General features: G+C 72.0%; 54 protein-coding genes (2 of these 54 only partly in view). 31 read left to right on the top strand and 23 right to left on the bottom strand.

Going from position 1 to position 55507, the window contains the following annotated elements; translation table 11 throughout:
• Together AB8O64_RS05925 and AB8O64_RS05920 are read left to right on the top strand one after the other, a co-directional pair.
• Window positions 1-1467, top strand: partial view of an FAD-dependent oxidoreductase gene (locus tag AB8O64_RS05925; protein WP_370418201.1) — the 3' portion only. Its footprint begins 84 nt before the window's first position; 1467 of the gene's 1551 nt are visible here — the last part of the coding sequence; its start codon lies beyond the left edge, outside the window; its stop codon occupies window positions 1465-1467.
• Window positions 1468-1633: 166 nt separating this feature from the next.
• Window positions 1634-2590, top strand: coding sequence for an SRPBCC family protein (locus tag AB8O64_RS05920; protein ID WP_370418200.1), 957 nt, complete (start codon window positions 1634-1636; stop codon window positions 2588-2590).
• A 54-nt stretch (window positions 2591-2644) separates the two neighbouring features.
• Here AB8O64_RS05920 and AB8O64_RS05915 read toward each other — a convergent pair whose 3' ends face one another.
• A complete protein-coding gene (locus AB8O64_RS05915; protein ID WP_356449668.1) occupies window positions 2645-3088 on the bottom strand; it encodes a nuclear transport factor 2 family protein in 444 nt (147 codons plus the stop codon).
• A 201-nt stretch (window positions 3089-3289) separates the two neighbouring features.
• On the opposite strand from AB8O64_RS05915, the gene AB8O64_RS05910 reads away from it, so the two are divergent.
• The 7 genes from AB8O64_RS05910 to AB8O64_RS05880 all read left to right on the top strand — a co-directional run bounded on the left by AB8O64_RS05910 (window position 3290) and on the right by AB8O64_RS05880 (window position 8203).
• Window positions 3290-4075 (top strand): SDR family NAD(P)-dependent oxidoreductase, encoded by a 786-nt coding sequence (locus AB8O64_RS05910; RefSeq protein ID WP_361927775.1) that lies wholly within the window; start codon window positions 3290-3292, stop codon window positions 4073-4075.
• A 48-nt stretch (window positions 4076-4123) separates the two neighbouring features.
• Window positions 4124-4891 carry an SDR family oxidoreductase gene (locus AB8O64_RS05905; protein ID WP_365210411.1) on the top strand — a complete coding sequence of 256 codons (768 nt, stop codon included), beginning with the start codon at window positions 4124-4126 and terminating at the stop codon, window positions 4889-4891.
• 266 nt (window positions 4892-5157) lie between these two features.
• Complete coding sequence (locus AB8O64_RS05900) at window positions 5158-6015, top strand: metallophosphoesterase (RefSeq protein WP_365375255.1); 858 nt, start codon at window positions 5158-5160, stop codon at window positions 6013-6015.
• Window positions 6012-6677: a 4'-phosphopantetheinyl transferase gene (locus AB8O64_RS05895; protein ID WP_370418199.1), complete on the top strand. Its 666-nt coding sequence runs from the start codon at window positions 6012-6014 to the stop codon at window positions 6675-6677. Before AB8O64_RS05900 ends, AB8O64_RS05895 begins: the two co-directional genes overlap by 4 nt.
• Before the next feature lie 77 nt (window positions 6678-6754).
• Window positions 6755-7090: a hypothetical protein gene (locus tag AB8O64_RS05890; protein ID WP_370418198.1), complete on the top strand. Its 336-nt coding sequence runs from the start codon at window positions 6755-6757 to the stop codon at window positions 7088-7090.
• Window positions 7087-7680, top strand: coding sequence for a hypothetical protein (locus AB8O64_RS05885; RefSeq protein ID WP_370418197.1), 594 nt, complete (start codon window positions 7087-7089; stop codon window positions 7678-7680). The genes AB8O64_RS05890 and AB8O64_RS05885 overlap by 4 nt, the downstream gene beginning before the upstream one ends.
• 154 nt (window positions 7681-7834) lie before the next feature.
• Window positions 7835-8203 (top strand): nuclear transport factor 2 family protein, encoded by a 369-nt coding sequence (locus AB8O64_RS05880; RefSeq protein WP_370418196.1) that lies wholly within the window; start codon window positions 7835-7837, stop codon window positions 8201-8203.
• 67 nt (window positions 8204-8270) lie between these two features.
• Here the strand turns inward: AB8O64_RS05880 and AB8O64_RS05875 are convergent, their stop codons facing one another.
• The 3 genes from AB8O64_RS05875 to AB8O64_RS05865 all read right to left on the bottom strand — a co-directional run bounded on the left by AB8O64_RS05875 (window position 8271) and on the right by AB8O64_RS05865 (window position 9749).
• Window positions 8271-8615: a DUF1036 domain-containing protein gene (locus tag AB8O64_RS05875; protein WP_370418195.1), complete on the bottom strand. Its 345-nt coding sequence runs from the start codon at window positions 8613-8615 to the stop codon at window positions 8271-8273.
• Between the two features lie 12 nt (window positions 8616-8627).
• Window positions 8628-8855: a hypothetical protein gene (locus AB8O64_RS05870; RefSeq protein WP_370418194.1), complete on the bottom strand. Its 228-nt coding sequence runs from the start codon at window positions 8853-8855 to the stop codon at window positions 8628-8630.
• A gap of 174 nt (window positions 8856-9029) precedes the next feature.
• On the bottom strand, window positions 9030-9749 hold the full coding sequence (locus AB8O64_RS05865) for a TVP38/TMEM64 family protein (protein WP_356449687.1): 720 nt from the start codon (window positions 9747-9749) through the stop codon (window positions 9030-9032).
• 164 nt (window positions 9750-9913) lie between these two features.
• Between AB8O64_RS05865 and AB8O64_RS05860 the strand changes: the two genes are divergently transcribed.
• Window positions 9914-10129, top strand: coding sequence for a hypothetical protein (locus AB8O64_RS05860; RefSeq protein ID WP_370418193.1), 216 nt, complete (start codon window positions 9914-9916; stop codon window positions 10127-10129).
• Window positions 10130-10202: 73 nt separating this feature from the next.
• Window positions 10203-11048, top strand: a complete 846-nt coding sequence (locus AB8O64_RS05855) for a spermidine synthase (protein ID WP_370418192.1) — start codon at window positions 10203-10205, stop codon at window positions 11046-11048.
• An 86-nt stretch (window positions 11049-11134) separates the two neighbouring features.
• Here AB8O64_RS05855 and AB8O64_RS05850 read toward each other — a convergent pair whose 3' ends face one another.
• Window positions 11135-12112 (bottom strand): hypothetical protein, encoded by a 978-nt coding sequence (locus AB8O64_RS05850; protein ID WP_370418191.1) that lies wholly within the window; start codon window positions 12110-12112, stop codon window positions 11135-11137.
• Window positions 12113-12232: 120 nt separating this feature from the next.
• On the opposite strand from AB8O64_RS05850, the gene AB8O64_RS05845 reads away from it, so the two are divergent.
• From AB8O64_RS05845 to AB8O64_RS05820, 6 genes are all read left to right on the top strand, one after another.
• The gene (locus tag AB8O64_RS05845) at window positions 12233-12685 is read left to right on the top strand and encodes a DUF4442 domain-containing protein (RefSeq protein WP_370418190.1); all 453 of its coding nucleotides are present in this window, start codon (window positions 12233-12235) and stop codon (window positions 12683-12685) included.
• A 395-nt stretch (window positions 12686-13080) separates the two neighbouring features.
• Window positions 13081-15153, top strand: coding sequence for a BTAD domain-containing putative transcriptional regulator (locus tag AB8O64_RS05840; protein WP_370418189.1), 2073 nt, complete (start codon window positions 13081-13083; stop codon window positions 15151-15153).
• A gap of 170 nt (window positions 15154-15323) precedes the next feature.
• On the top strand, window positions 15324-16700 hold the full coding sequence (locus AB8O64_RS05835) for an aspartate aminotransferase family protein (RefSeq protein ID WP_370418188.1): 1377 nt from the start codon (window positions 15324-15326) through the stop codon (window positions 16698-16700).
• A gap of 26 nt (window positions 16701-16726) precedes the next feature.
• A complete protein-coding gene (locus AB8O64_RS05830; protein ID WP_370418187.1) occupies window positions 16727-17371 on the top strand; it encodes a nitroreductase family protein in 645 nt (214 codons plus the stop codon).
• A gap of 49 nt (window positions 17372-17420) precedes the next feature.
• Window positions 17421-18425, top strand: a complete 1005-nt coding sequence (locus tag AB8O64_RS05825; protein ID WP_370418186.1) for an aldo/keto reductase — start codon at window positions 17421-17423, stop codon at window positions 18423-18425.
• A gap of 39 nt (window positions 18426-18464) precedes the next feature.
• A complete protein-coding gene (locus AB8O64_RS05820) occupies window positions 18465-19604 on the top strand; it encodes an acyl-CoA dehydrogenase (RefSeq protein WP_370418185.1) in 1140 nt (379 codons plus the stop codon).
• 41 nt (window positions 19605-19645) lie between these two features.
• On the opposite strand, the gene argJ is transcribed toward AB8O64_RS05820, so the two are convergent.
• The 5 genes from argJ to AB8O64_RS05795 all read right to left on the bottom strand — a co-directional run bounded on the left by argJ (window position 19646) and on the right by AB8O64_RS05795 (window position 26180).
• Window positions 19646-20827, bottom strand: coding sequence for a bifunctional glutamate N-acetyltransferase/amino-acid acetyltransferase ArgJ (gene argJ, locus AB8O64_RS05815; RefSeq protein WP_370418184.1), 1182 nt, complete (start codon window positions 20825-20827; stop codon window positions 19646-19648).
• A gap of 112 nt (window positions 20828-20939) precedes the next feature.
• Window positions 20940-21914, bottom strand: coding sequence for a clavaminate synthase Cs1 (gene cs1 / locus AB8O64_RS05810; RefSeq protein ID WP_370418183.1), 975 nt, complete (start codon window positions 21912-21914; stop codon window positions 20940-20942).
• Window positions 21911-22861, bottom strand: a complete 951-nt coding sequence (speB, locus tag AB8O64_RS05805; protein ID WP_370418182.1) for an agmatinase — start codon at window positions 22859-22861, stop codon at window positions 21911-21913. The genes cs1 and speB overlap by 4 nt, the downstream gene beginning before the upstream one ends.
• A 74-nt stretch (window positions 22862-22935) precedes the next feature.
• On the bottom strand, window positions 22936-24462 hold the full coding sequence (locus AB8O64_RS05800; protein WP_370418181.1) for an asparagine synthase-related protein: 1527 nt from the start codon (window positions 24460-24462) through the stop codon (window positions 22936-22938).
• Window positions 24463-24464: 2 nt separating this feature from the next.
• A complete protein-coding gene (locus tag AB8O64_RS05795; RefSeq protein ID WP_370418180.1) occupies window positions 24465-26180 on the bottom strand; it encodes a thiamine pyrophosphate-binding protein in 1716 nt (571 codons plus the stop codon).
• 398 nt (window positions 26181-26578) lie between these two features.
• Here AB8O64_RS05795 and AB8O64_RS05790 point away from each other — a divergent pair, with 398 nt between their 5' ends.
• Window positions 26579-27271: a DedA family protein gene (locus AB8O64_RS05790; RefSeq protein ID WP_370418179.1), complete on the top strand. Its 693-nt coding sequence runs from the start codon at window positions 26579-26581 to the stop codon at window positions 27269-27271.
• A gap of 77 nt (window positions 27272-27348) precedes the next feature.
• Here AB8O64_RS05790 and AB8O64_RS05785 read toward each other — a convergent pair whose 3' ends face one another.
• Both AB8O64_RS05785 and AB8O64_RS05780 read right to left on the bottom strand, forming a co-directional pair.
• On the bottom strand, window positions 27349-27891 hold the full coding sequence (locus AB8O64_RS05785) for a gamma carbonic anhydrase family protein (RefSeq protein ID WP_370418178.1): 543 nt from the start codon (window positions 27889-27891) through the stop codon (window positions 27349-27351).
• 148 nt (window positions 27892-28039) lie between these two features.
• A complete protein-coding gene (locus AB8O64_RS05780) occupies window positions 28040-28471 on the bottom strand; it encodes a gamma-glutamylcyclotransferase family protein (RefSeq protein ID WP_370418177.1) in 432 nt (143 codons plus the stop codon).
• 79 nt (window positions 28472-28550) lie between these two features.
• Here AB8O64_RS05780 and AB8O64_RS05775 point away from each other — a divergent pair, with 79 nt between their 5' ends.
• The 3 genes from AB8O64_RS05775 to AB8O64_RS05765 are packed head-to-tail and all read left to right on the top strand — an operon-like array spanning window position 28551 to window position 32560.
• A complete protein-coding gene (locus tag AB8O64_RS05775) occupies window positions 28551-30890 on the top strand; it encodes an FHA domain-containing protein (RefSeq protein ID WP_370418176.1) in 2340 nt (779 codons plus the stop codon).
• A 15-nt stretch (window positions 30891-30905) separates the two neighbouring features.
• Complete coding sequence (locus AB8O64_RS05770) at window positions 30906-31523, top strand: hypothetical protein (RefSeq protein ID WP_370418175.1); 618 nt, start codon at window positions 30906-30908, stop codon at window positions 31521-31523.
• Window positions 31523-32560 carry a serine/threonine-protein kinase gene (locus AB8O64_RS05765; protein WP_370418174.1) on the top strand — a complete coding sequence of 346 codons (1038 nt, stop codon included), beginning with the start codon at window positions 31523-31525 and terminating at the stop codon, window positions 32558-32560. Before AB8O64_RS05770 ends, AB8O64_RS05765 begins: the two co-directional genes overlap by 1 nt.
• Window positions 32561-32591: 31 nt before the next feature.
• Here AB8O64_RS05765 and AB8O64_RS05760 read toward each other — a convergent pair whose 3' ends face one another.
• Window positions 32592-33890 (bottom strand): streptophobe family protein, encoded by a 1299-nt coding sequence (locus tag AB8O64_RS05760; protein WP_370418173.1) that lies wholly within the window; start codon window positions 33888-33890, stop codon window positions 32592-32594.
• Window positions 33891-34139: 249 nt separating this feature from the next.
• Between AB8O64_RS05760 and AB8O64_RS05755 the strand changes: the two genes are divergently transcribed.
• Window positions 34140-35288 carry a DUF6777 domain-containing protein gene (locus AB8O64_RS05755; protein WP_370418172.1) on the top strand — a complete coding sequence of 383 codons (1149 nt, stop codon included), beginning with the start codon at window positions 34140-34142 and terminating at the stop codon, window positions 35286-35288.
• A gap of 72 nt (window positions 35289-35360) precedes the next feature.
• Here AB8O64_RS05755 and AB8O64_RS05750 read toward each other — a convergent pair whose 3' ends face one another.
• Window positions 35361-36224: an EamA family transporter gene (locus AB8O64_RS05750; RefSeq protein ID WP_370418171.1), complete on the bottom strand. Its 864-nt coding sequence runs from the start codon at window positions 36222-36224 to the stop codon at window positions 35361-35363.
• Window positions 36225-36334: 110 nt separating this feature from the next.
• On the opposite strand from AB8O64_RS05750, the gene AB8O64_RS05745 reads away from it, so the two are divergent.
• On the top strand, window positions 36335-36907 hold the full coding sequence (locus AB8O64_RS05745; RefSeq protein WP_370418170.1) for a helix-turn-helix domain-containing protein: 573 nt from the start codon (window positions 36335-36337) through the stop codon (window positions 36905-36907).
• Between the two features lie 79 nt (window positions 36908-36986).
• A complete protein-coding gene (locus tag AB8O64_RS05740; protein ID WP_370423801.1) occupies window positions 36987-37529 on the top strand; it encodes a YbaK/EbsC family protein in 543 nt (180 codons plus the stop codon).
• A 30-nt stretch (window positions 37530-37559) separates the two neighbouring features.
• Here AB8O64_RS05740 and AB8O64_RS05735 read toward each other — a convergent pair whose 3' ends face one another.
• Together AB8O64_RS05735 and AB8O64_RS05730 are read right to left on the bottom strand one after the other, a co-directional pair.
• A complete protein-coding gene (locus tag AB8O64_RS05735; RefSeq protein ID WP_370418169.1) occupies window positions 37560-38048 on the bottom strand; it encodes a GNAT family N-acetyltransferase in 489 nt (162 codons plus the stop codon).
• Window positions 38049-38152: 104 nt separating this feature from the next.
• Window positions 38153-38560 carry a CoA-binding protein gene (locus tag AB8O64_RS05730; protein ID WP_370418168.1) on the bottom strand — a complete coding sequence of 136 codons (408 nt, stop codon included), beginning with the start codon at window positions 38558-38560 and terminating at the stop codon, window positions 38153-38155.
• A gap of 76 nt (window positions 38561-38636) precedes the next feature.
• Between AB8O64_RS05730 and AB8O64_RS05725 the strand changes: the two genes are divergently transcribed.
• Both AB8O64_RS05725 and AB8O64_RS05720 read left to right on the top strand, forming a co-directional pair.
• Window positions 38637-39263, top strand: a complete 627-nt coding sequence (locus AB8O64_RS05725; RefSeq protein WP_356449735.1) for a YigZ family protein — start codon at window positions 38637-38639, stop codon at window positions 39261-39263.
• A 176-nt stretch (window positions 39264-39439) separates the two neighbouring features.
• A complete protein-coding gene (locus AB8O64_RS05720; protein WP_370418167.1) occupies window positions 39440-42376 on the top strand; it encodes a BTAD domain-containing putative transcriptional regulator in 2937 nt (978 codons plus the stop codon).
• Between the two features lie 102 nt (window positions 42377-42478).
• Here AB8O64_RS05720 and AB8O64_RS05715 read toward each other — a convergent pair whose 3' ends face one another.
• The gene (locus AB8O64_RS05715; protein ID WP_370418166.1) at window positions 42479-43321 is read right to left on the bottom strand and encodes an SGNH/GDSL hydrolase family protein; all 843 of its coding nucleotides are present in this window, start codon (window positions 43319-43321) and stop codon (window positions 42479-42481) included.
• A 208-nt stretch (window positions 43322-43529) separates the two neighbouring features.
• On the opposite strand from AB8O64_RS05715, the gene AB8O64_RS05710 reads away from it, so the two are divergent.
• On the top strand, window positions 43530-44702 hold the full coding sequence (locus tag AB8O64_RS05710; RefSeq protein ID WP_370418165.1) for an exonuclease SbcCD subunit D: 1173 nt from the start codon (window positions 43530-43532) through the stop codon (window positions 44700-44702).
• Window positions 44699-47785 carry an AAA family ATPase gene (locus AB8O64_RS05705; protein WP_370418164.1) on the top strand — a complete coding sequence of 1029 codons (3087 nt, stop codon included), beginning with the start codon at window positions 44699-44701 and terminating at the stop codon, window positions 47783-47785. Before AB8O64_RS05710 ends, AB8O64_RS05705 begins: the two co-directional genes overlap by 4 nt.
• Here the strand turns inward: AB8O64_RS05705 and AB8O64_RS05700 are convergent.
• The 4 genes from AB8O64_RS05700 to AB8O64_RS05685 form a co-directional block, all read right to left on the bottom strand.
• Window positions 47775-48221 (bottom strand): Lrp/AsnC family transcriptional regulator, encoded by a 447-nt coding sequence (locus AB8O64_RS05700; RefSeq protein WP_370418163.1) that lies wholly within the window; start codon window positions 48219-48221, stop codon window positions 47775-47777. The two genes, AB8O64_RS05705 and AB8O64_RS05700, sit on opposite strands and share 11 nt — an antisense overlap.
• A 225-nt stretch (window positions 48222-48446) precedes the next feature.
• Window positions 48447-49622: a glycosyltransferase gene (locus AB8O64_RS05695; RefSeq protein ID WP_370418162.1), complete on the bottom strand. Its 1176-nt coding sequence runs from the start codon at window positions 49620-49622 to the stop codon at window positions 48447-48449.
• A gap of 84 nt (window positions 49623-49706) precedes the next feature.
• On the bottom strand, window positions 49707-51605 hold the full coding sequence (locus tag AB8O64_RS05690; RefSeq protein WP_370418161.1) for a YncE family protein: 1899 nt from the start codon (window positions 51603-51605) through the stop codon (window positions 49707-49709).
• Between the two features lie 53 nt (window positions 51606-51658).
• Window positions 51659-52132: a hypothetical protein gene (locus AB8O64_RS05685; RefSeq protein WP_370418160.1), complete on the bottom strand. Its 474-nt coding sequence runs from the start codon at window positions 52130-52132 to the stop codon at window positions 51659-51661.
• A gap of 618 nt (window positions 52133-52750) precedes the next feature.
• On the opposite strand from AB8O64_RS05685, the gene AB8O64_RS05680 reads away from it, so the two are divergent.
• Genes AB8O64_RS05680 through AB8O64_RS05670 form a run of 3 tightly spaced genes read left to right on the top strand, consistent with a single transcriptional unit; the run spans window position 52751 to window position 53930 of the window.
• The gene (locus AB8O64_RS05680; RefSeq protein ID WP_370423800.1) at window positions 52751-53272 is read left to right on the top strand and encodes a rhodanese-like domain-containing protein; all 522 of its coding nucleotides are present in this window, start codon (window positions 52751-52753) and stop codon (window positions 53270-53272) included.
• Window positions 53273-53325: 53 nt separating this feature from the next.
• Window positions 53326-53559 (top strand): hypothetical protein, encoded by a 234-nt coding sequence (locus AB8O64_RS05675; RefSeq protein WP_130876588.1) that lies wholly within the window; start codon window positions 53326-53328, stop codon window positions 53557-53559.
• On the top strand, window positions 53559-53930 hold the full coding sequence (locus AB8O64_RS05670) for a toxin Doc (protein WP_130876587.1): 372 nt from the start codon (window positions 53559-53561) through the stop codon (window positions 53928-53930). Before AB8O64_RS05675 ends, AB8O64_RS05670 begins: the two co-directional genes overlap by 1 nt.
• Window positions 53931-53970: 40 nt before the next feature.
• On the opposite strand, the gene AB8O64_RS05665 is transcribed toward AB8O64_RS05670, so the two are convergent.
• Window positions 53971-55347 (bottom strand): GNAT family N-acetyltransferase, encoded by a 1377-nt coding sequence (locus AB8O64_RS05665; protein ID WP_370418159.1) that lies wholly within the window; start codon window positions 55345-55347, stop codon window positions 53971-53973.
• A gap of 115 nt (window positions 55348-55462) precedes the next feature.
• Window positions 55463-55507, bottom strand: partial view of an NAD(P)/FAD-dependent oxidoreductase gene (locus AB8O64_RS05660; RefSeq protein WP_370418158.1) — the final stretch only. Its footprint extends 1347 nt past the window's final position; the window shows 45 of its 1392 coding nt (coding positions 1348-1392); the start codon falls outside the window, past its right edge — the gene reads right to left on this strand; it ends in the stop codon at window positions 55463-55465.

Here is a 55507-nt window from a genome sequence, read left to right as displayed (position 1 = left end):
GAACTTGTTTCCGGATTCAATCGCCGATGGTCCGCCGCGCCTGAGTCCGTACGCATGGCCGGAAAATCCGAACATGTGGCGAAGGCGGTCCAGACGGCGGTCAGCACCGGAAAGCGGCTCTCCATCCGCAGCGGTGGGCATTCGTACGCCGACTTCACCTACAACAAGGACGTCGAAGTCATCGTCGACCTGTCGATGATGAATGACATCTACTACGACCCGCGCCGCAAGGCCTTCGCCATCGAGAGCGGCGCGCAGCTCGGGCACATCTACGAAAGGCTGTTCCGTGGTTGGGGCGTGACCCTGCCCGGCGGGGTCTGCCCCGCGGTCGGTATCGGCGGCCATGCCACGGGGGGCGGCCACGGCCTGCTGTCCCGGCAGTTCGGCAACGTCTGCGATCTCATCGAGGCCGTGGAGATCGTGGTCGCCGACCGTCCGAACAAGGTCCGCACGGTGATCGCCTCGCGGGAGGACACCGGCGACCTCAAGGACCTCTGGTGGGCGTGTTGCGGAGGGGGCGGCGGCAGTTTCGGCGTCATCACGAAGTTCTGGTTCCGCAGCCGCGGGGCGACGGGCAGCCGCCCGGCCGAGCAGCTCCCGCAGCCGCCGCGTGAGGTGCTGATCAGCACGGCCTTCGCGCCCTGGCAGCAGATGGACCAGACCGCGTTCACCAACCTGCTGCGCAACCAGTGCCAGTGGTACGTGGAGAACAGCGACCCCGCCTCACCGGCCTCGGCCCTGTGCGGTCTGCTGTTCGTCCAGCATGTGTCGAGCGGCGGGATCGGCATGCTCACCCAGGTCGACGCCTCCGCGCCGAACGCGGAGAAGCTGCTCGAGGAGTACCTCGGCGCGGTCACGGCCAACACCGGCATCACGCCGTTCCCGTTCCGGCGGCTGCCCTGGATGGCCTCGACCGTGACGATCGACACCAGCAACCCCACGGTGATGACCAACGCGACCCTGCGCGGTGCCGTCAAGCACGCGTATCTGCGCCAGTCGTTGACCGAGGAGCAGTGCGCGGCCATCTACCACCACATGACGCGCCCGGACTACGCGAACACCAGCCCCGGTACGGCCATGATCCAGCTCGGCGCGATGGCCGGCGGCAGGATGAACGCGCTGGCCCCCGGGGACACCGCGCTGCCACAGCGCAGGTCGGCGCTCGTAGCGATGTTCGAGAACTTCTGGGTCGAGGCGGCCGAGGACGCCCGGCACCTCGGCTGGGTGCGTGACATCTACGGTCAGACCTTCGCGTCGACCGGCGGCTACCCCGTGCCCGGTGACCGCTACGAGGGCTGCAACATCAACGCACCCGACCTCGACATCACCAACCCGAAGTTCAACAAGTCGGGGGTCCCCTGGCACACGTTCTACTTCGGCGACAACTACCGCCGACTGCAGCGGACGAAGGCGCGGTGGGATCCGAAGAACGTCTTCCGGCACTCGCTCTCCATCAGCGCGCACTGACGTCCATAGCTGTCAGCGTCGCTCGACGTCGTGCGGGCCCGGGTGTGCCGCCCCGGGCCCGCACCCGTAGGCGCGCGTGCTGCCGGCCGCGGCCCTGTTTCCCCACACGACGTTTCCCCACGCGACCTCGAGTGGTCTTCGAGCCGGTTGCAGCAGCTTGGGGGCCATGGAAACCACCCATGAGCATCGCACCGAGCACACCCGGGTCGTCGCGGCGCCGCCCCGGGTGCTCTACGGCCTGGTGGCCGACGTGACCGTGTGGCCGGCTCTCTTCGGCCCCAGCGTCCACGTCCGCCATCTGGAGCGCTCCGAGCGCGCGGAGCGCTTCGAGCTGTGGGCGACCGTGAACGGAGAGGTCAGCAGCTGGGTGTCCCGGCGGACGCTGGACCCGGACCGACTGCGGGTGACCTTCAGGCAAGAGGTGAGCCGGCCGCCGATCGCCTCGATGGGAGGGGAGTGGCTCTTCCGCGAGCTGCCCGGCGGGCACACCGAGGTGGTGCTGCGGCACTCCTTCTCGGCCGTCGACGACAGCCCCCAAACGGTGGCGCGGGTCAACGCGGCACTCGACCGCAACAGCCCCGAGGAGCTGGCGGCGCTGGGCCGCATCGCGGAGTGCGGCCATGCCCCGGAGGACAGGGTCCTCACGTTCACCGACACCGTCGAGCTCGCCGGTGCGGCCGCCGACGCCTACGCGTTCGTGGCGCGGGCGGATCTGTGGGCCGACCGGCTGCCGCACGTCGACCGGGTCCGCTTCAGCGAGAGCGCCCCCGGCGTCCAGGACCTGGAGATGGACACGGTGACGGCGGACGGGGCGCGCCACACCACCCGGTCGGTGCGGGTGTGCCGGGCGCCGGAGTGGATCGCCTACAAGCAGCTGGTGCCGCCGAAGCTGCTCCTCGGCCACAGCGGGCTGTGGACCTTCACGGAGGGGCCCGGGGGAGCGGCGGGGGCGGTCCTGACGTCCCGCCACACGGTCGTGATCGACCCGGACGCGGTGGAGGCGGTGCTCGGCGCGGGCCGGGGCCTGGCCGACGCGCGGACGTTCATTCGCGAGGCGCTCGGCCGTAACAGCGCGACGACCATGGGGTACGCCGCGCAGTACGCGGCCCGCACCGAGCGATAGGCACCCCGCCCGCCCTCCCGGCGCGGGCCGGGCGGGCGGGCCGACCCGAGGGCCTCACGGCTCCAGGAGCAGCCGGTCCTGCCGGACGTGCCGGGAGCGGTTCAACAGCACGCCGTCGACGCGCACCAGCACATCGGTGACCACACAGACGGGGCCCGGCTGCGGCTCACGCCCGGGCCTGGTGTTGATCACATAGGCGTAGTAGGTGGCGCGCAGTGATCCGTCCTCCTGGGGGTCGAGGACGATCATGTTGAACCAGTGCCGGCGGACGACGGGGTCGTCGTCGAACCGCCGGTGGAACTCCACCAGCTCGGTCACGATGCCCGGCCGGGTCCGGGCCAGCTGGCCCGGCGAGTGGCTGAACTCGCCGTCCTCGGTGAACGTGGCCGCGAACGCCTCGAAGTCACGACGGTCCATCAGCTGCATCTGCCGGGCGTAGAAGTGCTGGACCTCGGCGTAGAGCGAGGTGACGTCGGTGCGGGTGTCGATCGCTGTCATGGGGATCCTCCGGAAGACGGCAGCAACTGCCGTCACCGTGGCCGCGCCGGATCGCGATCGGCTCGAGGATCGGCCGGACCGGCCGGGGCAGGGGGCCTGCGGCCCGCCGCCGGATCAAGGCTCGTCCGACCGAGCTTCGAGTGGGCCCGGCCACGCTGACGCCCAATTGCCCGTGCTGCGGCGTGAGTGGGAGGAACGGAAATGGCACGAACCGGCAGGCCGGTCGCGATCGTCACCGGTGCCACCAGCGGAATGGGCCTTGTCATCACCGAGCGGCTGGCTCAGCAGGGCCTTCGGGTCTATGTGTGCGCGCGGGGCGAGGACGTCCTCGCCGAGAGCGTCAAATCCCTCCAGGACCGGGGCTTCGACGTGGACGGCAGCCCCTGTGACGTCTCCTCGCCCGACCAGGTCCGGCAGTTCGTCCAGGCGGCCGTCGACCGGTTCGGCTCCGTCGACATCCTGGTCAACAACGCCGGGCGCAGTGGTGGCGGCGCCACCGCCGAGATCCCCGACGAACTGTGGTTCGACGTCATCAACACCAATCTGAACAGCGTGTTCCTGATGACCAAGGCCGTGCTCACCCTCGGCGGGCTGCGGGAGAAGGACTGGGGGCGCATCATCAACATCGCCTCGACGGGCGGAAAGCAGGGCGTGGTCCACGCCGCCCCCTATTCGGCGTCCAAGCACGGTGTCGTGGGCTTCACCAAGGCCCTCGGGCTGGAGCTGGCGCCGACGGGCATCACGGTGAACGCGGTGTGCCCCGGATTCGTCGAGACCCCCATGGCGGAGCGCGTCCGTGCGCACTACGCCGAGATCTGGGGCGTGTCCACCGACGAGGCGTTCGACCGGATCACCACCCGGGTGCCGATCCACCGCTACGTCGAGTCGGACGAGGTCGCGGCCATGGTGGAGTACCTGATCAGCGACCGGGCCGGCGCGGTGACGGCACAGGCGCTGAACGTGTGCGGGGGCCTCGGAAATTACTAGGCTGACCACCAGAACCGACCCGGACCACCCACTGCGGAAGGCTTCACGATGACCGACGGACAGCACCACGGCGAGGTAGCGCTGGTGACCGGCGCCAACAAAGGCATCGGCAAGCACATCGCCCGGCGCCTGGCCGGTGAGGGAATGACCGTCTACCTCGGCGCCCGTGACGAACAGCGCGGCCGCGAGACGGCGCGTGAGCTCTCCGAGCAGGGGCTGGACGTCCGCTTCCTCCAGCTCGATGTGACCGACCAGGACCAGGTCGACGCCGCCGCCCGGCGGATCGAGACGGAATCCGGACGGCTCGACGTCCTCGTCAACAACGCCGGTGTGGTCGTCGAATGGGGCGTCACGGTGCCGGAGGTCACCAGGGAGCACATGCGCACGGCCTTCGAGGTCAATGTCTTCGGCACCGTCGCCGTGACACAGGCCTGCATCCCGCTGCTGCGCAAGTCGGGTGCGGGCCGGGTGGTCAATATGTCCAGCCCGCTCGGGTCGCTCAGTCTGCTCAGCGACCCGGACAATCCGATCTCCACACGCAATCTGCTGCCCTACAGCTCCTCCAAGGCCGCGCTCAACGCCATCACCATCGTCTATGCCAATGCCTTGCGCGAGGCCGGCATCCGGGTCAATGTGGCCAACCCCGGGCTGGTCGCCACCGATCTCAACGCCGGCTCCCCCTTCAGCCGGGGGACCCGCACCCCCGAGGAGGGCGCCGAAGTGCCCGTACGCCTTGCCCTGATGGGTGCTGACGGCCCGACGGGAAGCTTCCGCGGCAGCATGGACGGCTCGGTGGACGAGACCGTGCCGTGGTGAGTGCCCCGTACGGCTCGCCGTAGAGGCCCCTGGGGGCTGCCCGCGGAGGTCACAGGCCGGTGCGCCGGCCTGTGACATGGGCAACAGGCCACACACCATCATCGGGGCGATATGGCAGTATCTGGTCCACACGTGCCGGAAATTGTCTGTGGATGAACGAGCGGAGCCGACACCGCAGTTGAGGGGCCGGGTCGGCCGGCAGCGAGCCCGGCCGGTGGCCGGCCGCGAGGCAGTCGGGCGTGGGCTCCGTCGAGAAGGATGCCACTGTGCCCCAGAGGAAATTGCTCGCTGTCAGTGATCTGCATGTGGCGTACCAGGAGAACCGCGCCATCATCGAGTCACTGCGCCCGGAGTCGGACGACGACTGGCTCATCCTGGCGGGAGACGTCGCCGAGCTGTACGAGGACATCGAATGGGCACTGCGGCTGCTCAGCGGCCGTTTCGCCAAAGTGGTCTGGGCGCCGGGCAATCACGAGCTGTGGACCCACCCCAAGGACCCCGTCGACCTACGGGGTGAGCGGCGCTATCTGCACCTGGTGGAGCTGTGCCGCTCCCTCGGTGTCGCCACCCCCGAGGACCCCTACCCGGTGTGGCAGGGCGAGGACGGACCGGTGACGGTCGCCCCGCTCTTCGTGCTCTACGACTACACCTTCCGGGCCCCGGGCGCGACGACGAAGGAGGAGTCGCTGCGCATCGCCTACGACTCCGGCATCGTCTGCACGGACGAGCACTTCCTGCACCCCGACCCCTACCCCACGCGAGACGCCTGGTGCCGGGCCCGGGTGGCCACCACCGAGCGCCGCCTCGCGGCCGTGGACCCCGAGCACCGCACCGTCCTCGTCAACCATTTCCCCTTGACCCGCGAGCCCACCAGGATTCTGCGCTACCCCGAATTCGCCCAGTGGTGCGGCACGGAGCTGACGGCCGACTGGCATGTGCGGTACCGCGCCACCGCCGTCGTCTACGGACACCTCCACATCCCGAGGGTGACGTGGAGCGACGGGGTGCGGTTCGAGGAGGTCTCGATCGGCTATCCGCGTGAATGGCGCACCCGTACGCCGCGTGACCCGCTGCGGCAGATCCTGCCCCAGCGCGGCGCCGTCGGTGTGGGGGGAGCGCGGTGATCGAGGAGATACTGCCCGCCGCCGTGGTCGGCGTGGAGACCTTCGCCGATCTGCCGGACGACGCGAGGGGCCTCTTCCCCGAGGAGGAGGCGGTGGTGGCCCGGGCCGTACCGAAGCGGCAGCGCGAGTTCGCCGCCGTACGGTCCTGTGCCCGGCAGGCGCTCGGACGGTTCGGGCTGGCGCCCGTGCCTCTGATCCCCACCCGGCGCGGTGCGCCGCGGTGGCCGGAGGGGATGGTCGGCAGCATGACGCACTGCGACGGCTACCGGGCGGCGGCGGTGGCCAGAGCGGGTGACGCGGTCTCGATCGGCATCGACGCCGAGCCCGACGGGCCGCTGCCGGACGGCGTTCTCGACCTCATCGCGCTGCCCGGCGAACTCCGGTGGATTGCCGCCCACACGGCGGCCGGGCCCGGGGTGCACTGGGACCGACTGCTGTTCAGCATGAAGGAGAGCGTCTTCAAGACGTGGTATCCGCTGACCGGCCAGGAGTTGGACTTCTCGGAGGCGGAGATCGACGTCGACCCGGACGCGCGCACCTTCTCGGCCCGTCTGCTGGTGCCCGGCCCCGTGGTGGCCGGGCAGCGTGTGGACGGCTTCTCCGGCCGCTGGACGGCCGGTGCCGGGTTGATCGTGACGGCCATCGTGCTGCCGGGCAGCTGAACCAGGAGGCGGGCCTCGTCGATCGAGTGTCAAGAAAAAGTTGACAGGGGGTGTGGTGTCAAGGAAACATTGACGCCATGATCACTTCGTCGCGGCCCGCGTCCGCCACCAAGCCCGCCGCCGCCCTCCTCCCCACCGTGCTCGGCACGCTCACCGTCGCGGTCTGCCTCATCAGCGTGGCGGTGACATCCGCCGACGATCTCGGAGACGGCCCCTTCTTCGTCCTCCTCGGCGCCCAGATCCTCCTGGTCGCCGTCATGGGGGCGATCGCCGGTGCGATGCGGATGCAGGCGGTCGCCGATGTGGCGGGAATCGAGGAGGCGCGCATGCGGCGGGACCAGGAGACGCTGGACGCGCTGGAGCCGCTGCGGTCGGCCGACCACGCGGAGCCCCGTGCCGACGAGCGCCGATGAGCGCCGCCGAACCGCTCAGCGCCGAGGAGACCACCCGGATCCGGGAAGGGATCGCCGGGGCCGTCCTCGGGGCCCCCGAGGGGCTGGCCGAGTCGCTGGAGCACGACCCCGACGGGTTTCTGCGCCTGGTCGCCGCCACCCGGGTCGGCGCCGAGGAGTCCAGCCGGCTCCTGCGTGAGGCGGTCCAGGGCGCCCGGGCCGCGGGCCACAGCTGGGACACCGTGGGCCGCATCCTGGGAGTGAGCCGGCAGGCCGCCCAACAGCGGTTCTCCGTCAAGGGCGACGCGGCCCCCTCCGCGACGGGCGAGGGGACCGGCGAGCGCCGGGTGCTCACCCCGCTGACCGCCTTCGACGAGATGCAGGCACTCGCGGAAGCGGGCCTGGAGTGCTGGGAACTGGTCGACTACGGACCGCTGTACCACGTGGTGGAGGCGTCCGACCGCCCCTGGGAGCACCGCCGGGTGCCGTTCGCGGTCGGCGGCCGGCACCGGCGGATGGAAGCCGACGGCTGGAGTCAGGTCGGCACCGGCTCCTTCCCCTGGCGTTACTACAAGCGCCCGCTGAAGAACCCCGAGCACCGGCGGCCGTAGCCGCGCCGGCCGGGCTGTTCCCCTTACCCGCAAGGTAATCGCGCGTCCTCCGTCGCCTCGGCATGCTGAGGGCAGCGGATTTCGGGCCGGCGCCCTCCGGCCCGAAATCCGCGCCCCACCCCCCTTATTCAGCACCGAACGAGGAGAACTCGCCATGTCGCAGTACGAGATCGCCGTCGCCCGCTACTTCGAGGCCTGGAACGCCACCGACCCCGCCGCCCGCGCCGAGGCGGTCGCCGCGGCGTGGACGGAGGACGGGTCCTACACCGACCCGCTCGCCGATGTCCGTGGGTACGAGCAGCTCGCCGAGGTCATCGCGGGCGCCCACGGGCAGTTCCCCGGCTTCGAGTTCCGGCACACCGGGACGGTCGACGGGCACCACGAGACCGCGCGGTTCGGCTGGGAGCTCGTGTCCACCGCCGACGGGTCCGCGCCCGTCGCGGGGTTCGATGTGATCACGCTGGCCGAGGACGGCCGGATCCGTAGTGTCCTCGGCTTTCTCGACCGGGTGCCCACGGCCTGAGGCCTTGAACGCCCGAAGGCCGCGGCTCGTTCGGAGGGGGAGGGGCACCTCCCCCTCCGGCAGGCCGTCAGGGCGTCAGATTGACCGTGTAGTTCGTGAATCCATTGACGTCGATCTCGCGGAAGCCTTCATTGCGGGTGGGTGGGTCACACCGGTTGAGACACCATTCGAAGGCGCTGTTCGTGACGCAGGTGACGATCGGCCCCGCCCACACCGCGCCGTCCGTGGCCTCGGCGTGGAAATACCAGAAGCGATTGACCGCCGATACGTTCGCGCCGTCCACGGTCACCGTCGCGCCCGGCTGGATGTTCCACCAGCCGCGCTTCAGCCAGCCTTCCGGGCAGTTCGGGAAGCGCTTGATGTACGCCACCGAGACGAGGGTGCGGTAGCTGTTGCGGAAAGACAGCGACATTGGATTCCCCCCTCAGCTCTCGGACGGTGCGAGTCGGAAGCTCGGGCCCTCGCCGGCCTGCGGCGTGTGCTCCTCGGTCACCAGGAGGCCCGGCCGATGGCGGACGACCCCCTCGGATTCGACCTCCACGGCTTCCTCGGCGGTAACCGGCGCGGCGGCCGTCCGGACGGCGTTCGCCACTTGTGGATCCAGGTTCGAACGGGCGTCCGCGCCCGCGTCGTCTGCTTGCTGTTCCGTCATGTGCGACCCCCTCCTGCGCTGCGCCCGGTGCGGTCATCGGGCGAAGAATGCCGAGAGTAATCGGATGACTTCATAGTGTGACAGAGCGTGTGGTGGCGTAGCCGCCGGACCGCTCTGCGGGCATCGCGCGCCGGCGCGCGGGCTGCCCGCGAGCCCCTCGCTAACCGGCCAAGGTCATGACGGGGCGTGCTCGCCGGACTCGCGCATCCGGCCCCGCTTGCGCCAGGCCACGACGACCGCCGCGAGCCCGGTGAGCGCGATGAAGGCCATGGCGGCGATGAACGCCGGCGACGTGGGAGCCGACGCGTGGCTGCCCGCGATCACATAGGCCGCGGTGTTGGGCACGCTCCCGAGGCCCGTCGCCAGCAGGAAGGGCAGCCAGCCCATCCGGGAGACGGCCGCGCAGTAGTTGGCGGCCGCGAACGGCACACCCGGGAAGAGGCGGATCGCCAGCATCGAGCGGAAGCCGTGCCGGCTGAGCTGCCGGTCCGCGGCCCGCAGCCACCGCCCGCGCAGCAGCGGACGCAGCGCGTCCTGGCCCAGCAACCGTCCCAGGCCGAAGGCGATGCCCGAACCGAGGACCGTGCCGGCCAGGGCGGCGGCGGTGCCGAACGGCGCGCCGAAGAGCGCGCCGGCGGCGAGATTCAGGATCGGGCGCGGTACGAACGCCGCGGTGCACAGCCCGTACGCGACCGCGAACAGGACGACCGCGGCGCCACCGGACAACTGCGGGGGCCAGCCGTCGGCGAGCAGCCGCTCCGGGCGGCACACCAGCACGGTCGCCCCGGCGGCGGCCAGCAGTGTGGCGAGCAGACCCAGCCGGGACCACGGGGACAGCAGCACGCGGGTGCAGCGCGTGGCGAAACCGGGGGAGGGCGCGGCGGACTCGAGCATCGATGGAGCGTAACTGACGCGGGCGTAAGACGGGCGTGATGTCGCGGAGCCGGGACAGAACCGGGACGGCCGGTCACGCGCTGTTCGCCCCGCCGACACCGCCCACCGGAATCCCCCGGACATAATCACGTGCCCCCGACCGGGACCCGGCCTAGGGTGCAGCCATGGAAGAACGGCAGGAAGGGGCACTGGAGAGGGCCGAGCAGATGGTGTTGTTCATAGCGGCGGAACGGCGGGCCAGGCTCGCCCTGCGGCAAGGGCAGTTGGAGAAAGTGCTCACCGCCCTGCAGCTCAGCATGGTGATCCGGCAGATGACGCAGATGTGGATGGACGGGTTCGTCGTCGGCACCGCGCACCGTGCCAGGGGCGGGCAGTCCTAGACGGCGCCGACCGCGGCGCCGTGTCACGGGGGTGGCCGAGCGGACGAGCCGGGCGCATCGGCACAATGGGGGAGTGGACGAACCGATACCCGTGACCCGGGACGTGGACTGGGGCATCGCCAAGCTGATGCCCGACGTGGACCGGGCGCGGGCCTGGCTGCTGACGGTGAACGGCGCGCCCCAGTCCTATGTGGATCTGGACGATCCCACCCACCTCGAATTCGAGTACGCGCGGCGGCTCGCCCACGCCGTGGACGCGGCCACCGAGCCGCGCCGGCCCCTCGATGTGCTGCACCTCGGCGGTGGCGCGCTCACCCTGCCGCGCTACGTCGCAGCCACCCGGCCCGGCTCGCGCCAGCGGGTCATCGAGGCGGACCGCGGCATCATCGCCCTCGTCGCCGAATATCTGCCGTTGCGGGACGGGTCGGGGGTCGAGGTGTGCGCGGGGGACGCCCGTACGGCGCTGGAGGCCGAGCCCGACGCCTCCGCGGATGTGATCATCGCGGATGTCTTCGGCGGCTCGCGGGTGCCCGCGCATCTCACCTCGGTCGAGTACGCGCGCGGCGCGGCCCGGGTGCTGCGCCCGCAGGGCCGGTACGCGGCGAACCTCGCCGACGGCGCGCCCTTCACTTTCCTGCGCTCGCAGGTGGCGACGTTCGCGGCGGTCTTCGCGCATGTGTGTCTGATCGCCGAGCCGCCGATGCTGCGGGGGCGTCGCTTCGGCAACGCGGTTCTCGTCGCCTCGCACGCCGAGCTGCCCGTCACGGCGCTCGCCCGCCGTGCCGCCGGTGACGCCTTCCCGGCGCGGGTCGAGCACGGGCCGATGCTGGAGCGCTTCACCGCCGGGGCGGTACCCGTGCACGACGTGGACGCGGCGCCGTCGCCCGAGCCGCCGGGTGGCTCGTTCGGCATCGGCTGACACCGGCGGGTGTCCGGGCCGCCAGCACGGCGGCCCGGAACCCACAGGGCCGGGTGGAGCGGTCGCGGGGTCGGTTCCGGGACCGGTCAGGAGGACTGGAGCGGCCGGAGCGAGCTCATGATCTTCTTGATGGTGTCATCGGGCAGCTCGCCGTCGAAGCCGGTGCCCGCGTAGAGGATCCAGGTCGCCAGGTCGCCCGAGGTGTCCTTGTACGTCACGGCGAAGGCCTTGCCGTCCGTCACGCACTTGTCGGTCTTCTTCACGCCCGTCACCGTCGCCGAGGCGGTGTAGCCGGTGATGCCGTGGTCGCTCTTGAACGGCTTGGCCTTGGTGGTGTCGAAGCGGCCCGTCTTCTTCTGGTCGAACGCCGCGAAGACCCAGTTGAGCGACTCGATCTCGGCGGCCGAGCCCTCACTCTTGGCGCCCTGCGCGCCCTTGGTGCCGGCACCGGCCCGATGGTCGTTCTTCGCGCACTCCCCGTCCTTGTAGACGGCGTTGCCCGACATCGTGACCAGGGGCTTGCCGTCCTCGCTCTCGAAGCCGGTGGACATCGTCGGGGACCGGACCGTCCAGTCCGCCGGGACGTCGAAGGCGTTGTGCCGCTTGCCGTTGACGACGACCTTCCAGCCGTCGATCACCGGCTTGACCGCTTCGCCGTCGCGCGGATTGTCGTCCGGCGCCGCGCTCTGGCCCTGGCTCGGGTTCGATGACGGGGCCGCCGGGGCGGACGACGCCGGCTTGGCGTCGCCGCCCTTCGCGGCGGGCTGCTCGTCGTCGTCCTTGAGCACGACGACCCCGGTGACCACGGCGGCGGCCACGACCGCCACCGCCGCCCCGATCGCGATCATCGTGGTGCGCTTGCGGTTGTCACGCGGCGGCTGCGGACCGCCGGGCGCGCCCGGCGGGGTCCACTGCGGGACGCCCGGCTGACCGGGATGACCCGGCGCCCCGGGCATCCCGGCCGGCTGTTGGTAGGGATTGGGCTGCTGGTAACCCGGCTGCTGATACGGGTTGGGCTGCTGGTACCCCGGCTGCTGGTACGGGTTCTCGTTCGGCTTATGCATCCTGCTCGCCCCCGGGCGGCTGTTGTCCTGGCCACATGGCCGATAACCATAGAGGGCGTGGCTGACGTCGCCGACCGTCGCCCCTTCCCGATCCTTGCTACTGGCTGGTAACTTTCCGGTATGTCTCAGACCACGCCCTCGATCGGCGACATGCTCGCGGCCACCGTGCCCATGGCCCGTACGCTCAACCTCGTCTTCGGCGAGACGACCGCGGAGCGCGCCGTCGTCCGGCTGCCCGACCAGCCCGACTACCACAACCACGTCGGCGGCCCGCACGCCGGCGCGATGTTCACCCTCGCCGAGTCCGCCAGTGGCGCGATCGTGCTCGCCGCCTTCGGCGACCAGCTCTCCCGTGCCGTGCCGCTCGCCGTGCGCGCCGAGATCGGCTACAAGAAGCTCGCCATGGGTGAGGTCACCGCCACCGCCGAGCTGGGCCGCCCGGCCGCCGAGGTCGTCGCGGAGCTGGACGCGGGGGAGCGCCCCGAGTTCCCCGTCAACGTCGCGATCACGCGCGCGGACGGCTCGGTGACGGGCGAGATGACCGTGGTCTGGACCCTGCGGCCCAATTCCTGACCCCGGCCCCGCATCGCACCCGTCCCGGTACGGGAGAAGCCCCGAAGCCCCGAAGCGCCGACGCGCTTCGGGGCTTCTCCCGTTGGCGCGGAGCGTGGGGTGCGCGGCCGCGCTCCGCGAAGGTCGCGGAACAACAGCCGGGGGACTTCCTGCCTGCCGCATGAGTCGGGAAGCGCGACTGCCCGTACCACCAGCGAGAGTCGGTGCTGCTTTCCTCGACGTCCCTCGAAGGAAGGGCGCGGTACGCGATCGTCGTCGGGTTCCAAGGCTCAAACGGGGAAGGGAAAAGAATGAGAACGTCAGCTCGATCCGGTCCGCTCAGTGGTGGAAGACCGCATCGGATCCGCACACGGACCGCTGGCTCCGCCCCCGCCGCGATATCCGCGTTCGGCAGGATGACCGTACGGCTGCCCGAAGGGCCGTTGGAGCTGGGGCCGCCGCGTCGGCGCGCCGTGCTCGCGCTGTTGCTGATCAACGCCGGCAAGGTCGTGTCGATCTCCTCGATGATCCGGAGCATCTGGGAGACCGATCCCCCCGACCACGCCGTGGCCACGCTGCAGTCGTATGTGTCCCGGTTACGCAGACTGATCGCCACCCGACCGCTGTACGGCGGGGCGGCACTTCAGCTGGACTACCGTTCGCCGGGGTACGTGCTCGACGCGACCCCGGACGATGTCGACGTCATGCGCTTCGAGCGGATCGTCCATCAGGGGCTCGTCGCGCAACGGCGCGGCGAGCCGCCCGAGGCGTTCGTGCTGCTGTCCGAGGCGTTGCGCCTGTGGGCCGCGCCGCCGTTCGAGGATCTCGTCGGCTACGAGTTCGCGGACCAGGAGGCGGGGCGGCTGGACCACCTCCGGCTGACCGCGGTGGAGACGCGCGCCGAAGCGGCCTTCGCGCTGGGCCGCAGCGAGGAAGTCCTTCCGGAACTGGAGAGCGAAGCCACCCGCCATCCGATGCGCGAACGGCTGGTGTACCAGCTGATGCGCGCTCAGTACCGCAACGGCCGGCAGGCCGACGCGCTGCGCCGGTTCGAGTACACCCGGCAGTACCTCGCGGACGAGCTCGGCGCGGACGTCGGCCCCGAACTGCGGCGCGTGCACGAGGAGATCCTGCGTCACGATCCTTCGCTGACGTTTCTCACCCCCTTCCGCCACTCGCCCGGTACGCCGCTCGGCGTGGCCCGCTTCGCCGAGCGGCCACCCACCGCGGAGCCCTACGTCGTGGCCGGACAGCGCGGCACGCCACGGCAGTCGCCGCACGACGATTCCGCTGTCTTCGCCGGACGGCGGAGCGAGCTGCGCCGCTTGCTGGCCGCCGCGGAGGCCGGCCACCGCGGCGACGGACGCACCGTGCTGCTCGTCGGGGAAGCCGGCCTGGGCAAGACCCGGCTCCTCCAGGAATTCGGGCGGCGCCCGGGCCAGGAATCCGGCACCGACGTCATCACCGTCCACTGCCCGCAGTGCGACGACATGCCTGCCTACTGGCCCTGGACCCAGGCGCTGCGCCGGATGGCGGCCCGTCGCCCGGAGGCGGTGGAAGCCCTGCCGGACAGCATCCGGCGCGTGCTCGCGCCCCTCGTGCCCGAGCTGGCCCCGCACCAGGACGCGGGCCGGGGTGCGGACGGGCGCCCGCAGCCGTCCGGGGCGGGCCGGTTCGAGTTCCACGACGCCTTGAGCCAGGCCTTGTTGGCACTGACGCGCCGCCCGTCGGTGCTGGTGCTGGAGGACTTCCAGTGGGCCGACGCCGCCTCGCTCTCCCTGCTGACCTTTCTCGCCCGCCAGTCGGCCGGGTCGCCCTTGCTGCTCGTCGTCACCTCCCGGACCTTCCGTCTCGCCGACGACCCCGGCTTCCGGGCGACGCGGGCGTCCGTCCTCCAGTTGCACAACGCCGAGGAGATACGGCTCGGCGCACTCGCCCCGCAGGACACCCGGCAGATCGTCACCGCCGCGCGCGGTCCTGACGTCCCTGCGGACCTGTGCGCCGCACTCCACGAGCGCTCCGGAGGCAATCCGTACTTTCTGCTCGGCCTGATGGAGGCGCTCCCGGACGGATCGACGGCCGAGGAGGTGCGCGATCTGGTGCCGGCGGTGATACGCGAGGTGATCATCCAACGGCTGTCCGCCCTTCCGGCGGACGTCCTCGCGGTGCTCAACACCTACGCCGTCCTCGGCCCGGACAGCGTCCACGGGGCGGGGGAGGACGTGGCGTCCGGCGACCGCGTGGCGTCCGACGCCGCACGCCGGGCCGTGCGCGGCGGTCTGCTGGCGGTGGCCGGGTCCGCTCCGGAACGCGTCGACTTCGTGCATCCGCTCGTACGGGACGTCGTGCGCCAGGAGCTGACTCCCGCGGAACCGGCCTGCCGCGGTGTCTGCTCGCTCGCCGCGGGAGCCATCGCTCCCGGCCCGGTGCCCGAGGCGGCGGAGCGGCGGGAGCAGCACATAGCCCTGCGGGCGGTGCCCTCGGGATGACCGGTCGGGGCGCCGGCCGTCGCAGGCCCGGCCCCGCCCTTGCGGGCCGCTTGACGTTCCGCTCGCCTTCCGCGTCAGCCGAACGCAGCGCCCCGTTGCCAGACTTCCTGCCATCCGGAAGCCGTTGGGTACCGACGCGTCGAAGGACCGACCGCAAAGGAGCGTGCCTCATGTCCATGTTCCCGGCGTCATCGATTCCCGGTGCGGACAGGACGGACCGGTGGGTCCGGGCCGACCGCGACCGGTTGCTGCATCCCAATCTGCCGGACAGCCGCACGGACCGCATCGTCATGGTCGAGGGCCGTGGGTGCCACGTCCGCGACAGTTCGGGGCGGGAGTACCTGGACGCCGCGGCGGTGCTCGGGATGATGCAAGTGGGCCACGGGCGCGCCGAGATCGCGGAGGCCGCCGCCGCCCAGATGGGCGCCCTGGAGTGCTTCCACCTCTGGGAGTCCATGAGCAATGACCGGGCGATCGAGCTGGCCGTGCGGCTGACCGATCTCGCACCGCCCGGTCTGGAGCGGGTGTTCTTCACCAGTGGTGGTGCGGAGGGCAATGAGATCGCCCTGCGCATGGCACGGTACTTCCACTACCGCGAGGACCGGCCCGAACGGACGTGGATCCTCTCGCGGAAGACGGCCTACCACGGCATCGGCTACGGCAGCGGCAGTGTTTCGGGACTGCCGGTGTACCACGAGGGCTTCGGCCCGCCGATGCCGCACGTGCATCACCTCACGGCTCCCGACCCGTACCACCGCGAGACGTACGGCGGCGAGGACGTCACCGAGTTCTGTCTGCGGGAGCTGCGGGAGACCATCGAACGCATAGGCCCGGACCGCATCGCGGCGATGATCGGCGAGCCGGTCATGAGCGTCGGTGGCGCCGTCGTACCGCCGCCGGACTACTGGCCGCGGGTCGCGGAGCTGCTGCGGTCCCACGGCATCCTGCTGATCTTCGACGAAGTGGTGACAGGGTACGGCCGGACCGGGCACTGGTTCGCCGCCGAGCACTTCGGAGTGACGCCGGACATCCTGGTCAGCGCGAAGGGAATCACCTCCGGCTACATCCCGCACGGCGCGGTGCTGGTCACCGAGGAGGTGGCGGCCGCGGTGAGCGGCTCCACCGGCTTCCCCATCGGATTCACCTACACCGGGCACCCCACCGCCTGCGCGGTCGCGCTCGCCAACCTGGACATCATCGAACGGGAGAACCTGCTCGACAACGCCACGAAGACCGGCGGACATCTCGCCGACCGGCTGGCACCGCTGCGTGACCTGCCCGTCGTGGGAGACATCCGCCAGATCGGCCTGATGGTGGGCGTCGAGCTGGTCGCGGACAGGACGACCCGGGCTCCCCTGCCCACCGGAACGGCCCCGGTGGCCCGGGCGCTCCGCGAGGACGAGGGCATCATCCTGCGCGGCAACCCGCGCTCTCTGCTGATCAACCCTCCTCTGGTGATGGACCGCTCCACGGCCGACGAACTTGCCGATGCACTGTTCTCGGTCCTCGCGAGCGTCAAGCCCGACGGCCGGATCCGCTGCTCCTGAGACAGCAAGACCGAAGGGACCGCGTCATGCCGCTTTTGGACCTCACACCGGACGAACTGCTGACGACCACCCGCTCCGTGCGCAAAAGGCTGGACCTGAGCCGCCCGGTGCCGTTGGAACTCGTCAAGGAATGCATCAGCGTCGCCCTGCAGGCCCCGTCCGGCAGCAACCGGCAGACCTGGCACTGGATCGTCGTGACGGACCCCCGGCAGCGGGCCGAGATCGGCCGGTACTACCAGCGCGCGGTGCGGACGTACCTGGGATCCGAGGGGGCGTGCGGCTCCCTGTTCCCCGAGGACCCGGACCGCCACGCGGTACAGAAGCGCGTGGGCAGCAGCGTCGCCCACCTGGGGGACCGGATGGGGGAGGTGCCCGTCCTCGTCATCCCCTGCCTGGACGCGAGTGCCGCTCCCGAGTACAACGAGGCCGGCATGTGGGGATCGATCATCCAGGCCGGGTGGAGCTACATGCTCGCCGCCCGGGCACGCCGGCTGGGGACCGCCTGGACCACCCTGCACCTGATGTACGAGAAGGAGATTGCCGAACTCCTGGGCCTGCCCGAGGGCATCGTGCAGGCGGCACTGATCCCGACGGCGTTCTCCCTCGGTACCGACTTCAAGCCCGCCGTGCGGCAACCCCTCGACGAGGTGCTGCACATCGACTCGTGGTGACGCCCGGTTGTGCACACACGTCGGCCGGCCCGCCTGAGGGAGCAGACACATGACGATCGACGCATCGCCGCTGCCGACGCGCCGGCTCGGCGGGCTGGAAGTCCCCGCCCAGGGACTGGGCTGCCTGAGCATGACGTCCTTCTACGCGCGGGCCGACCCCGCCGAGGCCGTCGCCACCGTGCGGCACGCGATCGACCGGGGCGTCACCCTGCTCGACACGGCCGACGTCCAGGGGCTCGGGGAAGGGGAACGGCTGCTCGGCAGGGCCGTCGCCGGCCGCCGGGACCGCGTACTGATCTCCACCAAGGTCGGCCTGGAGCGGGACCGCGACGGGGAGTTCCTGGGGGTCCGTGGTGACCGGGCCTACATCCGGCAGCGCTGTCACGCTTCGCTGCGCCGCCTCGGTGTCGACCACCTCGACCTCTACGTCAAACACTGGGCGGCACCGGGGGAGCGGATCGAGGAGGCCGTCGGTGCCCTCGCGGAACTCGTCGCCGAGGGCAAGGTGCGTCACCTGTGCCTGTCCGAGGTCTCCGCGGACACCGTCCGCCGGGCCCACGCGGTCCACCCGGTCACCGCCGTACAGAGCGAGTGGTCGTTGTGGAGCCGGGGCATCGAGGACGAGGTCGTGCCGGTCTGCCGCGAACTGGGCATCGGCGTCATCGCCTCCTGCCCCCTGGGGCGCGGCTTCCTGACCGGCCGGATCGGCTCCCTCGCCGACCTCGGTCCCGCGGAGGACTTCCGGCGCTCCCTCCCGCGGTTCTCCGCACCCAACCTCCCGCGCAATCTGGCGGTCGTGGCCGCGCTACGGCCGTTGGCGGCGGAGCACGGACTCACCGTCGCGCAGCTCGCGCTGGCCTGGCTCCACCACCAAGGCGACGACGTCGTGCCCATCCCGGGCACCGGCCGCCGTGACCATCTGGACGAGAACCTCGCCGCCGCCTCCGTGGAACTGTCCGACGCGGTACGGGCGGCCGTGGAGGCCGCGGTGCCGGCCACCGCCGCCCACGGTGAGCGGTACCCGCCTTTCCTGATGCAGCTCGTCGACAACTGAAAGCCGCACCCCGGCACGCATGGAGGGACCGGAAGAGCCATGAAATTCCTGCAACTCGACCACGACGCCTGCGAAGCGCTTCTGCCGGGCCTCGCCGGCCGTCTCGCCGACGTGCCGTTCGACCGGCTGGAGTCGCCAAAGAGCCCCGCCATCGCACTGTTCAAGGACCACGGCGGCACCAACCTCCTGGTGCCCCGCGACTCCGGCGGCATCGGCGCGTCCGCCCTCGAAGCCGTCAGGGTCATCCGCGCGCTGGCGTCCCTCGCGCCGTCACTGGCGGTGGCGACCGCGATGCACCACTTCTCGGTCGGCACGCTCTTCTCCGTCGGCCCGCTGTACGAGAACACCACCAGCATCCGCACGTCCGTGCTCGACGTCATCGCGAAGAACCGCTTACTGATCGCCTCGGGCTTCGCGGAGGGACGCTCCGGCCGCGGCATCCTCAGCCCGACGGTCGAGGCGCGCGCGACAGCCGGCGGCTACCTCGTCACCGGCTCCAAGAAGCCCTGCAGCCTGTCGCGGTCGATGGACCTCCTCACCGCCAGCGTCGCCCTGCGCACGGACGACGGCGGCACCGAGATGGGTCTGCTGGTCCTCCCCGCCGACCGGCCGGGCATCTCCGTCCATGACTTCTGGTCGACGTTCCCCCTGGTCGCCGCGGAGAGCCACGAGGTCCGCCTCGACGAGGTGTTCGTCGAGGAGGAGCACATTCTCCGCACGCCGCCGAACGCCGCGGAGCAGCTGGACGAACTCAACGAAGCCGGCGTGATCTGGTTCCAGATGATCGTCGCCGCCTCGTACACCGGCGTCGCCAGCGCACTGGTCGATCTGGTGCTGCGCGAGCGGCGCGGGTCGGCGGCGGACCGCGCCCGCCTGTGCCTCCTCATCGATACGGCGGCGTTCCTGGTGGAGGGGGTCGCCCGCAGGATCATGGACGGCGACCTCGGCAACGACTGTGCCGCGGCGTCCCTCTTCACCCGGTTCTCCGTGCAGGACATCATCACCAGGGCCGTCGGACAGGCGGTGGAGATGCTGGGCGGCATGGCCTACATCGCCTCCCCGAAGATCGCCTACCTGGCCTCCGCCGCGCAGGCCGTCGTCTTCCACCCGCCGTCCCGGATGAGCATGAGCGAGGCGGTCGACGACTACTACGCGGGCAAACCGCTGTTCTTCTCCTGACTCCTTCCTCTTCCTCCCTCGACTTCCCCCTCGCCCCCGGGTCAGGTCGAGTAGTCGGCGTTGATGCGGATGTATCCGTCCGTCAGATCGCAGCCGTAGACGGTGAAGGCACCGTCCGCGATGGCGAGATCGATACCGATGACGACCTCACTGCCGCCCATCTGCTCGGCGACGGCGGCGCGCACCTCGTCCTCGTCGCCCGTGCCGTGCCGTCCGGGCGGATAGACGGCCACGTCGCCGAAGCGGATGACGACCTTCTCCTGGTCGATGTCGGTGTCGTCGGAGCACTTGCCGACGGCCATGGCCACCCGGCCCCAGTTGGGGTCGCCGCCGTGCACCGCGGTCTTCACCAGGGGCGAGTTGACGACGGCCTTGCCGACGCGCTTGGCCTGGGCCGCGTCCCGCGCCCCGCTCACCCGCACCTCGATGAGCTTGCCCGCGCCTTCGCCGTCGCTCGCGATGTCCTTCACGAGCGACAGCGCCACCTCGTACAGGGCCTCCTCGAACTCCGCGGGGTTCACGGCACCGGCCAGTCCGTTGGCGAACAGTGCCGCCGTGTCGCTCGTGGAGGTGTCGGTGTCGATGCTGACCGCGTTGAAGGTGCGGTCCATGACCCGGCGGAAGATACGGTCCTGTTCCTCGGGGTCCAGCAGGGCGTCGGTGGCGAAGAAGGTCAGCAGGGTCGCCATGTCGGGCTCCAGCATGCCGACTCCCTTGGCGATACCGGTGATCACCGCTGTGCCGACCCGCGCCCCGGCCGTCTTGGGCCGGGTGTCCGTGGTCATGATGGCCCGCGCCGCCCGGTCCAGACCGCCCTCGGGGAACGGCGTCGACAGGGTCTTGATGTGCTCCCGGATCCGCGCCATCGGGTACTGCCGGCCGATCACCCCCGTGGAGGCGATGAGCAGTTCGTCCTCGGCCAGGCCCATCGCCTGGGCCACCGAGGCACGCACCTCACGCGCGTTGCGCTCGCCCTCCGCGCCGGTGGCGACGTTCGCGTTGCGGGCGAGCACGACGACGCCCCGGGCTGTGCGGTCGGCGGCGGCCGCACGGCTCAGCGTCACGCTGGGGCCCGCGAAGCGGGAGCGGGTGAAGACCGCGCTCACCACGGCCGGCACGGTGGAGGCCAGGACGGTGAAGTCGTCCCGCCCGTCGTCCGCCAGCCCGGCCGGCGCGGTGTGCACCGCGAATCCCTGCGGCTCGGGAACTGCGCCACCTGTCATGAATATCCACTCCTCCGCATAATGATGCTGTATTCAGCTTGGCAGACCACCCGCCGGACGCGCCAGTGGGCCGCCTCCCGGCGGCCCACCGGCTCCTGTGCCGATCGGTGGATCAGTGGCGCGGCACGAAGTCCACGACGTCGCCGGCCCGTTCCCCTCCGGACAGCTGGCCGTTGCGGTCGGTACGGATGTAGACCCGGTGCAGCCACCGGTCCTTGCCGTCCCAACGCGGCGTGAAGGGGGTGCGGGCGTGGGTGGTACGGAAGTTGTCCACGATCAATACGTCGCCGGGGACGAGGCGCACCCCCTCGCGCACCTCGTCGAGCGCCTTCGACAGCACGGCGACGGCTTCGACGTCGGCGGGGTCCCGTGGGACGAGCAACTCCCGGTCGTACCCGAGGAACGGGTCCTGCGGGTCGCCGTAGAGGGGCTTGACGTCGGCGATGGCTCCGGGGTCCTCGTCGCCGCCGCGGAAGGCGACGTCCACGCAGCAGGGCACGGGCCGGTCGAAGAGGTGCGCGCGGACGTCGTCGGACATGAGGGGCAGCGCCTTGCGGATCGAGCCCACCAGCGTGGCCGCCTCGCGCTCATGGTCCGCCCGGGAGCAGGCGAGCATCACATAGTTCGGCTGGCGCACGTGGTACGCCATCTCCGTGTGGAACTCCAGCAGTGTCTCGGAGGTCTCGGAGGAAAGGTGATGGGCGCCGGGCGAGGGATAGACGTCGTGGTAGACGGAGGCGGAGCGCAGTTCGCGGTAACCGGTGTGCAGGCCCAGCCGGCGGCCGACGATCGCGAGCATGGCCTCCTGGTTCAGCAGCGGGCGGTCCACCGGCGCGGGCGTGCTGTCGGGGGTGGGCGGCAGCGCGTCGTCCTCCTCCACCGGCAGGCCGCGCAGCAGCAGATACCCGTTGTCGTTGCCGTGGGCATTGAAGGCGTCCAGCGTCGTCGCCAGGGGCTCGGGGAGCTCCGCCGCGGCCGCGTGCGCCGCGTCGAGGAAGCCGTACAGGTCGGCGCGGGGAACCCGGGGCAGTCGCGCGGCCAGCGCGAGCAGCTCGGCGGAGTGTGCGGAGCAGTGCAGAACAGTCACGGGGAATTCCTCTCTCGAGTGTGTGCGCGGGCGTACTGGTACAGGAGTTCGGCGCCCATCTCGGCGGCCAGGACGGAGGTGATGCCGCCGTGGTCGTAGGGCGGCGAGACCTCCATGACGTCGAAGCCCACCGGACGCAGATCACCGATGCCGCGCAGCAAGGCGAGCACCTCGCGCGAGGTGGGGCCGCCCGGGGCGGGGGTGCCGGTGCCCGGGGCGAACGCCGGGTCCACGACGTCGATGTCCACCGACACATAGACCGGCCCGTCGCCGACGCGTTCGCGCACCAGACGTCCGGTGGCCTCGGGGCCGAGCGCGCAGAACTCGTCGGAGGTGACGATCCGCACGCCGTGCCCGCGGGCGTAGTCCAGTGAGTCGGGTTGCGGGTTGTGGCCCCGGATGCCGATCTGCGCCATGCGCCGCGGATCGACGAGCTTCTCGTCGATGGCGTGCCGGAAGGGCGTGCCGTGGTGGTACTCGCCGCCGTAGAAGGCGGGGTTGGTGTCGGAGTGCGCGTCCAGGTGCAGAACGGCGACCGGCCCGTGCTGCGCCGCGACGGCCCGCAGGGCGGCCAGGGTCAGCGAGTGGTCGCCGCCGATCATGAGGAAGGCGGCGTTGTCGGCGAGCAGGGCGCCGAGCCGCTCCTGGGCGGTGTCCATCGCGATGTGCATGTTGAACGGGGTCAGGTCGATGTCCCCGGCGTCGACGCAGTCGATCAGGTCGAAGGTGCCGGGTCCGCGGTCGATGCCCACCCCGTGGATGAGACCGGACTCGTTCCGTACGGCGCGCGGGCCGAACCGCGCGCCGGGCCGGTAGCTGGTGCCGCCGTCATAGGGGGCGCCGACGACCACGACGTCCCTGCCCCGTGGCGACGGGTCGTGCGGCAGGCGCATGAACGTGGAGATCTGCGCGTAGCGGGGCGAGACGGTGGTGTCGACGCGTTCCACGGCGGAGTCCTTCCTTCTGGTGCGGACCGACCTGGCGCGGGCCGACGGCCGGTCCCCGGCGGGCGGGGGCGGTGTCATCGCGGGATTGGGCGGGCGCCGGAGGCCAGCAGGTCGGTGACCAGCTCCACCACCGCGCCGGTGGACACTTCGTCCGGATGCCGGCCGTCGACGACGACGAGGTCGAACAGTTCCCGGACGACCAGCCGCTTGGCGTCGCGCACCCGGCCGGGCGGGACGCCGGCGTCCGTCAGCAGCCGGGTGAAGGACGAGGTGGTGCCCGATCCCTCGTGCACGCCGAGCTTGGGGCGGACGACGACCTCGTGCGGCAGGACGTCGCCCATGGCGGCCCGCAGCACCCATTTGTCCTGCCCGTGGCGGCGCTTCAGCCCGGCCTCCAGTGACACCAGGAGATCGAGGACGTCGCGGTCCCAGTAGGGGTGGGTGGACCAGTGGCCGCCGATGCCGGAGAGCGTCGGCGTCATCTCGTTCAGTCCGTCGAAGGTGTCCATGTCGTGGCAGACGGCCGTGTCCAGCTCCGGCAGCCGGTCCTCGCGGTGCATGCCGCCGAGGGGGATGTCGGCCCCGTAGCCGGTGAGGACGCGACGGCCGGTGCCGCCCAGCTCCAGATACAGCGCCGTCAGCGGCAGCAGGTACTCGATGATGTCGGCGTCGAGGCACTCGGCCGCCCAGACGGCGTGCGGGAGCCGGCGCAACAGGTCGGTGGTGGTGATGGTCACCTCCCGGTGCGCGGAGCCGAGGTGCCCGGCGACGACACGCGCCTGCGGGAACTCGTCGGCCTCCTCGGTGCCCATCGAGACGGTCCCGATCGGCCCGGCCGACCGGCGGGCGGCCAGCGCCGCGACGGTGGAGGAGTCGATCCCGCCGGAGAGCACCACCAGGGGGGTGCCCCCGCCCGTACGGACCCGCACCGCCCGTTCCAGCGCCCGGCGGACGGACTCGACCGCCTCCTCCTCCCGCACGATCCGGCGGGCCAGCGGAGGCGCCCACGTCCGGTGGGAGACCGGGTTCCCGGTGGCCACCTCGATGTCCAGCACCGTGCCGGCCGGGACCTGGTGGGTGCCGGGCAGCCGGCGGACCGGGCGGGCGGCGACGGGCCGCCCCTCGGGAGCGGTCCGCAGCGCCTTCGCCTCCGTCGCCGCCAGCACCCGGCCGGGGGCGGCGGAGACGTAGAGGGGCACCGAGCCCGCGTGATCAGTGGCGAGCACAACTCGTCCGGGGGCGGCGACCAGCGCGGCGAAGCGCCCGTTGAGCAGCCGGAAGGCGTGCACGTCGTAGAGGCCGAAGAGGGCGAGGAGCAGAGCCGCGTCGCTGTCCGGCAGGGCCTGGCCGGGCAGCAGCCGGACCAGTTCGTCCTGGTTGTACAGCTCTCCGGCGAGCACCAGCGTCCGGCCCCGGGCGTGGGCGTATGCCCCGTCGGGGGCCCCGGAGTGCAGCAGGACGGTGCGCAGGCTCTGGTCGGCCGTCCGCTCCCCGGGCGTGGCCCGGGAGCCGAGGGAGGCGAAGACCGGTTCCAGGGGCCGGCCGCCGTCCTGGCGGATCTCGGCGAGGAAACCGGTGACGGCGGGAAGGACGCACATCATGATCAGATACTCAGGGCGCCGAAGCCGCCGGTTCGGAAGTCGTAATGCACCGGCACCTCGATCAGGAACGGCCGCCCGAGCCCCGTTCCCTTGCGCAGCGCGGCCAGCAGCTCCTCACGGGTGGTGGCCCGGACCGCCTCGACGCCGTTGGCGCGGGCGAGGGCGGTGAAGTCGACACCGGTGAACTTCACCGCCGGGTCGTACGAGCGGCGGTGCCCGAGGTTCTGGTACAGCTCGATCAGGCCGTTGGTGTCGTTGTTGACGACGACGGTCACGATGGGCAGGTTGAGCCGGGCGATGGTCTCCAGGTCGGCGCTGTTGGAGTGGAAACCGCCGTCGCCCGCGATGAGGAACGTCGGCTGCCCGGGCCGGGCGAGCTGGGCCCCGATGGCCGCGGGGATGCCGTAGCCGAAGCTGGAGCAGCCGGCCGAGGTGAGGAAGCCGAACGGCTGGTCGGCACGGGCGAAGAGCACCCCGTAGTGGCGGAAGAACCCGATGTCGGAGACGATCGTGCCCTCACCGGCCTCGGCGGTCTCCGCCATGACGGTGTTCATGGAGTCGATCACCTGGTGGACCCGCATGCCGTCGTCGTACGTCCCGGGGTCGGCCAGGAACTCACCGATCCGCTCCCGCAACGGCGCGATGTCGTGCGCGGTCTTCGGCGCGACATCGGCCGTGTGCCGGTCGAGGTACTCCACGAAGGCCAGCACGTCGGTGACGACGTCGACGTCCGGACGGTAGACCCGCGGGACCGGGTTGGCGGTGGGCGACACCCGGACCGTCGTCTTCTGCCCGCCGCGCTGCCACATCGACGGCCGCAGGTCCTCCGCGTAGTCGTAGCCGAGGGTGAGGACGACGTCCGCCGGCCCGAAGAGGGTCTCCAGGGCGGGGAAGGACAGGATGCCGTCCATGTAGCCGGTGACCGCGCCGTAGTTCAGCTCGTGCCCGTGCGGCAGCACGCCCTTGGCGATGTACGTGGTGATGACCGGGAGGTTCAGCCGCTCGGCCAGCGCGCGGACGGCGGGCACCGCCCCGGAGCGGATCGCGGCGGCGCCGACGACCAGCACGGGGTGCCGTGCCGCCCCGACGAGCTCGGCGGCCTTCCGCGCGGCCTCCTGCCAGCCGTCCTCGACCGCGCCGAGGGGCTTGGCCGGGGTCCTCGCCCCGGGACGCGGCAGCGAGGTGTCGATCTCGCTGCCGAGGAGATCGACGGGCAGGGAGATGAAGCTGGGCCCGACCGGCTCGGTCATGGCCGCGGCCACCGCCGAGTCCACCAGGTCGGTCACGTCGTCGGGGCGCCGGAGCTCCGCCGCGTACTTGGTCATCGGCCGCATGACCGCCACCGAGTCCAGGCACTGGTGGGTGTCGTTGGGGAAGATGTCGTACGACTCGGACTGGGCGGCGAGCGCGATGACCGGTGACCGGTCGAGGACCGAGGTGGCGACCCCCGTGGACAGGTTGGTCATCCCGGGGCCCAGCGTGGCCCAGCACGCCTGCGGCCGGCCGCTGATGCGGGCCAGCACGTCGGCCGCGACACCGGCGGTGAACTCGTGCCGGGTCAGCACGAAGTCGATGCCGTCCGCCTCGTCGAAGAGGATCGCCGCGGCCTCCCGGCCGACCACCCCGAACACGGTGCGCACCCCGTGGTCGTGGAGACGTCGTAACAGGGCGTGGGCGGTGGTGGGGGCGGTGGTCCGGCCGGCGGGGACACGGGACATGGCAGCTCCTTGGAGGAAGAACGGTCCGCGACCGCGGCGGGCGTGCGCCCGGCATGGGGGCAGCGCGGGACCGGAGGCTGTTCGGCGGGCACTGCCCACTGTGCCGACCGCGCCTTGTGGGGGAACGGACGCTTTCCTTGCTCCCGCGCCGCGGCCACGGCAAGGGCGCCGGAGCGGTCGGCGCCCCGTCGGAGATCCGCGCGCACGGGCGGACGGCCGGTCCTCGACGTCGCGGGCGGCCCGTCCACGGCCGGTGGTCCGGTCCCTTGTCCCACTCGTGACCCTCGCCCGAGCAACCGGCGGCCCCGCGAAGGAGTCCTCTCCTCCAGTAGGCTGCCCGGCGTGTGCCCTCGTGGCGCACGCCGGGCATTTGATCACCAACCGGGGAGGAACCGGCGTTGCACATCCAGGAGTGGCTCGAAACAGTACCGGCGGTAGCCGTCTACCTGCTGGTGGGCGGGGTCATCGGACTGGAGAGCCTCGGCATCCCGCTTCCCGGTGAGATCGTCCTGGTCAGCGCCACGCTGCTGGCCGCCACGCAGGATCACATCAATCCTTACGTGCTGGGCGCGTGCGCCATCACCGGCGCGATCGTCGGTGACTCCATCGGCTACATGATCGGCCGCAAGGGCGGCCAGCCACTGCTCGACTGGCTCGGCCGCAAATTCCCCAAGCACTTCGGGCCCGACCACGTGGCCACCGCCGAGCGGTCCTTCCACAAGTGGGGCATGTGGGCCGTCTTCTTCGGCCGCTTCATCGCGTTCCTGCGGATCTTCGCCGGTCCGCTCGCGGGCGTCCTGAAGATGCCGTACTGGAAGTTCCTGATCGCCAATGTGCTGGGCGGCATCGTCTGGGCCGGTGGCACCGTCGCGGTGATCTACACCGTCGGCAAGGTCGCCGAGGACTGGATCAAGAGGTTCTCCTACGTCGGCCTGGCCGCCGCCGTGGTGTTCGGGCTCGGCTCCCTGCTGGTGATGCGTCTGCGGGCCAAGAAGGCCGCCGCCAAGCGCGCGGAGGCCGAGGCCGAGGCGGCCGTCGCGGGCCCGGGCACCGAGCGGCCCGCCGCCGAGCCCGTCGCGGTCAACGACTGACGACGGCGACCGGGGCCACGCCCCGCCTTTCCGCGGCCCGCCCGGGTGTACGCCCGGGCGGGCCGTTTCGCGTTCCCCTACGCGTCCGCGTCGCCCGCCGCCACGTCGCGGTGCTGCTTCGCCAGCTCCAGATACATCGTGGCGTTGAGCCCGATGTGCTCGCGCTCCTCCTCGGTCAACTCCCGCCGGACCTTGGCCGGGACGCCCGCGACCAGGGAACCCGGGGGGACCCGCATGCCCTGGGGGACGAGGGCCTGGGCGGCGACCAGCGAACCGGCCCCGATCACCGCGCCGTTGAGGACCGTGGCCCCCATGCCGACCAGCACGTCGTCCTCGACCGTGCAGCCGTGCAGGACGGCGTTGTGGCCGACGGTCACCCGCTCGCCGACGCTGACCGGGAAGCCGGGGTCCACGTGGACCGTGCAGTTGTCCTGGATGTTGCTGTCCGCGCCGAGGGTGATGGGACCGCAGTCCGCCCGCAGCACGGCGTGGTACCAGACGCTCGCGCCCGCCGCCAGCGTCACCTCGCCGATCACCACCGACGTCGGCGCGGTGAACGCCCCCGGGTCGATCCTCGGCTCGTGGCCGCCCACACCCGCGATCAACGCTCGCTCCGCCACCGTCTCTCCTTCTGCCTCACCCGTCATGATCCTTCACACCCAGGGGGCACCGTAAGTCACGGGCCCGGAACGCCACCAGAGCCTGTCCGGCGGCTCTTCGCGGGCTCCCGGCGCCCGGCGCCGGGGGATCGGACAGCCATCAGGCACCTCAGCGGAGCCAGTCGCCGCCGGGCAGCGGTGTGCCTTCGTCGCGCAGCCGCCGGGCCAGGCGGTCCGCGGCGAGGTAGACCCAGGCACGGACCGTGCCCCCGCCGTCCGGGAGGACCTCGCGGGCCACCCGCTCGTAGAGATTGCGGGGATCGCCGGGCGCATAGCCCTCCAGCTCGTCCAGCGCCGCCAGCAGCTCCGCGTACCGCGCCGGGGCCAGGGTGAGCAGGTCGCCGCGGATCACGCTCTCCGCCGGGGCGCTCACCGCGTACGGGTAGCCCGGGCCCGCGTACAGCACCGCGCCGCGCAGCCGGGCGGGCTCCTCGGCCGTGGTGCGGCCGGCGAGCAAGCGGCGGTGGTTGCCCTGTCCGGGGCGCAGCGTCCCGTAGACGAAGACGGGCAGCCGCGCGGCGGCCCCGGGCTGCGACGACACCTCTGGACTCCCTTCGAAGGGCGGGCCGGGGCGTCCTCCTGGACAGGCGAGGCCGGACGGTCCGCCGTAGAATCCAAACATGGGAGAGCGGTCGGTCGCGCCCCCCGCCCCCGAACTCGTCGTCGAGGCCGACGGCGGCTCGCAGGTGATGAGTCCGACCCGGACCTACCACGTGGGGCGCGATCCCTTGAGCGACATCGTGCTGCACGACCTGCGGGTCTCATGGCACCACGCGGTGCTGCGCCCCGTCGGGGACCACTGGACGCTCGAGGACAGCGACAGCACCAACGGCACCTACACCGAAGGCCACCGGGTGCGGGCGGAGGACGTGGGACCGGGCAGCGTCATCCGGTTCGGCAACCCCGACGACGGCCCGGCCGCGCGGCTCAAAGGCGTGGCCCACTCGGCGGGGCGCCCCTCGTCCGTCTCGCTGCCGTCCGCCACGGGCACCTTCCGCAGCCCCACCTCCGTACGCCCCCTGCCGACCCGGACCGTCCGGATCGGCCGCGGCGCCGACAACGACTTCGTCGTCGACGACCTGGTCGTCTCCCGTCGGCACGCCGAACTGCGCGCCACCGCCGACGGCGGCCACGAGATCGTGGACCTCGGCAGCCACAACGGCACGTATCTCAACGGCCGGCCCGTGCGGCGGGCCCCGGTGGCGCAGGGCGACATCGTCGGCATCGGCCACTCCGCGTTCTGCCTCGTCGGCGACGAACTCCAGGAGTTCGTCGACACCGGTGAGATCTCGCTCGACGTCCAGGACCTGCTCGTGCAGGTGGACAAGGGCCGCAAGACCCTGCTGGAGGACGTGTCGTTCCCCGTGGGCGAGAAGAGCCTGCTCGCCGTCGTCGGCCCGAGCGGCGCGGGCAAGTCGACGCTGCTCAACGCGCTCACCGGGCAGCGCCCCGCCGACCGGGGCACCGTGGTCTACGACGGCCGTGACCTCTACCGGGACTACGCCGAGCTGCGGGCACGCATCGGGCTGGTGCCGCAGGACGACATCCTGCACGCCCAGCTGACCGTGCGCCGCGCCCTCGGATACGCCGCCGAGCTGCGCTTCCCCGGCGACACCGCACCGGCCGAACGGCAGGCCCGGGTCGATGAGGTGATCGGTGAACTGGGCCTTCAGCAGCGCGCCGACCAGCCCATCCACAGCCTCTCCGGCGGTCAGCGCAAACGCGTCAGCGTCGCCCTGGAACTGCTGACCAAGCCGTCACTGCTCTTCCTCGACGAGCCGACCTCCGGCCTCGACCCGGGCATGGACCGCTCCGTGATGCACATGCTCCGCACCCTCGCCGACGACGGCCGCACCGTCATCGTCGTCACGCACAGCGTCCTCAGCCTGGACGTGTGCGACCGGCTGCTGGTCCTCGCCCCCGGCGGGCGGATCGCCTTCTACGGACCGCCCGACGAGACCCTCGACTTTTTCGGCTACGCCCAATGGCCGGAGGCCTTCGAGGCGTTCGAGGCCGAGGCCGGGCGCGACTGGGCGGGGCAGTACCGCGCCTCCTCGCACTACCGCCAGTACATCGCGGCCGCCACCGAACAGCCCCGGCTGGACGGTGCCCACGCACCGGAAGAAGCCACCAAGCCGCCGAAGGCGCAGAGCTGGGGCGCCCAACTGCGCACCCTGGTGCGCCGGTACGCGGCCGCGCTCACCGCCGACCGGACCTTCCTCGCCATCATGATCGCCCTGCCGTTCGTGATGGGCGCGATGGCCCGGGCGCTCGCGGGCAGCAAGCTGACCGCGGACTCGGCGATGAACGCGCTGCTCATCCTGTGCGTGGGCGGTGTGCTGACGGGAGCCGCCAACGCCGTGCGCGAACTGGTGAAGGAACGGGTGATCTACCAACGGGAGAGAGCCGTCGGCCTGTCCAGATCCGCGTATCTGATGTCCAAAGTGGTGGTGCTGGGACTGATCACGGTGGTGCAGGCCGTCGTGCTGACCCTGGTCGCGCTGTTCGGCGTGGACATGAACGCACCCGGCGGCAAGGGCGTGTTCTTCCCACCGCTCGTCGAGATCGCGCTGGCCGTGGCGCTGCTGTCGTTCACCGCCATGATGCTGGGCCTGGTGGTGTCGGCACTGGTGCGCAAGGAGGAGGTCACCATGCCGCTGCTGGTCCTCCTCGCCATCGTCCAGGTCGTCTTCTGCGGAGCCCTGCTGAAGCTGGCCGGAGTGCCCGGCCTGGAACAGCTGGCGTGGCTGGTGCCCTCGCGCTGGGCGCTCGGCGCGATGGCCGGCACGGTCGAACTGGAGCGGATCGTGCCGGGGAAACTGACCGCCGACCCGCTCTTCGACCACTCGGCGGGCACCTGGCTGATCAACATGGGCATGCTGGTGGTGCTGTCGGTCGCCTGCGGCGTCATCGTCGCGCGACTGCTGCGCCGCCACGAGCCCGCCATCATGCGCAAGTAGCAGGCGGGAGCCTTGATGAACGCAGCGTATCCACCCCAATCCGTCGTCGCGGCCGCCGTGGGCCCGGACGCCGGCTTCCGTCCCACGCACGTGGTGCCCGGGGACGGCATGCCGACCTGGGAGGCCCCGGACGGGCTGGTGGCGACCGAGCCGCTCGACGCGCTGCTGCCCGTGCGACTGCTGGAGCGGCGGGGCGACTGGGGGCAGGTGCTCTGCCTCAACGGCTGGTCGGCGTGGGTCGACGCCCGGCTGCTGCTGCCGGTGCCGCAGGGCCCGCCGTCCGCCGGGCAGCAGCTCGCCCGGACGGCCGACGCGCGGGCCCTGCTGGCCCGGGTCGAGGAGACCGTCGGCCGCTACCACCGGGCGGTGGAGGACCTGGCGGCGGGCCGGATGGACGGGGAGACGTTCCGCGACACCACCCGGGGGCTGCGGATCGGGGCCGTCGTCGACGGCGAGGCGATGTGGGTGTACGACGCGGAGCACGACCGCTGGTGCTACTGCGACGGGACGGCGATGGCCACGTTCGCGGTGCCGGAGGGTGCCTCCTCAAAGGGCGCGGGCGGGCCGGGCGCCGATGCGGGAGGGGCCGACGGATCCGGCGGGCCGCCGACCACCGTGCTCGGTGACCGCTGATGACGGGCCCCGACGACCGTACGCGCGGGGACGTGCCGATCGGCCGGCAGTCCGATCTCATCGGCCGTCAGATCGCCGCCTACCGCGTACAGGGCGAGATCGGGCGCGGTGGCATGGCCGTCGTCTACCGCGCCCAGGACCTGCGGCTCGGGCGGACGGTCGCCCTCAAGCTGCTGGCTCCGGAGCTGGCGCGCAACGACACCTTCCGGCAGCGCTTCGCCCACGAGTCGCGGGTCGCGGCGGCCATCGACCACCCCAACATCGTGCCGGTCTTCGAGGCCGGGGAGACCGAGGGCGTCCTCTTCATCGCCATGCGCTACGTGGCGGGCCAGGACCTGCGGGCCATGCTCGACCGGACCGGGCGGCTCCCCGTCGTCGACGCCTGCCGCATCGGCCTCCAGGTCGCCTCCGCCCTGGACGCCGCCCACGCGCACGACCTGGTGCACCGGGACGTCAAGCCGGGCAACATCCTCGTCGCGGAGGGCACCGACAGCGACCACCCCGAGCATGTGTACCTCACCGACTTCGGGCTGACGAAGAAGTCGCTGTCGCTGACCGGCTTCACCACGGTGGGCCAGTTCGTCGGCACCCTCGACTACGTCGCGCCCGAGCAGATCTCGGGCAAGCCGGTCGACGGCCGCTGCGACGTCTACAGCCTGGCCTGCGTGGTGTACGAGATGCTGACCGGCGGTCCGCCCTTCCAGCGCGACGACGACATGGCGCTGCTGTGGGCGCACCAGAACGACCCGCCGCCCCCGGTCTCCGAGCACCGCCCCGACCTCACCCCGGCCGTCGACGACGTGCTGATGAAGGCCCTCGCCAAGGCGCCCGAGGACCGTTACGACACCTGTCTGCGGTTCGTCAGCGCCCTGCGCCGGGCCGGTACGGGCATGGTGCCCGAGGAGCCCCCGCGCGGGCGGGAGCACGAGCCCACCCGGGTTGATCCGCGGCCTGGGGGACTGCCCCCGGAGCGGACACCCCCGCCGCCCCCGCCGCACTGGGCGGCACCGGTCTTCCCGGACGCCACCCGGCGATAGCCCGGCCGGTACCGATACGGGTCGGTACCTATCAGCGCCCGTCCGCGTCCGGTGTCACCTCGCCGCGCCGCCGGACCCGGGAGGTGAACAGGCCGCCCAGGAAACCCGCGATCAGCCCCCACAACAGGCCGACGCCCACCAGCAGCCACAGCCGGGGCCGCAGCAGGACCTCACCGCCGAACGCGTCGAGGTCGCCGATGCCGAACAGGGACAGCCCGAAGCGGGCCGAGACGCGGGTCAGCAGCCCCACGACGAGCAGGGTGATCGCCAAGGCGATCCCGAGCCGCACGGCGTGCTGCCACGGCCGGGTGTCGGCCGGTGACCGTACGGCCATGAGCAGCCCGGCGGCCAGCAGCGCGACCGCCGCGACGACCACCAACAGCCAAGCCCGCCCGTCCTGTTCCGCGAGCGTGCCCAGATCCACCGTGCCGGTGGCCTCGCCGTCGCGCTGACGCAGCACCGTCACCAGGGCCCTGGGCATGGGCAGGCCGATGGGATCGGGCACCCTGCCCTCCCACGCGCCGCCGAGCCCCACGCCGAAGGCGAGCCACACCAGATTGGGCAGCCCGAGCAGCAGGACGGCCGCGGTCCGGTCCGGGTGCCCGTGGGTGAAGAGCATGACCACCCCGATGGCCAGGCCGAGGACGACATAGGCCAGCAGGACGACCAGCATCGCGAACGCGGCGGGCCGCACCGAGTCCTGGAACGGCAGCAGCCGCGGCGGGAGCGGCGTCTTGCGGGACACCGCCGACGCCACGGCGAGCAGCACCAGCAGCCAGAGCAGCCCGAAGGCGAGGGTGGAGCCCACGGCCGCCCGGAAACCGACGGACGGGGTGGCGCCGAGGAGGTCGCCGATGTCGTCGAGGGCCTCGTCGCCCAGGCTGATCCGGAAGGTGTGCTTCGCGCCGAGCGCGACGATCAGCAGGGCCAGCAGCCACAGCACGGCCGTACGGGCGATGCGCGCGAGCAGTTGGGGCCCGCTCACCACCGCGTGGTGGCGCAGCGGCAGCAGGAAGACCACGGCGATGGCCAGGGCGCCGGCGAGGGTCACCGAGAGGGGGACGACGTTCAGCCCCCCGCCCGATTGGGCGATCGGCCCCGCGCCGCCCGACAGCCGCACCGTACCCCCGACGGCGGTGACCACGGTGGCGGCCACCACGTGGGGGAACGCGCCGCCCGGCAGGGTCGCCGCGCCCGCCGCCCACAGCCCGAGCGCGGCGACGACGAACAGGGCGACGATCCCGGCGACCACGGTGGCGAGGGCGTCCCGCCAGGCCCGTACCTCGCCGAGCGCCTTGCCCGGCGCGGACCTTGGCGGCTGGCTGCTCAACGCTGACTCCGGTGGGTCTCGGTGGGGCTGTGCCTCTCGCGGTGTCTCCCAACGTACGCACGGGGACGCCGGGCCGCCCGCCCGCGAGCGCGGTCGGGGGACCCGCACCCCTGGTGCGCGCTCCCGCTTGCGGGCGGCGCGGGTTCCGTACACACAATGAGCGGAGCGAAAACAGCTGAAATCAACCGATATACGGAACTCGATCCGCATCACCGATCCGCGTCACCGTCAATGCCTGGGAGAAGGGCCGTGACTTCCGAACCGCCGTCAGGAAAACGCCCCACCGGCCCGCCGTCCGGACCGCTGTCCGGTCAGGGTTCCGAGCCCGGGTCCTACGGGTCGGCGCACCGGCCGACGGAGCCGGGCCGTCCCGCGGCGCCACCGCCCGGCGGCTCGGGAGGCGGGTACGGCCCGTCCGGCCCGTCCGGCCCTTCCGGTCCCGGGCAGCCGCCGGGCCGGCCCTCCGGCGGTCGCGGGGGCAACGGCGGCGGCCGTCCTCCCTGGTGGCGGTCCGCCCCACGGGTCGCCCTCGTCGCCGGTGCCCTGGTCACGGCCATCGCGCTCGGCATCTTCTTCGCCCGGCCGGGTGGCGGGGGAGGGGAGGTCTTCCTCCAGGCGGCGTCCGCGGAGGGGCCCGACCCCTACTCCAAGTCGACGGCGAAGCAGTCGGACACGGGCGGGGCCAAACCCCCGGACCCACCCGCCGACGGAGGGCGGAACCCGTCGTTCTCGGGGTCCACCCAGGGCCTCTACGGCGGCACCCAGAACGTCGCCTCCTGCGACGTCGAGAAGCAGATCAGATACCTGACCGAGAATCAGGACAAGGGGCGCGCCTGGGCGCAGGCCGCGGGCATCGAGCAGAACCGGATCCCGGAGTACCTGCGCGGGCTGACGCCCGTGCAACTGCGCTACGACACCCGGGTCACCAACCACGGCTACCGCGACGGCGCCGCCACCAGCCGCCAGGACGTCCTGCAGGCGGGTACGGCCGTGCTGGTCGACGACCGCGGTGTGCCCCGGGTGCGCTGTGCGTGCGGGAACCCGCTGAAGGAGCCGGTGGCCATCAAGGGTGACGTCAAGCCCAAGGGTCAGGCGTGGCCCTCCTACCAGGAGAAGAAGTCGGTGGTGGTCCAGCGGTCCACCACGATCATCAACATCTTCTGGATCTACGACCCCCGCACCGGTGAGTGGATCAAGCGGCACCGCGGGGACTCGACGGGAGCCAACGACGTGCCCGCCCCGCCGCCCGGGGGTGGCGCGTCCCCGGGGACGTCGAGCGGCTACGGGAGTGACACACCGTCGTCCGACGAGTCGGCGCCCGCACCGGGCTCCTCGCCCCCGACGGGCGGCACGACCGACGGCCCCGGCGGTCCGCCCTCGGAAGGCCCGGCGTACTGAGGCGGGACATGCCTGCGGCCGACGCGTTCACGCGTCGGCCGCAGGCATGTCCTCCCCCGGGGGGCGGCCCGGTCAGCCGCTCGCGAGGAGGACCGTGCCGACCAGGGCCAGGCCCGCGCCCGCCGCCTGCACCGCACGCAGCCGTTCGCCCAGGCCGCGCGCGGCCAGCGCCGTCACCACGGGGTAGAGCGAGGCGAGGACGGCGGCGACGGTGACCGGTCCGCTCTGGGCGGCGATGCTGTACGTGCCGTTGGCGGCCACGTCCGCGAGGCCGACGAAGGCGAGCGCCGGCAGTGCCGAGCGGATCGCGCCCCAGCCCTCGGCGGGCAGCACCGGATTACCGCGCCGCGCGGACGCGAACAGCGCCGCGCCACCGACCGCCACATTGCAGACGCGCTGGACGAACAGGGCGAGGAAGAGCCCGGTCAGGGTGTGCGACGCCTCGGCGATCAGTGCCATCACCGAACCGAAGCCGAACGCCGCGACGAGCGTGAGCACCAGCGTCTGCCGCTGCACGGGGGCGCCGCCGAACCCCGGGCCGCTCGCGAGGACGACACCGGCCACGGCGACCACGATGCCCGCGATCTGGAGCAGCCCGGGCCGTTCGCCGATCACGAGGCCCACCCCGACCGGTACGGCGACGCCGCCCAGCGCGCCGAGCGGTGAGACGACCCCCATCGGGCCGAGGGCCAGCGCCCGGTAGAAGCAGAGCATCGCCGCCGGGCCCACCACACCGGCCGCCACCGCGTACCACAGCCGCGGTCCGGCCTCGGACCAGCCGCCCGTGGCGACGACGACCGCGCCCAGCACGACCACGGCCAGCAGCTGCGAGACGACGACCACGGTGAGAGCGGGGATACGCCGGGTCAGTACGCCACCGCCGAAGTCGGCCAGCCCCCAGAGAAGGGCGGTTGCCAGGGCGAAGACCGCTGTCATGGGGGAAACCTCGCAGTACAGTGTGATGAACGGTGGAGTCCAGCACACCGTAGTTCAATACACTGAACTCTGTCACTCAAAATATTGTTACTCGCGATAGGGGGCGGTCCGTGACGGACCTCGACCAGCTCACGCAGTCGCTCGCCCGCAACCTCAAGCGCTGGCGCGCCGAGCGCCACTTCACGCTCGACGCCCTGGCAGCCCGCTCCGGGGTGAGCCGAGGCATGATCATCCAGATCGAGCAGGCCCGGACGAACCCGAGCGTCGGCACGACCGTGAAGCTGGCCGACGCCCTCGGCGTCAGCATCACCACACTCCTGGACCAGGACCAGGGGGCGCTGGTGCGGATCGTCCCCGGGGACCAGGCGGTGCGCATGTGGTCCAGCGAGGCCGGCAGTCACACCACGCTCCTCGTCGGCGCGGAGGCGAGCGGACCGCTGGAGCTGTGGGACTGGCGGATCGTCCCCGGGGACGGCAGTGACTCCGACCCCCACCCGCCCGGCACCGTCGAACTCCTGCGGGTGACCGCCGGCGTGCTGACGCTCGTCGTCGACGGTCAGGCGCACACCGTGCCCGCCGGTACCTCGGCGACCTTCGACGCGGGCGCCCCGCACGCCTACCGCAACGACGGCGCCGAGACCGTCGAGATGACGATGGCGGTGTCCATCCCGCCCGCGCGGTGACCCGCCCCCGCCCCACAGGGTGGGACGGCCGCACGAGGGGTCGGGGACCACTGCTAGCTTGGCGCGTGTGAGCACCCCGATGGACGCCTTCGACGATGTCCGCCCGGCCGCGGAGGCCCTGGACCTGCTGGTCGGCCCGGTGGCCGACGCCGTCCGCGGCTGGCGCGGCTCCGTACCGGCCGAGCAGCTGCTCTACGTGGACACCGATCCCGAACGGGCCGACACCGCCGTCCTCGTGGAGCACTACGGCGCCGCGCTGCTGGAGCAGTCCGCGAACTGCGTCGTCGTCGCGGCCAAGCGCGGCGGAACGACCACACTCGCCGCCTGCCTCGTGCTCGGCCACACCCGCGTGGACGTCAACGGCGTCGTCCGCCGGCACCTCGGTGCCCGCAAGGCGTCGTTCGCCCCCATGGACACCGCGCTCGGCGCGACCGGCATGGAGTTCGGCGGGGTCACCCCGATCGGGCTGCCCGCCGACTGGCCGGTGCTGGTGGACGCCGCCGTCGCCGACACCCCGTACGTGCTCATCGGCAGCGGCAGCCGCCGGGGCAAGCTGATCGTCCCCGGCAAGGCACTGGCCGAACTCCCCGGCGCCACCGTCCTCACGGGGCTCGGCGGCTGACCGTTTCGGCGGTGATGTCCGCCAGGCCGTTCAGGCCCGGCGGAGTGAGAGGTCGAGCGACAGGGCGAGCGAGTGCTCGGCGAAGCCCAGGCTCCGGTACAGCCGCTCGGCGTCCGGTGTCGCGTGCAGATCGACGCGCGTGACGCCCCGGTCGGCGAACCAGTCGAGCAGCGCCTCGGTGGTCGCCCGGGCGAAACCGCGCCCCCGGTAGCGGACGTCGGTGCACACGTTGAAGACGAACCCGAACCGCCCCGTGGGATGACCGGGCGCGGGCAGCCGCTCCTCCAGCCGCCCCACGGCGCAGGCGGCCAGATGCGGGGCGCCCAGCGCCGGATCGCCGTCCACGACGAACGCCCCGAGCACCGGACCGGGCCCCGTGAGCTGCCGCCGGGCTATCTCCTCCGCGTCGCGCTCCCAGTCTCCCGGGGCGTCCCGGCCGCTCATGTCCTCGAACATCAGCCGACGCAGCCGGACGAGTTCGGCCGCGTCCTCGGGACGGGCGCCGCGTGTCGTGATCATGAGCCGACGTTAACGCACACGTGCTCCGGCGAGAGCCTGTCCGCCTGGTCCTGGTCGGCGGCCGCCTGCCGCACAGCCGCACACGCCACGGCTCCCGGCCGGCCTCAGCGCAGGCGCGGGATCTCGATCGCCGGACACCGGTCCATCACCATGTCCAGCCCCGCCGACCGCGTCCGCTCGTACGCCTCCTCGTCGATGACCCCCAGTTGGAACCAGACCGCCTTCGCGCCGATCGCGACGGCCTCGTCCGCGATGGAGCCCGCGAGCTCGGAGTGGACGAAGACGTCCACCACGTCGACGGGGAAGGGCACCTCGGACAGGGAGCGGTACCCCTGCTCGCCGTGCACCGTCTCGGCCTTGGGGTGCACGGGCACAATGCGCTTGCCGTACCGCTGGAGCACCTCGGCGACGCCGAACGCCGCGCGCTGCTCGTTCGTCGACAGACCGACCACCGCCCAGGTGTCGCCGGTCCGCTCGATGATCTTCCGGATGATCCCCGCCTCTGCGTACATGCCCGCTCAACGAGCGGTCCGCACTGATCATTCCCGCGGTTCCCGACCCGGTCACGGCGCCGCATAGGGTGGTGGAATGCAAGAGCAGTACCGGACGGTCGCGCGCGAAGGCGTGCACGAGATCGAGATCAACAAATCGCGTTTCCTCTGCGCGCTCGCGCCCGCCGCGACCGAGGAGGAGGCGCAGGCCTTCATCGCGCGCGTCCGCAAGGAGCACCCCACCGCCCGCCACCACTGCTTCGCCTACGTCCTGGGAGCCGACGGCTCGGTCCAGAAGGCCAGCGACGACGGCGAGCCCGGTGGCACCGCCGGGGTGCCCATGCTGCAGATGCTGCTCCGCCGCGACATCCGGTACGCCGTGGCCGTCGTCACGCGCTACTTCGGCGGCGTCAAGCTCGGCGCGGGCGGGCTGATCCGCGCCTACGGCGGGGCCGTCGGAGAGGCCCTCGACACCCTCGGCACCGTCACCCGGCAGCGCTTCCGCCTCGCGACGGTCACCGTCGACCACCAGCGGGCCGGAAAGCTGGAGAACGAGCTGCGGGCGACCGGCCGCGTGGTGCGCGAGGTGACCTACGCCTCCGGGGTGCGCATGGAGATCGGACTGCCGGAGGCGGACGTGGAGTCCTTCCGCGCCTGGCTGGCGGACACCACGGCGGGGACGGCCGGCTTCGAGCTGGGCGGTGAGGCGTACGAGGACGCCTGAGCGGGCTGCGGGCGCTTGCCCTTGCGGGCCGGGGCCGGTGCACCTCCGCTGCGCGGCGATCGAGGACGAGACGGCGGGGCAGCAGGCCGGCCGTCTTCGGACGAACCTCCAAGGGGCCTTCATTCCGCTGGGCGCGGCGCCCGTCCCCCGCTAGGGTTCCGCGCCTAGGGGGCTGGATGGTGGTGGAATTCGGCTTGTTCGGCCAGGTGGAGGCCCATATCGGCGGTGAGCCGGTCGACCTGGGTCACCTCCGGCAGCGGTGCGTCCTCGCGGCGCTGCTCGTCGACGCCAACCGCGTGGTGCCGGTCGACCGGCTCGTCGACCGGGTGTGGGGAGACCGGGCCCCGCCACGGGCCCGGGGGACGATCTACAGCTACCTTTCCCGGTTGCGCCGGGCACTGGCACCCGCCGCGGACGAGGTGCGGCTCGTGCGCCGGCACGGCGGATACGTCGTCGAGGTCGAACCGTCCGCCGTAGACCTGCACCGCTTCCGCCGACTGCTCGAACAGGCCCGCGCGGCCGACGGAGCCGCCGAGGCCGCGGCCCTGCTCGAGCGGGCGCTCGACCTGTGGCGTGGCGACGCCTTCGCCACACTCGACAGTCCCTGGTTCAACTCCTGGCGGCAGACCGTGCAGGGTGAGAGATTCGCGGCCGAACTCGACCTGGGCGACCTGCGCTTACAGCTCGGGCAGCACGCGAGGCTGGTGCCCGAGTTCTCGGCCCGCGCCGAGACGCACCCGCTGGACGAGCGGCTGGCGGCGCAGCTCATGCTCGCCTTGTACCGCAGCGGCCGGGCCGCGCAGGCGCTGGCCCACTACCGGCGTGTCCGGAAACGATTGGCCGAGGAGCTGGGGACGGACCCCGGTGCGGCGCTGCGCACCTTGCACCAGCGGATCCTCACCGAGGATCCCGTCCTGAGCACCCCCGCACCGGTACCGGCCGCACCCGCCCCGACGCCCTCGACCGGACCGACGCCGGCGCAGGCCCCGACGCCGGTCTCGGGCCCAGCCCCGAGCGCGGCTTCGGCCCCGGCGACCGTTCCACGCCTACTCCCTCCGCCGACGCCCTTGTTCGTCGGCCGGGCCCACAAGCTCGCCGAACTCGACAAGGCGCTCGGCGCGAACGGTGGGAACGGCGGCACCATGGCGCTCTCGGCCATCGGCGGAATCGGCGGCATCGGCAAGACCTGGCTCGCCGTCCACTGGGCGCACCAGAACGCCGAGGCGTTCCCCGACGGGCAGCTGTACGCCGACCTCCGCGGCTTCGCGGTGTCCGCGGAGCCGGTTCCTCCGGCCGAGGTGGTGCTCGGCTTCCTCCACGCGCTCGGCGTAGGGGCGGAGGGCGTGCCGGTGGACCTGACCGGCCGGGCGGCGCTGTTCCGCAGCCTGGTCGCCGGAAAACGGATACTGATCGTGCTCGACAACGCCCGCGACACGGAACAGGTCGTGCCGCTGCTGCCCGGCACTTCCTCCTGCATGGTGCTGGTCACGAGCAGGAACCAGCTGGTCGGGCTCATCACCGCCTACGGTGCCCGCCCGTTGCCCCTGGACGTGCTGACCGAGGCGGAGGCACGGGAGCTGCTGTCCCGGTACCTCGGCGCGGAGCGGACCGCGCGGGAACCCGAGGCCGTCGCCGCGCTCACACGGCATTGCGCGGGCCTGCCCCTGGCCATCAGTCTCGTGGCGGCCCGGGCCACGACCCACCCCGACTTCCCTCTCTCGGTGCTGGCCGACGAACTCCGCAGCCGGACGGCCCGGCTCGACGCCCTCGACACCCACGACCTCACCGCCGACCTGCGTGCGGTCTTCTCCTCCTCCTACCGCGCCCTGGGTCCCCCGGCGGCCAGGCTGTTCGGGCTGCTCGGCCAAGCGCCCGTCCCCGATGTCAGCGTGGCCGCGGCCATGGTCCTGGCCGCGCTGCCCGCTCCGACGACACGGTCCCTGCTGCGTGGCCTGGAGGCCGCGCACCTCGTTCACGAGCACTGCCCCGGCCGCTACCGCATGCACGACCTCGTCCGCCTCTACGCTTCCGAGCGAGGGGAGCGCGACCAGCCCCAGGCCGATCGGGACGCGGCTCTGCACCGCCTGACCGACTTCTACGCCCGCACCGCCCACGCGGGCGACCGCCTGCTGTCCCCGCAGCGCACACCGTTCGCGGCAGAGCGGCCCGGTGCCACTCCCGCACCGCACCCTTTCACCGACGCCGCGGCGGCCATGGAGTGGTTCGACGCCGAACACGCCTGCCTGCTGGAGCTGCACCGCTTCACCATCGAGCGAGGGCGGGACACGGAGCCAGGGGAGGGATGGGGCGGATGGGCGTGGCACCTGGCCTGGTCCCTGGACACCTATCAATGGCGGCGAGGCCACCTCGACGACCGGACCGCCATCCTGCGGGCCACACTGGAGGCTCCCGGCGTGCTCCAGGATCCCGCCGCCCGGGCCCTCGCGCACCGGCTCCTCGGGCGCGCGCAGGTGCCTCTCGAGCAGCGGGCCGAGGCCCTGGACAACCTACGGCGGGCCCTCGCCCTCTTCGGGGAGGCCGACGACGCCGCGGGGCAGGCGCAGACGAACCTCAACCTGGCACTGGCGTGGGAGCAGCGGGGGGACGACCGCCGGGCCCTGTCCCACGCGATCCAGAACCTCCGCCTCCGCCGAAGACTCGACGGCCCCCTGCGGGAAGCCGAGGCGCTGAACGCGGTGGGCTGGTACCTGGCCAGGCTCGGCCACCACGGGCAGGCCCGCCACTACTGCGAACAGGCCCTTGCGCTCTCCCGACGGCTCGGTTTCCGCGAGGGCGAGGCGTTCACCCTGGACAGCCTCGGTTATCTGGCCCACCACGGTGGCCGGCCCGCCCAGGCCCTGGACCACTACCGCCAGGCCCTCGCCCTGCGCCGCGAACTCGGCGACGCCTATGAGGAGGCGGACGCGCTCGCCTGCCTGGGCGACGTCCACCGGACCATGGGGCAGCACGCCCGTGCCGTCGAAGCGTGGCGGCAGGCCCTGTCCCTCTACCGCTCACAGCACCGTCTCCTCCAGGCGGCGCGCCTGGAGGAGAAGCTGTCCCGTCCCGCCGGCGAACCGCCCACCACACGGTGGCCCCCGGGCTCGGGGTGAGCGGGTGAGCGGGCCCCGGGGACCGCAATCGTCCCCGGGGCCCGCTCCCCCCTGCCGGGTCCCCCGCTCCTGCCCGGCTGTCCCCCGAGGCGTGCGGCCGGGTTACGGCCGTACCTTCTGCCAGATCAACCAGCCGTAGGCCCGGTGACCGAGGGCGTTGGGGTGGAAGGACTCCACCGTGGGCAGACTGAGTCCGTTGATCCACTCGGGCTTGTCGCAGATCGCGTGCCCCTTGAACGCCTGCTCGGCCTCGACGAACTCGAAGCCGTGCTTCCCGGCGGCGATCCGGGTGACGTCGTTGAGCGTATGGGCCGCCCCGTTGAGGCGCTGACGGGAGGCCCGGGCCATGAGTCCGTCCCCGTAGCAGGGTGTCCCGGTCTGCCGGACGACCTTGGGGTAGCCGATCACCAGGACTCGGGCGTTCTCCGCCTTCTCCCGGATCAGGCGGTAGACCTTTCCTAGGTCACGATCCAGCTTGGTGAGGAAATCCTGTTGGACCTTGGCGATGTCGTCGTGGCAGACGCTGCCGCCACTGGCCACAATGCACCTCATGACCACTCCGGTGAACCCGTAATTGTTGGCGCCGACCTGGACCGTCACCAGCTTGGTCCGCTTGTTGAGCGTGCCGAGCTGCTCCGCGATCACCTGACGGGTGTTCGCTCCGCAGAACGCCTTGAAGTCCAGCTTCGCGCCGAGAGAGGCGGCGACGCGGCGGGGGTAGGCCCCGGCGGCGTTGGGGACTCTGATTCCCTTCTCCTTGTCGATCCAGCAGTCGCCCTGCCGCTTGTCCAAGGATCCCGCGCCTATCCCCGCGGCGACCGAGTCGCCGAGCGCCACATAGCGCGGGGGAGCCGCCGCCGATCCCGGCTGCGCCGAGGTGACCACGGCGGTCGTGCTCAGCGCCGTGCCGAGCGCCGCGCTCAGCAGGGCATGTCGAAGACGCATGGTTTCTCCTCCCGTTGCGGTGCCTGTGCACCGGTGGAACCACCGTCGGCGGCGGGCCTGGGGGAAACCTTGAGGGAACCTTGTCACCGGCCCCCGCACGCCTCGGCCACCGTTCCCGCCCGCCCCGCCCGCCACATCGAGTACCGTGCTGGGTCGGTGTCGGATCGGAGCGCGGAGGAGCGGAAAGCATGCAGGCCGGAGCCCCGCGTTGAGAATGCTGCACACATCGGACTGGCACCTCGGCCGGTCCTTCCACCGCGTGGGCCTGCTGGCGGCCCAGCGCGCGTTCATCGACCACCTCGTCGACACCGTGCGCGAGCAGCGGGTCGACGTGGTCCTCGTCGCCGGTGACGTGTACGACCGGGCCGTGCCGCCGCTCACCGCCGTCGAGCTGTTCGACGACGCCCTGCACCGGCTCGCCGACCTCGGCGTACCCACCGTGATGATCTCCGGGAACCACGACTCGCCCCGCCGTCTCGGCGTCGGCGCGGGCCTCATCGAGCGGGCCGGCATACATCTGCGCACCGCACCGGCCGCCTGCGGCACCCCCGTCCTCCTCGCCGACGCGCACGGCGACGTCGCCTTCTACGGCCTGCCCTACCTCGAACCCGCCCTCGTGCGCGAGGAGCTGGGCGCCCGCCGCGGCAGCCACGCCGCCGTGCTGGAGGCCGCGATGGACCGGGTGCGGGCCGACCTCGCCACCCGGCCCGCCGGCACCCGGTCCGTCGTCCTCGCCCACGCCTTCGTCGCCGGTGGCGCCGAGAGCGACAGCGAGCGCGACATCACCGTGGGCGGCGTCGCCGCCGTCCCCGCGGCCGTCTTCGACGGCGTCGACTACACCGCGCTCGGCCATCTCCACGGCGCCCAGACGATCACCGAGCGCGTCCGCTACTCCGGCTCCCCCCTCGCGTACTCCTTCTCCGAGACCGACCACCGCAAGACCATGTGGCTGATCGACCTCGACGCCGAAGGGGCGGTCACCGCCGAGCGGCTCGACTGCCCCGTGCCGCGCCCGCTCGCCCGGATCCGCGGCCGTCTCGACGACCTCCTCGACGACCCGCGACTGGAGCGGCACGAGCAGGCATGGGTCGAGGCCACGCTCACCGACCCGCACCGCCCCCAGGAGCCCATGGCCCGGCTCGCCCGGCGCTTCCCGCACGTGGTGAGCCTCGCCTTCGAACCCGACCGGGCCCCCGAGGACCCGCTCGCCTCCTACGCCCAGCGGCTGCGGGGCCGGACCGACCGGCAGATCGCCGAGGACTTCGTGGCGCACGTGCGCGGCGGCCGGGGCGCCGACGCGGCCGAGGCCGCCGTGCTCACCACCGCCCTCGACGCCGTACGGCTGGCCGGGACCGAGACCGTCCGCGAGGAGACCCGATGAGGCTGCACCGGCTCACCGTCACCGCCTTCGGCCCCTTCGGCGCCACCCAGCACGTCGACTTCGACGAACTGTCCGCCGCCGGACTGTTCCTGCTGCACGGGCCCACCGGCGCGGGCAAGACGTCCATCCTCGACGCGGTCTGCTACGCCCTCTACGGCACAGTCCCCGGCGCCCGCCAGGGCAGCGGACTGACCCTACGCAGCGATCACGCCGAGCCGGGCACCCCCACCGAGGTGACGCTCGACCTCACCGTCGGCGGACGGCGCCTGGAGATCACCCGCCGGCCCGAGCAGCCGCGCCCCAAGAAGCGCGGCACCGGTGTCACCCGCGAGAAGGCCTACAGCGCGCTCCTCGAACACAAGGACGGCCACTGGCAGGGCCTCAGCCGCTCCCACCAGGAGATCGGCGAGGAGATCAAGCAGCTGCTCGGCATGAGCCAGGAACAGTTCTGCCAGGTCGTCCTCCTGCCGCAGGGCGACTTCGCCCGCTTCCTGCGCGCCGAGGACGCCGCCCGCGGCAAGCTGCTGGGCAAGCTCTTCGACACCGGCCGCTTCGCCGCCGTCGAAGCGCACCTCGCCGAGCTGCGCAGGACCGCGGAGAAGCAGGTCACCACCGGTGACGAGCGGCTGCTCGCCCTCGGCCACCGGATGCGGCAGGCCGCGGCCGACCCGTCGCTGCCCGAGGTCGGCACGCCCGCGCCCGCGACCGTGGCCCCGCCCGGCACGCGACCCTCCCGCCCCGCCTCCGTACCGGCGCAGCGCGCCGCCGAGCCGCCCCTGGCCCCCGGCGCCCCCGGACTGGCCGAGGCCGTCCTGGAATGGGCGGCCCTCGCCCGGAGCAACGCCCGCGAGCGCCGCGACATCGCCGCGGCCGCTGCCAGGGCCGCCGACGAGGCCCACCGCGCCGCACGGGAGGAAGCCGACGCGGTACGCGAACGGGACCGCCTCCAGCGCCGCCACGCCGACGCCCGGCAGCGGGCCCTCGCCCTCGAGGAGCGCCGCGAGGAAACGCGGCGGGTGCGCGAGCGGCTGGACCGGGCCCGCGCCGCCGAGTCCGTCGCCCCCGTCCTGGAACTCCGCGACCGGGCCGAGCGCGCCCACCGCGACGCCCTCGCCGCCGAAACGCGGGCGCGGCGGGCCCTGCCGGCCGAGCACGCCGACAGCGGGGCCGAGACGCTGGCGGCGCTGGAGCGGCGGCTCCACGAGGAACTCGGCTCCCTCGCGGGCGCCCGCCGCGCCGAACAGCGGGCCGCCGACATCGCCGCCGAGCGCGCGAACCTCGAACGCGACGCCCGCCTGGACGAGGACACCCTCACCGACACGGCCGACTGGCTCGCCGGTTGGGAGACCCGGCGCGCGGCCCACGAGCAGCGCGTCGAGACCGCCCGGGAGGCGGCCACCCGGGCCGCCCGCCTGGAGGGCGAGCTGGCCCCCGCCCGGCAGCGGCTCGGCGCCGCCGTCGAACGCGACCGCCTGGCCGGCCAGGTCGAGGAAGCCGAGGAACGGCTGCGCGGCGCCCGCGAGCGGGCCAACGCGGCCCGCGAGCACTGGCTGGACCTCAAGGAACGCCGGCTGCTGGGCTTCGCCGCCGAGCTGGCCGCCGCACTCGTCCCGGGCGAGGCGTGCAAGGTGTGCGGCTCCACCGAGCACCCCGACCCGGCGCGGACCGCGGCCGACCACGTGGACCGCACCGACGAGGAACGCGCGCTGGAGACCTCCCGGCGGGCCGACGCCGCACGCGAGGAGACCGACCGGCGGCTGCACACCCTGCGCGAGGCCCTCGCAGCGGCCACCGCCGGGGCGGGCACGGCCACCGTCGCCGAACTGACCGCCGCCGCCGAGGACGTCCTGCGCGCCTTCACCGAGGCGCGGGACGCGGGCTCGGGCGCCCACGCCGCCCGCGAGGCGCTGGAACGCGCCGAGCGCGAGTACGAGCTGCGCCGCGAGGAACGCCAGGCCGCGCAGCTGCGCAGCTCCGCCCGCACGGCCCACCGGGAGCGACTCGACGCGCAACTGGCCGCGCTGGAGGAGGAGTTGAGTCAGGCGCGCGGCGGCGCGGCGACCGTCGCGCAGCGCGCGACGCTGCTGGAGCGGCAGCTCATCTCCCTCGCCGAAGCGGCCGAGACGGTACGGGCGGCACAGGACGCGGCGACGCGGCTGAAGGAGGCCGACGCCCGTCTCGCCGACGCCGCCTACAGCGCGGGCTTCGACACCCCCCAGGGCGCGGCCGACGCGCTCCTGACCGCCGCCGAGCAGCAGGAGCTGCACCACCGCCTCGACCGGTGGCAGCGGGAGGAGACCGAGGTCGCCGCCCAGCTGGCCGACCCGGCCGCGGCGGCCGCCGCCGCGCTTCCCCCCGCCGACCCACGGGCCGCGCAGGAAGCCGCCGACACCGCCGGCCGCGCCCTGCAGCGTGCCTACGCCGAGGACGCCGCCGCCCGCACCCGCTGTACGGAACTGGACCGGCTCTCCGCACAGGCCACCGCCGACGCGCACCGGCTCGCGCCCCTGCGCGAGGAGCACCACCGGGTGGCGTCCCTCGCGTCCCTGGCCGCCGGCACCTCCGCGGACAACGAGCGCAAGATGCGCCTGGAGTCCTACGTCCTCGCCGCCCGGCTCGAACAGGTCGCGGCCGCCGCCACCGCCCGCCTCCAGCGCATGTCCGCCGGCCGCTACACCCTCGTCCACTCCGACCAGCGCACCGGCGGCCGCGGCCGCTCCGGCCTCGGCCTGCACATCATCGACTCCTGGACCGGCAGCGAACGCGACACCGCGACCCTCTCGGGCGGCGAGACGTTCTTCGCCTCGCTCTCCCTGGCCCTCGGCCTCGCCGACGTCGTCACGGACGAGGCGGGCGGTATGCGGCTCGACACGCTCTTCATCGACGAGGGCTTCGGCAGCCTCGACGAGCAGACCCTGGACGAGGTCCTCGACGTCCTCGACTCACTGCGCGAGCGGGACCGCACGGTCGGCATCGTCAGCCACGTCGCCGACCTGCGCCAACGCGTTCCGGCGCAGCTCCAGGTCGTCAAGGACCGCTCGGGCTCGGCCGTACGGCACCGAACGGCCGCCCTCAGCGGCTGAGCGCCCGGCGGGCCAGCGGCGAGGAGTAGACGATGCTGGTGGTCACCGAGCCGAGCGCGCCGATCCGGCCCGCGACCTCCTCCAGGTGCCGCATCGACCGCGCGGCCACCTTGATCACGAAGCAGTCGTCGCCGGTCACATGGTGCGCCTCCAGGATCTCCGGCGTCGTGTCCAGCAGATCGTGGAAGGGCTTGTAGTTCCCGTTCGGATAACGCAGCCGAACGAAGGCGAGGACGGGCAGCCCCAGCTTCTCGGGATCCACGACAGCGGTGTACCCGCCGATGATCCCGGCCTCCTCCAGCCGCCGCACCCGCTCGGTCACGGCACTGGAGGACATGTTCACGGTGCGCGCCAACTCGGCGAAGCCCGCGCGCCCGTTGCTCTGCAGGGCGTCGAGGATGCGCCAGTCCGTGGCGTCGGGGGAATAGCCGGTCATGGGCGATGTCTAGCAGTGAAATCCCCGGATGAACAGGGTTTTTGTCGTGGATCACACCGGGCGCGACGCGATGGGCCGGGGCCTCCGGGCTCGGCTCTTACGGAGCCGAGGAGGCCGGGGCGCGGGCGCGGCCGCGCCCGCGCGGGGCCCGGAAAGGCCCGCACCGGGACGGCAGCTGTCGGATGGCGGCCCCGGCCGTGACGTCTCCTGAAACCCTCGCGTCGGTCAGCCCGACGCGGCGGACAGGAGCACGTCCACGAGCCTGTCCGCCGCGTCCGGCCGTCCGTGTGACCGGGCGCGCTCCGCCATGGCCGCTCGCCGCACGGGGTCCGTGAGGAGCGGGCCCACCGCGTTGCCGAGGGTTTCCACGGTCACCTCGCCGAGCAGGGCGACGGCCGCCCCGGCGTCCTCCAGGTGCCGTGCGTTGTGCGCCTGTTCGTTCCCGGCCGAGGAGGCGAGTGGGACGAAGACCGCCGGCTTGCCCAGCGCGGTCAGTTCGGCGAGCGTCCCGGCGCCGCTGCGGGAGATCACGACGTCCGCGAGCGCCAGCACGTCGGGGAGCTCCGGGCCGACGAACCCGGCGAGGTAGTACCGGCCCCACAACTCCGGCGGCAGGGCTGCCACGTGCTGCCGCAGCCCTTCGACGTTGGCCGGCCCGCACTGGTGGATCACGTTCGCCCGCCCCAGCAGCCACGGCAGCGCATCCCGCACGACGTCGTTGATCTGCTGGGACCCCTGCGCGCCGCCGGTGACGTACACGGTCGGCAGACGCCGGTCGAAGCCGTACAGCCCCAGCGCCTCCACCGCCTTGTCCGGATGCCCGGTCAGCACCTCGGGGCGGATCGGATTTCCGGTGACGACCGCGGCATCCCGCACCGACTCCGGCAGGAGCGGCAGCGACGACTCCGACGACACCGCGATCCTCGTCGCCGAACTCGCCAGCTTCCGGTTGGCCAGGCCCAGGCGCACCGTCTGCTCGTGGAGCACCAACGGACGGCGGCACATCCGGGCGGCCAGTCCGGCGGGCACGGCCACGTAGCCGCCCGTGGCGAGCACCACGTCCGGCTGGAAGTCGGAGACGATCTTCCGTGCCTGAGCCACACCGAGCGGTACCCGAGCCATGTCCCGGACGTTCGCCGGACTCACCATCTTCAGCGGGTTGCTGGAGCGGCGTATCTTGCCCGTGGCCACGGTCGTGAACGCGATGCCCTCGGCCGGTGCCACCCGGGCCTCCAGGCCGTCCGCCGTGCCGATCCACAGGACGTCGAGTGCCCTGCCGTCAGCCGCCAACCGGCGCTGCAACGCGCGGATCGCGGTCAGGGCGGGATAGGTATGGCCCCCGGTACCTCCTCCCGTGACGATCAGGCGGAAGGTGCGGGAGAAAGAAGCAGCGCTGTTCACCCGGCGCACCCTACTGGCTGCCCGCCCTCGGTGCGCACTTGCGTCCGCACCATTGCCCGCCCACCCGCGAACGTCTGCCCCGCGCTACGACTTCGCCGAGGCACCGGGCAGCACGCCGGAAATCCGCAACAGCTTGCCCTCCCGGTTGCTGACGTAGACCCGGCCCTTGTCACGGTCCAGCCCTACGCCACAGGCCTGACCGAGCCCCTCGGCCACCGGGCGCTGAAAGCCCTTGGTCTCGCCGTCGGCCACCACGACCTCATTCAGTTTGCCGCCGGTGTAGGAGGCGTAGGCGCTGTCCGCGCCATCCAGCGCCACGCGGATGGTGTTTCCGAGATTGGTGGCAACGGCCTGCGGGGTGCCTTCCTTCGCCTGCAAATCGACCTCGTACAGCCCGCCGACGTCATACTGACCGACGTACGCCTTGCTCCCGACCAGCGCGACTCCCGAGGCCCTCGGCACGGCCCAGGTGCGCTGCTTCTGCGCCGGTTCGCTGCTCAGGTCGAACTCGACCAGTTCGCCCTTGTTGACGTCGGTGACATAGGCCTTCTTGTTCGGCACATCCAGCGCGACGCCGTACGCGGGCAAATCCTTGGCGGCCGCGACCGGGGAGACGGAACGGTCGGACAGGTTCACCGTGAACAGGCCCTTGCCGCCGTATTCGGCGACGTAGGCCTTGTTGCCCGGGAGGTCCAGCGCCACATCGTTGACGTAGCCCAGCCCCTTCAACTCCCAATCGATTTTGCCGCTGGCGAGGTCCACCTTGTACAGCTTGCCGCCGTTGTAGTCGGTGACGTACGCCTTCTGGTCCCCCAGGTCGAGCGCGAGGCCCTCGGCCCTCCCCAACCCGGCGGCGACCTCGAAGGGCGCCTCCTTCGGGATCTCTTTCTCCTGGCCGTCACTCTTGTGCAGCGGGTGCTGTTTCACATCAAAATTGAGCTTTTCCAGCTCGAATACCTCGTGGACCCCGGCGAGGGTGGAAACGACCTCCGCTTCCCCTTTTTGCCTGAACGGCTTGCCTTCGTCGTTCAAGTCGAAGGTCTCCGCAGCCGTACCGGTCTCACCGATTTTCCATGCGATCACCTTGGCGTACTTCGGCTCCTTGGCCTGTGGGCCCTCCGGGCGGATCTCCTTCACCTCCACCGGCTCGGGGTAGTACAAGGCGACCCACCCACCGAAGGAGACCGGGAATTCGTAGTCGAACCTCCGCACCTGGCGTCGCTGCGTGGCCAGGACGTCCACCCGGCTGCCGACCTCTCCGTTCAGCGTGGACGATGTCTTGAACCCGGTGGTCAACGAACCACTGACAGAAGCAGTGATCCCCAGCATCAGCTGTGCCGACACTTCCCCGGTGCCCGTGGCGGTACTCGTGGCTGTCGTCGTGCTGGTCATTTGCGACTGGGACTCCGCGTCGACGCCCTGATTGTCCTTGCTGTTCTTCAGGGTGATCTTCTCGGATTGGTTCATCGCCATGCTCTTCTGCAGCTGCTGCTGGAGTGACGCGGTGGCTTTGGCTCCGAACGTCAGCTGCACCTGCCCCTGGAGCGACCAGCTGATGGTGTTCGAAATCGAGAACTCGACCGTGTGCGACCAGGTGGTGGGCTTGGGGTCGGTTCGGTTGATGTACGTCTGCTTGGAGATCACGTCGGGAGGCGGCTGCACGATGTCGCCCCGCTCTTCGACAAGCGGTACGCCCACCGTCATATAGGCGCGCCACCCGCGCTCGTGCGCCGAGGGCTCCCCCGACGGAAAGTCGAATCGCCCCTTGTTCAAGGAAAACCCGGTGGGGTAGACGTACCGGTCCTCCCCGTTCGGCTTTTTCTTCTCGGCCTTCCTCTTCAGTTTCTCTTTGTTCTGCTCCAGGATGGCCGGGGCCCGGTCGGCGATCTTGAGTTCCTTCAGATTTTTTCCGGTCAGTGGGTGGCGGATGAATCGTTCACCGAGATGAGCTGTGCTCACGTTGTTCTTGATGGCGTCTGCCATGCCCTTCAGCCTCCTTGTGTCGCAGAACTGAACGATGTCTCGGTGATCGGCCCTCACTCCTTGGTCGACGGCCACTCCCTTACCGACCCGTCTGCATTCCTCTTGACGTTTTTGACCTGTTCGCGATTGTCCTTCTTCAGCTTCGCCCGATCTTCGTCGCTGATCTTTGGCTTGTCCTCGTCCTTGATCTTCACCTCCATCTTTTCGGACACCTTGTCCACGGTCGAAGAGGCCATACCGGATGTCGTTTCGGGGTTTTCGCTGGCTTTCTGCTGATTGGTGGCTGCCGTCTGGGTGTTCTTGAACAGCGGGGCGAGGAAGCTGTTCGCGATATTGAGCGCCTCGGGCGACGTCTCGCGCACGATCTTCGGGTCGCGCGGAGCTGTATCAATGCCCTCGTAGAGCTCCGGATCGACTCCTTCGTCCTCGGGGCGAACGCCAGGAATATGGGAATGGATTTTCCGGGCGGACTCTTCGGCGGACTTGGCTTCACTTCCGCCGCCGCCGAAGATGTTCTTGAAAGACATGAGCTTCCCTCCGAATCCTCTGGTGGACGCAAAATCACTCCTTGCGTCATCCACCGTGTGCACCGGGAACTTCGTGTGCGTGCCTACCCCGCCGGTGATCGATCCATTCGGCTCGGCCCTGTGGTTGTGGCCCGTCATCTGGCTGTGAGCCGGTCGTGACGTACTTTCTGGCCCGCTATGGCGGCTGGAATCGATCCCTGGTTGCTTTCTCATTGAACGACGCTTTGGAATGGCTTTGCCCGTCACCTGCAAAAAACCAACGCGAAGGGCCCGATTCGGGGCGTTGTCGAACTGCAGATGGAATTGAGTCCTGGCCAATGCGGTGGCGCCGATAGTGAGTCGAAACTGGTGGGTCTGCTGTTTATTGGCCAGGCGTGAGTGCCAGAAGTGGGGGACATGGCGGCGTCGGCCGGCGCCGACGGCGCAGGAGGATCTGCGGCTGCGGGTCGGTGCGGCCGGACCGGGGCTTCGGGCACCGGACCCGATCGCTCACGGCGCCGGTCCATGGCGCCCGGGGAATGCCCGGCCATGAGTGGCATCCGGCGGTGAAATCCCCGGATGAACAAGGGATGTGCCGGGGAAGCGCTGTTCACCGCAGCGATCATGGACCGTAGATTTTTGGTCATGACCTCCACGACAGCCTCGCTTCCCCAGCCCACCGGGACCCCGGCCGCCCCCGCCCTCAGCCCCGTCCTCGCCATGCCGCCCGCGGCCCCCGCCGACGCCGCGGCCTACTTCGCCGCCCGCCTCGCCTTCCACACCGACGTCGCCGACGTACACGCCTCGCTGGCGGCCGGGGCCACGGACTTCGTGGTCGTCGACTCGCGCAGCACCCCCTCCTGGGACCAAGGTCACATCCCGGGCGCCGTGCACCTCCCGACGGCCCAGATCCCGCGGCTCGCGGCTGAGTTCCTCGACCCGGCCGTCCCCGTCGTCGTCCACTGCTGGGGCCCGGGGTGCGACGGTGCCACCCGCGCGGCCCTCGCGCTCGCCCGCCTCGGCTATCGCGTCAAGGAGATGCTCGGCGGTATCGAGTACTGGATCCGCGAGGGCTACGCCGTCGACACTTGGGAGGGCCCGCGGCAGCTGCCGGCCGACCCGCTGACCGCCCCCGTCGGGTCGGACGACTGCGGCTGCTGAGCCGGGGCCGCAAGCCCCTGCCGCAGCCGGTACCGGACCGGTACCGTGGAGCAATGCCGGCACTCAACGTGGAATTCACCGAACAGGAACTCGCGGACATCCGCGAGGCCGCCGCCGCCGACGGCAAGAGCATCAAGGCGTACGTGCACGACCTGTCCGTGCGCGAGCAGCAGCGCCGCCGCTTCGTGGAACGGGCCGCGAAGTTCTGGAACGAGAACATGGCCGAGTTCGACGCGGCCTTCCCCGAGGAGGCCCCGCCGTCCGCGGGGCGGGGCGCGGCGGCCTGATGGCTCTGCTCATCGATCTGCCCTGGCTCCTGGGCGTACAGGAGCAGAAGCTGCACGAGGAGCCCGCCGTGCACGACTACACGGCGCTCCACGCGGCCGTGTCCCGGCACGCCTTCGACGTGGCGCGGTTCGACTACCGGCCCGATGCCGCCTGGCGTGCCGCCGCCCTGATGCACACGCTCGTCCGGCTCCAGCCGCTGCCGGTGCGCAGCAGTCTGTACGCGTGCATGGTCGTCGTGGCCTACATGGCCGCCGCCGGCGAAGGCATCGACCCGCCCTACGGGGCCGTCGTCGATCTCGCCCGGGACATCAAGGAGTTCCGCGTCGAGGTGTACGAATGCGCCGAGCGCATCCGTGCCTGGCGCATCTGACCGGACCTGAGCGGTTCCGGCGACCGGCCGGCCGGTGCCGTCATGGTGCGGACGTCGCCGTCGCCGGCGCCAGACGTGCGGTGATCACGAGCGTGCCCTCCTCGATCTGGTAGTCCAGCGGCAGATCGAGGGCGCGCATCGCCGCGACCATCCCCGTGTTCGAGGCCTGGGTCACGGCGTAGACGCTTTCGCACCGTGCCTCCCCGGCCAGCTCCACCAGCCGGCCGAGCAGCTCGGCGCCCACGCCCCGGCGCTGCCAGTCGTCCTCGACGAGGAGGGCGACCTCGGTCTCGTCGCCGTCCCACAGCAGATGGCCGAGGGCGACGAGACGGCCGGAGGCGGTGTACGCGGCCAGGGTGCGGCCGAAGCGCGGGCTGAGGAGGTGGCGCAGATAGCGGTCGGCGTCACCGATCGGCCCGTGGTAGCGCAGGGCGAGCGTCGCGGGGGAGCAGCGGTCGTGCATCTCGCGCGCCGCCACGAGGTCGCCGGGGCCGGCCCGGCGGACGGTGATCGCGTTGCCCTCGGGGAGCGTCAGCACGTCGCTGCGCGGCGGTACGCGCGGACCGAGTCGCGCGTCCAGCTCGACCAGCGCGCGGGCGCGGGCGAACTCCGTGGGGGTGAACGGCAGATACGGACGCTCGATGGTGATCGAGCCGCCGGACGGGTCGCGCAACCGCATCACCGTCTCCTCCCACACCCCTTCCGCGGGCACCGGCTCGGCGGGGGTGCCGCTGCGCGGTGAGCGCGCCGGGATCGAGTGGATCGTGCACCGGCCGAGCAACTGCCGGAGCACGAGGGGGAGTTCGGAGGCGTCGAGCGCGGTGCGGGTGGCGAGGTTCAGCACCCGGGTCGGGGCGTCCACGAGGTCGTGGGCGTCCGCCCGCTCCAGCCAGGTGCCGCTGCCGCCCCCGGTGGCCACGGCCTGGGTCAGCACACCGGGCGGCAGCGCCGCCGGGGCACGCAGCAGCAGCTCGTCCACGGTGCCGTCGGCCAGCGGGTGGGTCTGGAGGGAGAGGATGTCGACGCGGTGGTGCGCCAGTGCCTGGCACAGCGCGGCCAGGCTGCCCGGCTCGTCGCGCACGGTGGTGCGCATCCGCCACAGCGTCGTCGCCCCCGTGTCCGCCTGCGGACGGGATCCGGAGACGGGGGCCGGGGCACTTCCGGCGCCCCGGGGCCCGTCCCCCGTCGACGGGGGAGCGGCGGGGTGCCGCCGGGCCCACCAGGTGTGGAACCCGGCCGTCGCCAGCAGGGCGGCGGCGGAGGCGACCAGCAAGGTGGGGCCGTCGGGGCCGTGCACGACGGTGTTGGCCACGGAATCGGCGGCGGCCACCGCGGTGAACAGGGCGGCCAGTTCGACCAGGTCCCGCCGCCAGTGATGGGGCCGGTGAGCGCGCTTCGCGGGGATCTCGTCGGTCATGCACCCACCCTGACCCAGCGGTGTTGCGTGATCACGAACGTCCTGTGACCGATGGGTTAAGGGCCCTTGCGAACTCTTCCGTACGAAGCGCCCGATTCCGTCGCCTACCGGGGGGTCATGCTCCGCTTCCGCCCGACCCCAGGTCCTTCAGCGCGTCCTC

Source organism: Streptomyces sp. QH1-20, assembly GCF_041283565.1.
Taxonomy (GTDB): Bacteria; Actinomycetota; Actinomycetes; order Streptomycetales; family Streptomycetaceae; genus Streptomyces; species Streptomyces syringius.
The sequence above is the reverse complement of the archived record's forward strand: the minus strand, read 5'-3'. Positions and strand labels throughout refer to the sequence as shown.

Excerpts from the sequence above, each read along its gene's own strand:
- AB8O64_RS05920 (WP_370418200.1), top strand. The coding sequence starts at position 1,634 with ATGGAAACCACCCATGAGCATCGCACCGAGCACACCCGGGTCGTCGCG.
- AB8O64_RS05800 (WP_370418181.1), bottom strand. The coding sequence starts at position 24,462 with ATGATGTGCGTCCTTCCCGCCGTCACCGGTTTCCTCGCCGAGATCCGC.
- AB8O64_RS05865 (WP_356449687.1), bottom strand. The coding sequence starts at position 9,749 with ATGCTCGAGTCCGCCGCGCCCTCCCCCGGTTTCGCCACGCGCTGCACC.
- AB8O64_RS05765 (WP_370418174.1), top strand. The coding sequence starts at position 31,523 with ATGACGGGCCCCGACGACCGTACGCGCGGGGACGTGCCGATCGGCCGG.
- AB8O64_RS05845 (WP_370418190.1), top strand. The coding sequence starts at position 12,233 with ATGTCTCAGACCACGCCCTCGATCGGCGACATGCTCGCGGCCACCGTG.
- AB8O64_RS05825 (WP_370418186.1), top strand. The coding sequence starts at position 17,421 with ATGACGATCGACGCATCGCCGCTGCCGACGCGCCGGCTCGGCGGGCTG.
- AB8O64_RS05725 (WP_356449735.1), top strand. The coding sequence starts at position 38,637 with ATGCAAGAGCAGTACCGGACGGTCGCGCGCGAAGGCGTGCACGAGATC.
- AB8O64_RS05860 (WP_370418193.1), top strand. The coding sequence starts at position 9,914 with ATGGAAGAACGGCAGGAAGGGGCACTGGAGAGGGCCGAGCAGATGGTG.
- AB8O64_RS05820 (WP_370418185.1), top strand. The coding sequence starts at position 18,465 with ATGAAATTCCTGCAACTCGACCACGACGCCTGCGAAGCGCTTCTGCCG.
- AB8O64_RS05730 (WP_370418168.1), bottom strand. The coding sequence starts at position 38,560 with ATGTACGCAGAGGCGGGGATCATCCGGAAGATCATCGAGCGGACCGGC.
- AB8O64_RS05885 (WP_370418197.1), top strand. The coding sequence starts at position 7,087 with ATGAGCGCCGCCGAACCGCTCAGCGCCGAGGAGACCACCCGGATCCGG.
- AB8O64_RS05770 (WP_370418175.1), top strand. The coding sequence starts at position 30,906 with ATGAACGCAGCGTATCCACCCCAATCCGTCGTCGCGGCCGCCGTGGGC.
- AB8O64_RS05775 (WP_370418176.1), top strand. The coding sequence starts at position 28,551 with ATGGGAGAGCGGTCGGTCGCGCCCCCCGCCCCCGAACTCGTCGTCGAG.
- AB8O64_RS05910 (WP_361927775.1), top strand. The coding sequence starts at position 3,290 with ATGGCACGAACCGGCAGGCCGGTCGCGATCGTCACCGGTGCCACCAGC.
- AB8O64_RS05690 (WP_370418161.1), bottom strand. The coding sequence starts at position 51,605 with ATGGCAGACGCCATCAAGAACAACGTGAGCACAGCTCATCTCGGTGAA.
- AB8O64_RS05905 (WP_365210411.1), top strand. The coding sequence starts at position 4,124 with ATGACCGACGGACAGCACCACGGCGAGGTAGCGCTGGTGACCGGCGCC.
- AB8O64_RS05750 (WP_370418171.1), bottom strand. The coding sequence starts at position 36,224 with ATGACAGCGGTCTTCGCCCTGGCAACCGCCCTTCTCTGGGGGCTGGCC.
- AB8O64_RS05840 (WP_370418189.1), top strand. The coding sequence starts at position 13,081 with ATGACCGTACGGCTGCCCGAAGGGCCGTTGGAGCTGGGGCCGCCGCGT.
- AB8O64_RS05735 (WP_370418169.1), bottom strand. The coding sequence starts at position 38,048 with ATGATCACGACACGCGGCGCCCGTCCCGAGGACGCGGCCGAACTCGTC.
- AB8O64_RS05875 (WP_370418195.1), bottom strand. The coding sequence starts at position 8,615 with ATGTCGCTGTCTTTCCGCAACAGCTACCGCACCCTCGTCTCGGTGGCG.
- AB8O64_RS05665 (WP_370418159.1), bottom strand. The coding sequence starts at position 55,347 with ATGACCGACGAGATCCCCGCGAAGCGCGCTCACCGGCCCCATCACTGG.
- AB8O64_RS05795 (WP_370418180.1), bottom strand. The coding sequence starts at position 26,180 with ATGTCCCGTGTCCCCGCCGGCCGGACCACCGCCCCCACCACCGCCCAC.
- AB8O64_RS05700 (WP_370418163.1), bottom strand. The coding sequence starts at position 48,221 with ATGACCGGCTATTCCCCCGACGCCACGGACTGGCGCATCCTCGACGCC.
- AB8O64_RS05740 (WP_370423801.1), top strand. The coding sequence starts at position 36,987 with ATGGACGCCTTCGACGATGTCCGCCCGGCCGCGGAGGCCCTGGACCTG.
- AB8O64_RS05890 (WP_370418198.1), top strand. The coding sequence starts at position 6,755 with ATGATCACTTCGTCGCGGCCCGCGTCCGCCACCAAGCCCGCCGCCGCC.
- AB8O64_RS05870 (WP_370418194.1), bottom strand. The coding sequence starts at position 8,855 with ATGACGGAACAGCAAGCAGACGACGCGGGCGCGGACGCCCGTTCGAAC.
- AB8O64_RS05880 (WP_370418196.1), top strand. The coding sequence starts at position 7,835 with ATGTCGCAGTACGAGATCGCCGTCGCCCGCTACTTCGAGGCCTGGAAC.
- AB8O64_RS05675 (WP_130876588.1), top strand. The coding sequence starts at position 53,326 with ATGCCGGCACTCAACGTGGAATTCACCGAACAGGAACTCGCGGACATC.
- AB8O64_RS05830 (WP_370418187.1), top strand. The coding sequence starts at position 16,727 with ATGCCGCTTTTGGACCTCACACCGGACGAACTGCTGACGACCACCCGC.
- AB8O64_RS05685 (WP_370418160.1), bottom strand. The coding sequence starts at position 52,132 with ATGTCTTTCAAGAACATCTTCGGCGGCGGCGGAAGTGAAGCCAAGTCC.
- argJ (WP_370418184.1), bottom strand. The coding sequence starts at position 20,827 with ATGACAGGTGGCGCAGTTCCCGAGCCGCAGGGATTCGCGGTGCACACC.
- AB8O64_RS05850 (WP_370418191.1), bottom strand. The coding sequence starts at position 12,112 with ATGCATAAGCCGAACGAGAACCCGTACCAGCAGCCGGGGTACCAGCAG.
- AB8O64_RS05670 (WP_130876587.1), top strand. The coding sequence starts at position 53,559 with ATGGCTCTGCTCATCGATCTGCCCTGGCTCCTGGGCGTACAGGAGCAG.
- AB8O64_RS05705 (WP_370418164.1), top strand. The coding sequence starts at position 44,699 with ATGAGGCTGCACCGGCTCACCGTCACCGCCTTCGGCCCCTTCGGCGCC.
- AB8O64_RS05915 (WP_356449668.1), bottom strand. The coding sequence starts at position 3,088 with ATGACAGCGATCGACACCCGCACCGACGTCACCTCGCTCTACGCCGAG.
- AB8O64_RS05720 (WP_370418167.1), top strand. The coding sequence starts at position 39,440 with ATGGTGGTGGAATTCGGCTTGTTCGGCCAGGTGGAGGCCCATATCGGC.
- AB8O64_RS05835 (WP_370418188.1), top strand. The coding sequence starts at position 15,324 with ATGTCCATGTTCCCGGCGTCATCGATTCCCGGTGCGGACAGGACGGAC.
- AB8O64_RS05715 (WP_370418166.1), bottom strand. The coding sequence starts at position 43,321 with ATGCGTCTTCGACATGCCCTGCTGAGCGCGGCGCTCGGCACGGCGCTG.